The 45,874-nt window shown below is 47.2% G+C and carries 35 protein-coding genes (1 of these 35 running past the window's edge); 3 read left to right on the forward strand and 32 right to left on the reverse strand.

Features of this window, described 5'->3' with window-relative positions; genetic code table 11:
* Together HQN90_RS19510 and HQN90_RS19515 are read right to left on the reverse strand one after the other, a co-directional pair.
* Positions 1–213, reverse strand: partial view of an ABC transporter permease gene (locus HQN90_RS19510; RefSeq protein WP_173221721.1) — the 5' portion only. 762 nt of this gene lie to the left of the window's left edge; 213 of the gene's 975 nt are visible here — the first part of the coding sequence; its start codon is at positions 211–213; its stop codon lies beyond the left edge, outside the window.
* A 172-nt stretch (positions 214–385) separates the two neighbouring features.
* Entirely contained in the window at positions 386–2,722 is a 2,337-nt protein-coding gene (locus tag HQN90_RS19515; protein WP_173221723.1) for a helix-turn-helix domain-containing protein, read from the reverse strand.
* A gap of 300 nt (positions 2,723–3,022) precedes the next feature.
* Between HQN90_RS19515 and HQN90_RS19520 the strand changes: the two genes are divergently transcribed.
* Positions 3,023–3,223: a PspC domain-containing protein gene (locus HQN90_RS19520; protein ID WP_246362632.1), complete on the forward strand. Its 201-nt coding sequence runs from the start codon at positions 3,023–3,025 to the stop codon at positions 3,221–3,223.
* Between the two features lie 379 nt (positions 3,224–3,602).
* Here HQN90_RS19520 and HQN90_RS19525 read toward each other — a convergent pair whose 3' ends face one another.
* From HQN90_RS19525 to HQN90_RS19555, 7 genes are all read right to left on the reverse strand, one after another.
* Positions 3,603–5,315 carry an adenine deaminase C-terminal domain-containing protein gene (locus HQN90_RS19525; protein WP_173221725.1) on the reverse strand — a complete coding sequence of 571 codons (1,713 nt, stop codon included), beginning with the start codon at positions 5,313–5,315 and terminating at the stop codon, positions 3,603–3,605.
* Between the two features lie 21 nt (positions 5,316–5,336).
* Positions 5,337–6,398 carry an ABC transporter ATP-binding protein gene (locus HQN90_RS19530; protein ID WP_173221727.1) on the reverse strand — a complete coding sequence of 354 codons (1,062 nt, stop codon included), beginning with the start codon at positions 6,396–6,398 and terminating at the stop codon, positions 5,337–5,339.
* Positions 6,399–6,413: 15 nt separating this feature from the next.
* Positions 6,414–7,202: an ABC transporter permease gene (locus HQN90_RS19535; RefSeq protein ID WP_079417734.1), complete on the reverse strand. Its 789-nt coding sequence runs from the start codon at positions 7,200–7,202 to the stop codon at positions 6,414–6,416.
* Positions 7,203–7,206: 4 nt separating this feature from the next.
* A complete protein-coding gene (locus HQN90_RS19540) occupies positions 7,207–8,028 on the reverse strand; it encodes an ABC transporter permease (protein ID WP_173221729.1) in 822 nt (273 codons plus the stop codon).
* Between the two features lie 27 nt (positions 8,029–8,055).
* Entirely contained in the window at positions 8,056–8,988 is a 933-nt protein-coding gene (locus tag HQN90_RS19545) for a nucleoside hydrolase (RefSeq protein WP_173221731.1), read from the reverse strand.
* 74 nt (positions 8,989–9,062) lie between these two features.
* A complete protein-coding gene (locus tag HQN90_RS19550; RefSeq protein WP_173221795.1) occupies positions 9,063–10,163 on the reverse strand; it encodes an ABC transporter substrate-binding protein in 1,101 nt (366 codons plus the stop codon).
* Positions 10,164–10,425: 262 nt separating this feature from the next.
* Positions 10,426–10,773 carry a DUF2294 domain-containing protein gene (locus HQN90_RS19555; RefSeq protein WP_079417726.1) on the reverse strand — a complete coding sequence of 116 codons (348 nt, stop codon included), beginning with the start codon at positions 10,771–10,773 and terminating at the stop codon, positions 10,426–10,428.
* Positions 10,774–11,048: 275 nt separating this feature from the next.
* Here HQN90_RS19555 and HQN90_RS19560 point away from each other — a divergent pair, with 275 nt between their 5' ends.
* Complete coding sequence (locus HQN90_RS19560; protein WP_079417724.1) at positions 11,049–11,258, forward strand: alpha/beta-type small acid-soluble spore protein; 210 nt, start codon at positions 11,049–11,051, stop codon at positions 11,256–11,258.
* A 379-nt stretch (positions 11,259–11,637) separates the two neighbouring features.
* On the opposite strand, the gene iolB is transcribed toward HQN90_RS19560, so the two are convergent.
* From iolB to HQN90_RS19635, 14 genes are all read right to left on the reverse strand, one after another.
* Positions 11,638–12,456, reverse strand: coding sequence for a 5-deoxy-glucuronate isomerase (iolB, locus tag HQN90_RS19570; RefSeq protein ID WP_173221735.1), 819 nt, complete (start codon positions 12,454–12,456; stop codon positions 11,638–11,640).
* Positions 12,457–12,473: 17 nt separating this feature from the next.
* Positions 12,474–13,337 (reverse strand): class II fructose-1,6-bisphosphate aldolase, encoded by an 864-nt coding sequence (gene fba / locus HQN90_RS19575; RefSeq protein WP_173221737.1) that lies wholly within the window; start codon positions 13,335–13,337, stop codon positions 12,474–12,476.
* Positions 13,338–13,378: 41 nt separating this feature from the next.
* Positions 13,379–14,839 carry a CoA-acylating methylmalonate-semialdehyde dehydrogenase gene (locus HQN90_RS19580; protein ID WP_173221739.1) on the reverse strand — a complete coding sequence of 487 codons (1,461 nt, stop codon included), beginning with the start codon at positions 14,837–14,839 and terminating at the stop codon, positions 13,379–13,381.
* 21 nt (positions 14,840–14,860) lie between these two features.
* On the reverse strand, positions 14,861–15,865 hold the full coding sequence (gene iolC, locus HQN90_RS19585) for a 5-dehydro-2-deoxygluconokinase (protein WP_173221741.1): 1,005 nt from the start codon (positions 15,863–15,865) through the stop codon (positions 14,861–14,863).
* A gap of 17 nt (positions 15,866–15,882) precedes the next feature.
* On the reverse strand, positions 15,883–17,748 hold the full coding sequence (gene iolD, locus HQN90_RS19590) for a 3D-(3,5/4)-trihydroxycyclohexane-1,2-dione acylhydrolase (decyclizing) (protein WP_173221743.1): 1,866 nt from the start codon (positions 17,746–17,748) through the stop codon (positions 15,883–15,885).
* A 37-nt stretch (positions 17,749–17,785) separates the two neighbouring features.
* On the reverse strand, positions 17,786–20,929 hold the full coding sequence (locus tag HQN90_RS19595) for an alpha-mannosidase (RefSeq protein WP_173221745.1): 3,144 nt from the start codon (positions 20,927–20,929) through the stop codon (positions 17,786–17,788).
* Between the two features lie 24 nt (positions 20,930–20,953).
* Positions 20,954–21,709 (reverse strand): sugar phosphate isomerase/epimerase family protein, encoded by a 756-nt coding sequence (locus HQN90_RS19600; protein WP_216855381.1) that lies wholly within the window; start codon positions 21,707–21,709, stop codon positions 20,954–20,956.
* Positions 21,706–22,647, reverse strand: coding sequence for an aldo/keto reductase (locus HQN90_RS19605; protein ID WP_173221747.1), 942 nt, complete (start codon positions 22,645–22,647; stop codon positions 21,706–21,708). Before HQN90_RS19605 ends, HQN90_RS19600 begins: the two co-directional genes overlap by 4 nt.
* A 19-nt stretch (positions 22,648–22,666) precedes the next feature.
* Positions 22,667–25,702, reverse strand: a complete 3,036-nt coding sequence (locus HQN90_RS19610) for a glycoside hydrolase family 2 TIM barrel-domain containing protein (RefSeq protein WP_246362650.1) — start codon at positions 25,700–25,702, stop codon at positions 22,667–22,669.
* A 17-nt stretch (positions 25,703–25,719) separates the two neighbouring features.
* Positions 25,720–26,679 carry a carbohydrate kinase family protein gene (locus HQN90_RS19615; RefSeq protein ID WP_246362634.1) on the reverse strand — a complete coding sequence of 320 codons (960 nt, stop codon included), beginning with the start codon at positions 26,677–26,679 and terminating at the stop codon, positions 25,720–25,722.
* Positions 26,680–26,724: 45 nt separating this feature from the next.
* Positions 26,725–27,747, reverse strand: a complete 1,023-nt coding sequence (locus HQN90_RS19620; protein ID WP_173221751.1) for a LacI family DNA-binding transcriptional regulator — start codon at positions 27,745–27,747, stop codon at positions 26,725–26,727.
* Between the two features lie 48 nt (positions 27,748–27,795).
* The gene (locus HQN90_RS19625) at positions 27,796–28,623 is read right to left on the reverse strand and encodes a carbohydrate ABC transporter permease (protein ID WP_173221753.1); all 828 of its coding nucleotides are present in this window, start codon (positions 28,621–28,623) and stop codon (positions 27,796–27,798) included.
* Positions 28,624–28,641: 18 nt separating this feature from the next.
* Entirely contained in the window at positions 28,642–29,526 is an 885-nt protein-coding gene (locus HQN90_RS19630; protein WP_173221755.1) for a carbohydrate ABC transporter permease, read from the reverse strand.
* A gap of 81 nt (positions 29,527–29,607) precedes the next feature.
* Positions 29,608–30,915, reverse strand: a complete 1,308-nt coding sequence (locus tag HQN90_RS19635; protein ID WP_173221757.1) for an ABC transporter substrate-binding protein — start codon at positions 30,913–30,915, stop codon at positions 29,608–29,610.
* Positions 30,916–31,400: 485 nt separating this feature from the next.
* Between HQN90_RS19635 and HQN90_RS19640 the strand changes: the two genes are divergently transcribed.
* Entirely contained in the window at positions 31,401–33,788 is a 2,388-nt protein-coding gene (locus HQN90_RS19640) for a beta-propeller domain-containing protein (protein ID WP_173221759.1), read from the forward strand.
* Positions 33,789–34,230: 442 nt separating this feature from the next.
* Here HQN90_RS19640 and rpmF read toward each other — a convergent pair whose 3' ends face one another.
* The 9 genes from rpmF to HQN90_RS19685 form a co-directional block, all read right to left on the reverse strand.
* Entirely contained in the window at positions 34,231–34,407 is a 177-nt protein-coding gene (gene rpmF, locus HQN90_RS19645) for a 50S ribosomal protein L32 (protein WP_029193705.1), read from the reverse strand.
* An 84-nt stretch (positions 34,408–34,491) separates the two neighbouring features.
* A complete protein-coding gene (locus HQN90_RS19650) occupies positions 34,492–36,480 on the reverse strand; it encodes a heparinase II/III domain-containing protein (protein WP_173221761.1) in 1,989 nt (662 codons plus the stop codon).
* Positions 36,481–36,496: 16 nt separating this feature from the next.
* Positions 36,497–37,333 carry a response regulator transcription factor gene (locus HQN90_RS19655; protein WP_173221763.1) on the reverse strand — a complete coding sequence of 279 codons (837 nt, stop codon included), beginning with the start codon at positions 37,331–37,333 and terminating at the stop codon, positions 36,497–36,499.
* Positions 37,317–38,975 carry a sensor histidine kinase gene (locus HQN90_RS19660; protein ID WP_173221765.1) on the reverse strand — a complete coding sequence of 553 codons (1,659 nt, stop codon included), beginning with the start codon at positions 38,973–38,975 and terminating at the stop codon, positions 37,317–37,319. Before HQN90_RS19660 ends, HQN90_RS19655 begins: the two co-directional genes overlap by 17 nt.
* Before the next feature lie 243 nt (positions 38,976–39,218).
* Positions 39,219–40,487: a Gfo/Idh/MocA family protein gene (locus HQN90_RS19665; protein ID WP_173221767.1), complete on the reverse strand. Its 1,269-nt coding sequence runs from the start codon at positions 40,485–40,487 to the stop codon at positions 39,219–39,221.
* A 43-nt stretch (positions 40,488–40,530) separates the two neighbouring features.
* The gene (locus HQN90_RS19670) at positions 40,531–41,718 is read right to left on the reverse strand and encodes a glycoside hydrolase family 88 protein (protein ID WP_173221769.1); all 1,188 of its coding nucleotides are present in this window, start codon (positions 41,716–41,718) and stop codon (positions 40,531–40,533) included.
* 91 nt (positions 41,719–41,809) lie between these two features.
* Positions 41,810–43,342: a type 2 periplasmic-binding domain-containing protein gene (locus HQN90_RS19675; RefSeq protein ID WP_173221771.1), complete on the reverse strand. Its 1,533-nt coding sequence runs from the start codon at positions 43,340–43,342 to the stop codon at positions 41,810–41,812.
* A gap of 103 nt (positions 43,343–43,445) precedes the next feature.
* Positions 43,446–44,330 (reverse strand): carbohydrate ABC transporter permease, encoded by an 885-nt coding sequence (locus HQN90_RS19680; RefSeq protein WP_173221773.1) that lies wholly within the window; start codon positions 44,328–44,330, stop codon positions 43,446–43,448.
* 19 nt (positions 44,331–44,349) lie between these two features.
* Positions 44,350–45,294: an ABC transporter permease gene (locus HQN90_RS19685; protein ID WP_173221775.1), complete on the reverse strand. Its 945-nt coding sequence runs from the start codon at positions 45,292–45,294 to the stop codon at positions 44,350–44,352.
* Positions 45,295–45,874: the final 580 nt, after the last annotated feature.

Consider the following 45,874-nt stretch of genomic DNA (forward strand, 5'->3'; position numbering starts at 1 on the left):
AATACCGTCAACAAACCGGTAATTCTTAAAAGCAATAATCTCCCCAATCATCGGAACGTATTTGAACAAGACATAAAAGCCAATGACCGGTAGAAGCATCGAATATAAATATTTATCCTGCTTTAACCTTCTCCGTACTGCCGGCCAGAATACGCCGGTTTTGGCCTTTTGTGTCCCGTTCTGCGTGCCTACGCTCGGGACCTTCCCCCACATGTCGTCTCACCCTTTCGCCTTCGTCATCTGTCATTCGATTACGTTTTGATTGTATGAAAGGGGGACTGAAATGAAAATAGACATGTTCTGATTTTCGTGCCTTTTCTTGCCATTGGAGAGGTTACAATTTTTAAATAGCGTGCATTTTTTTACGATTGGGCTACTGTAAAGCCTATTCCAGCACGGTTTGTTCATCCGCTTGGATGATCCATTCACGGTATTCGGTCGGTGTCATTCCCGTATATTTCTTGAAAGCCCGCAGGAAGCTGCGCGCATTCGTGTAGCCCACCAACTCCGAGATGTCGTTCACCTTCCGATGCTTATCGGCAAGAAGCTCCTTGGCGGCGTTGATCCGGATTTCAATTAAGTAATCGATAAAATTACGCTCCGTTTGTTCCTTGAACAGCTTGCTGATGTAAGGTGGGCTTAATGCAAACTTGTCAGCCAATTGATCGAGCGAAAATTCACTTTCGTGATAATGCTCGCGAATATACACCAGCATTTTCTCAATGGTTTTATTACTTCCCCGTGAGCTGCGTTTTTCTTCAATTTTCCCAGCTAATCCTTCCAAAATGGTAGTGACAATCCATTCCGCATCCTGCCAATTGTCACAATCGTTAATTCGTTGATGGAGATTGCCCATCTCCTCAAGCGCTTGTTCCGTATCTATGCCGACAGAAGCCACGACCTGCAAAGATTTCATAATCAGCTCGTAAGAAAGCTGCCTGATTAAATCAGGCGATAAGCTGCCGCTTACAGCTTCATGAAACAGCAGGGAAACGAATTCCCTTAACTTTTCCGTTTCCGTCTGTTTTAATGCTGCGACAATAGGTTCTGTCATCTTGATCAACCGATAGTAGTCCTGATTGTCCGATTCCAGCAAATCTTCTATGGAAATGACGGAATTGCTGCCGATGACCATTTTGTACTGGAGCGCTTTTTGCGACTCGTCGTACGATTTGGGAATATCCTTCATCTCTCGATAGCAGTTGCCTACACCAATTGTAATTAGGAGTCCAAATTGCCGTCTCATGACATCAAGAACCATTTCGAGAACCGTCAAAGCACGCAGATGGTTTTGCTCCTCATCGCCTTCTGCAAAGCTAATAATCATGGCAGATGAGCCTGATCCCAAATCAATGGCCACCCCTGCGTATTCCATGTTCAGAAGTTCTTCAGCGACATTGCATAGCGCATAGGTATATAACGTTTCGTCCTTCGGATTGCCCAGCCTCTCTTTCCCAATCTCAACCGTACATACGACAAACATCTCAGGAAATAAGCGAATTCCTGGGAAGTCCAGATGGCTGCGAACCGAAGCATACTCTGCCTTGTAGCCGGAGAGGATGTCCATCACAATTCGCCATTTCAGTACGGGTTTCGAATCGCGAACCTGCTTTTCCAACTGCTCGCGGTCCATGAACATCTGATCGAAAACCGTCTCTAAATAGCCCATGCCGGCGACGTTTGCAACCGTGCCAAGTTCTGGATGCGTCGTTTTGAACGTTCGCGACATTTTTCCAACCAATTGATCCAACGGTTTAAACGTCCTGCGATTCACGATAAACAATACGGTAATGGCAATAGCAATCATGGCGAAAGCAATGGCGATCATGAATTGGCGAGTCGATTCCAACGGCTGATACACCTGCGAATCAGGTACCACACTCACAATTCTCCAGCCTGTATAAGCCGAAAGCGTATAAAACACCGATTGTTTGATTCCATCGAGCTTCGTTGTAAAGTGTCCGTTGCCGCTTTGGCCCATAATTTGCTTGATATAGGGAACGTCCTTCAAATTTGTGTACAACACCGATTTGTCATCATGCGTTACGATGTTCGCTTGGTCGTCAATAATGAACGTATGACCGCCTTGCGCGCTATCTTCAAACACATCTTTAATCATCTTATAAAGGACATCTTCTTTCATATTCACCGCAACAAGCCCTTTCCGGTATCCCGGACTGCTGATGGACGGATAGGGACGAATTAACGTGACGACATCCTGATCTTTTTCGCCATCCCTGCCATCCGATACTTTGTGCGTAGTGATCCACTTCGAATACCCTTCGATGCCGAGGTAGGGGACTAACCAGTTGTCCACGGATTCATTCCGTTTGAAAAACGTTTTATCGGTCAATATCTCCCCGCTTAGATCCGAATACAGCATGACAGAAGAGAACTGTTCGTTGGCATACACTAAAGACTTCAGTTTGTTGGATAAAGCGAAGAAATTCGTATATTTTTGTGACATATCATCATAGCTGTCATACATGAAATACACATTTTCCAGTGCTTCCGATACCGTTAACAATTTTTTGTCTGTTTCACGGAATACCAATTCGATTTTATTATCAATCTGCTTTAACAGAGCGATATGCGTATCTTTCAAATTCTGTTCTAAACGTCCTACCGTTCCGGCGTAAGACATCCAGAAAGTTAAGAGAATAACCGTTATAAAAACCATGCTGTAAATGATCATGACCCTGCCGGTAATGCTGAATTTCATCGACGACCCCTCCAATTCAAATCAACCGTTCTTTCCTGAGTTCCGCCCGCCTCTGTTAGACCTGGGTTGTTTAACCATTCGCTAAGAAGTAAATTGTATCCTTTTTACGCTTGGATTAAATTATAAGCTTTGTAGCGTAGGACATTGTCAATTCCCTAAGTCGTGGAACTCCCCCGACTTTAGTACAGCTTCATAAACCGCCGCAGGTCCGTTTTCGTCTTTCATTACACAAGCTACAATAAGGACATGAGAACGAAGCGAAAGCAAATAAAATGGTTTGATAATCGAGAGGGGAAATAGATGATGAACAAATTATTCAGATCCACCACAGATAGTAAATTAACCGGACTTTGCGGAGGACTAGCCCAATGGCTGGGGGTCAATCCAACCCTAATTCGACTCGTTGTCGCTGCTGCCGCTCTTTGCAGCTTTGGCACTGTCGCGCTGATCTACGTGATCGGCAGTATCCTAGTCCCCAAAGTGCCTTATAGCCACTTTTAATCGGGATTAAGAAAGGGATAACCCTTTCTGTGAAGCAGGTATACATTCTTCTCAGTGGAGTTTGTCCAATGAAATCAGCCCTCAATGGGCTTATTTCAAGCTTTCACTGGAAATAATCCAATCAAATTCTCCATTAAAACCCCAAAATACCATCTTAAAGATTATCCATTGGAGTATATCCAGTGAAGTTCATCCTTCAAGCTCTTAAAACCAGCTTGCATTGGAATTATTCCAATGAAACAAGCCTATCACTTCATCCCTGAGACTAAATCTGTCCTGACAGTCTTTTTGGGGGCATGGGAAGGATCGCTCTGGGGTTCCGGCGTAAAAAAAAGCTAAGCCACAAAGGTTATTCCCTTGTTGACTTAGCTTTTTTTTACTAGCTTTTTATGATTAGAGGTACGACTTTGCCGTTATTGACGTCGATTAAACCAAAGTCCGTTATTTTAAGCGCAGGACTAACGGGCAAAGAATGTGTGCTGATGGACATAATCGGATTATAATGACGGTAGCCTAACGATACCATAGCTTTGCACAGCTGCTCTACTTTACTGGCCACTTGCTCCAGCGGCTCTTCGGTTAAAATACCGCCAACAGGCAGCTGAAGACTCGCAATCACTTTGCCGTCCTCAACAACGCTGAATCCTCCTTGGTTGTTGATGACCTCGTTAGCCGCGATCATCATGTCGTGCGGGTTGTGCCCGACAACAAGCAGGTTATGGTTGTCGTGCGAATACGTCGTCGCGACAGCTCCACGCTTGATCGTATCGCCGCCGATTAAACCATAGGCGCGGTTGCCATTTTTCCCATAGCGTTCAAAAGTCGCGATAAGCCCTTTGCCGCTTTCCTGCCAGATTAGCTTCCCTTGCCGAACTTCGGCCTCAGCCAGATGCTCCTCCGTGAACGTAGATCCATCCTTCACCATCATGACGCGGCACGCATAGCGATCATCCGCAGCTTCGATGTTGACGGAGAAATCCTCTTCCGTTAACGGTGACATCTGAACGCTTTGATAATAATGCGCTGGGAAGGCAGGAGCCTTAGCTGTGAACGTGTAAGGTTCATGTACATCGTAAACTTTGCGCCCCTGTTTATAAACTTGCTCAATCGTTAGCTGCTCCAGATTGGAAATCAGCTGGAAATCGCCAATTTTGCCAGGTGCGATGACGCCGCGGTCATGCATCCGCATCCGTTTGGCTGGAGAAAGCGTACTGGCATAAATCGCCTGTTCCGGCTTCATGCCCATTCCGATCGCTTTGCGGACAATGGTGTTCAAGTGCCCCCGCCGCTCGAAGGAATCGGCCATCACATCATCGGTAACGAAGCAAAAATGCTCGGATACCTCATGCTCTATCAAATACGCCATCACTTCGGGCGTCATCGATTTTTCTTGAATCTCGATAAACATGCCCGCAGCGATCCGGGCTTCCATGCCTTCGATGCTCTGATGCGTATGATCGGAATCGACACCGCTGTAAATCATCCGATGCAGATCCAAATCCAATAGTTTAGGCACATGCCCTTCAATAATCAGATGAGGATACTGGCTGCGTATATGCTTGAGAATATGGTTGGTTTTGCTGTCGGGATCTTGAATGACGTCCACATAGTTCATGATTTCGCCTAAACAAATAATACGTTCCGTACGCAGCAGCTCGTCCAAATCGGCAATTTCAATCGCCCCGCCCGTCGTTTCCATTGAAGTGGCCGGAACCGAGCTGGGAATTGCATAGAACATGTCCGCCACACACTGCTGGCTTGCCTTCATGATTTGCTTTACCCCATCGATTCCGAAAACGTTGGCAATCTCATGCGGCTCCGGGACGATCGTCGTAACACCATTGCGGATCAGCCCGTAAGAGAACGTCTCCGGGGTGACCATGGTGCTTTCGATATGCAGATGGATATCAATAAGGCCAGGGATCATATAACGCCCTTGTCCGTCCAAGCGTTCGGCGGCTTCGAAGCTATCCGTGCCCCGTTTCCCGATATATAGAAACTTTCCGTCCAAGATGGCTGCGTTGCCTTGGATGAATGTTTTGAAATAACTATTATAAATCCTGACATTTTCAATCAGTAAATCGACTTTCATATGACTTCGCCTCCACGTACACTACTCAACTAACACTAATTTCTCACTTGGAAAAAGCAGCCGAACCTCTTGACCGTTCTGGTAAGGAAGCTCCATTTCTTTATTCACTGTGAAATCACCCAGCTCTGTCTCGACAACGTATTGATAGCTTCTCCCTAGGAACGTACTGACCTTGATGCGGCCGGTCAATCGGTTTGCTCCTTCTTCCCATTCCTCTAATAAGCCCATTACGACATCATCAGGGCGAATAGCTCCCTTCTTGCCAGGCTGTTCTCCCTTGCTGGGATGCTTGGATACGGCAAACATATAGTCTTTCACTCTAAGCGCGATCTCTTCGCTGCCTTCAAAGCGGGAATCGAAAACAATAAAATTCGTAAAGCCGATAAATCGGGCCACGAACTCTGTCTTCGGATATTTGAAAATGGTGGACGGAGCGCCTAGCTGCTCAATAACCCCTTTATTCATAATCGCCACCTGATCGGAGATCGAGAAGCACTCTTCCTGATCATGTGACACATAGACCGTCGTAATGCCCAGCTCCTGCTGGATGCGGCGAATCTCAACCCGCATGTTGACGCGTAGATTGGCATCCAAATTACTTAGCGGCTCATCGAAAAGCAGCAGCTCAGGTTCAATGACGAGCGCTCGTGCGATCGCAACCCGCTGTCTTTGGCCTCCTGATAGCTCCTTCGGGAAACGCTTCTCGAAGCCGGACAAGCTCACGATATCCATAATGTTCCGGACACGTCGATCCAGCTCTGCCCCATTCACTTTGCGCAGACGCAGGCCAAAAGCGATATTATCGTAAATCGACAAATGCGGGAACAAAGCGTAACTCTGGAACACGAATCCGAAGTTTCGTTTGCTGACAGGCACGCGTGTGTAATCTTTACCGTTCAGTGCGAATTTGCCTTCTTTCGCTTCAATGAATCCGGCGATAAGCCGCAGGGTTGTTGTTTTCCCGCACCCGCTTGGACCAAGAAGCGAAATCAGACTTCCTTTTTCAACACTTAAATTGAAGTCTTTCAGTATATAATGCTGGTCATAGGCAACCGACATGTTTTCCAGTGTTAGCAATGCCATGGGCGTAAGCCTCCGTTATCGTTTGGTAAAGTAGGATAGTCCCATCAACCGTTCAATAATGAACATAAGTACCGCAGTGAAGATCATTAACAGCACAGAAATAGCGGCAATGGTAGGGTCAAAATGGTTCTCCACATAGGTCAGCATCTGTATGGGCAGCGTGCTGAGACCAGGTCCCGTCATAAAGACGGAGATGTCGACATTATTAAAGGATTCCAAGAAAGCAATCAGAATGGCCGCGATAATACCCGATTTGATATTTGGCAGAACCACTTTGAAAAAGGTTTTAAACTGACCGGCTCCTAGGCTTAATGCCGCCTCTTCGATGGCAAAATCGAAGTTCGATAAGCTCGATGCCACGACCCGGATGATGAAGGGCAGCATGATTACCGTATGCCCAATCAACAGTGCGGCATAAATCGGCAGGTGATACGTAATGATCAAGTATTTGAGCATGGTGAACCCAAGCACAATACCTGGAATAAGCACCGGGGAAATGAACACAGCGTTCAGTGCTGCCTTTCCCTTAAACTCAAATCGGCTTAACGCGTACGCCGCGGGAATCCCAAGCAGCAAAGCAAACAAATTGCCGATTAATGAGACGATGATTGACGTGCTGAAGGTCGTCATGAACATCTTGACCTCCAGAATGTTGCGGTACCATTTCAATGAAAATCCTGTCGGCGGGAACTTTAGTACACTCCCTGGCTCAAATGAAGCAAAAGCAATAATGACAAGCGGCCCTAGCAAAAATATATAGACAAGAAGCGTAAACAAGGCCAGCCCTCGATTTTTCTCCCGCATACTTCTACCCCTTCGGATTTAATTTAGTTGCCAGTTTGTTCATAAGCGCAATAACCACGAAGGTGATGACGATCATGATGACGGCAATGACGGAGGCGAGATACCAATCGTTGAGCGTAATCGCATTCTGATAAAGGAATGTGGAGATGACCCGCTGCTTGCCTCCAAGCAAAGCCGGCGTGGTATAAGCGGTCAAGCTTCCGACGAAAACGAGAATACTGCCTATGATTAATCCAGGTACACTGAGCGGTACGATGACTTTGACGAACGCGGTAAACCGATTGGCGCCCAAGCTCTCCGCCGCTTTGATCAGATCAGGATCTATATTCTCAAGAACACCAACCAACGTAATAATAATGAGCGGCAGAAATAAATGGATCAGACCGATCATCATCGCCGTCGGCGTGTACAAAATATCAAGCGGCTCTTTAATGAGCCCGATCGCGATCAACGCATTGTTGAACAAGCCTTTTTTCCCTAAAATAATCATCCAGCTAAACGACCTGACAACCGAGCTCGTCAACAGCGGGAAAATCGCTAAAGCAAGCAGAATCGCCTTTTGTCGCGGACCTTGTTTGGAAATAAAATACGCCACAGGAAATCCAAGCAGCATACAGAGGATGGTCGTTACTAAGCTGACTCGCAGCGTCGTCCACACAATTTTGAGAAAGTAAGGGTCTTTGAAAAAATTCAAGTACCCGCCAAACGTAAACGTTCCTTTATCGAAAAAGGTCGATCCTATCGTAAGTAGAATCGGTACCACCATGAAAACCATCAGGAACAGTAATCCCGGCAGCAAAAGGTAAAATAAGTACGTTTTTTTCATGTAGCTTTGCTCCTGTTCCTGGAATTGCTAAGCACGCAGCGTGCGGATAAATAGCTCTAGAAATGCGTCAGCTGATACATCGGTACATACGTGAATATTTGGCTCCTTGGACAAGCGATTCTGGAAATCGCATACGGTTTGTCCGTCGCACAGCTCACTTTTGGTCTCTACATCAACGTAATAGTGACGGGTCGTGACCAACTCTTTATTCAGCGCGACCCCAACGGCAAGAGGATCATGCAGCGCGCAGGCCTTAACGCCGTTGCGTTCATAATAACGCTTCATATAGTCTGCTGTGCTTTCCTGAATATACCGGCTTATCGGAGAGTCTCCGAGCAGACGAATATGTTCGTCGGTCAGCAGCGCTTTCCTCGTTACATCCAGCCCTACAAGCGTTAAAGCTGGAAATCCCGCTTGGAAAACGATTTTGGCCGCTTCGGGATCGACGTACATGTTGTACTCCGCTGTTGGCGTTACATTGCCGAAACCCAGAACGACGCCTCCCATCACAATCACTTCCTTCACCTGATGGATCAGCTCCGGGTACTTCATAACGGCAATTGCCAGATTGGTCAGCGGCGCCGTCATGACCAGCGTGACTTCTCCAGCGTGCTGGCGCACTTGGTCCACTATGAAGTCCGATGCATGTCCCTCGGCCGCCGTCTTATGAACCTCCATATCGCTTAATGCCCCGCCAAGACCGTCACTGCCATGAACGCGATGCTCAAAATACGTCTGGCGCATCAAAGGCTTGTCTGCCCCTTTAACGACGGGAATCTCATCTTCCTTCCCAAGCAATTGAAGAATCTTGCAGGTGTTCTTGGTCGCTTGCTCAAGTGAAACGTTTCCGTTCACCGTGGTGATCCCAAGCACATCCATCTCTCCGCTGCGTATAGCCAGTAAAATACCTAGCGCATCGTCCACGCCGGTATCTACATCGAGGATGACCTTCTTTGTCATGATTAAGCCCCTCTCCTCTCTTCATGAAGAAAGCAAAGGCATACACATGCGCATATGCCTTTGCATCGTTTCTTTTATTGCGCAACTTCCTTGTTCCAACGGTCAATCCATGCTTTAAGATTTTGGTTCACAAATTTCATGTCTAATTTACGCAGCTTGTTCACGACATCAGCCCCATAGGTAATGCCTTGCGCTTCTTCGGCGGAAAGCTGAAGTGTTGTATTCACGGGAGAATCGACTTTTGCTTTTGCTGATTTCTCCTGCACTTCTTTGCTCAAATGCCAGTTGATGAAGTCTTCCGCTAGCTGCTTGTTTTTGCTTCCTTTGATCACATTGACCGTATTCATAACGGCATAGGAGCCCTCAGTCGGAGAAATGAACTTCGTCTCCGGCACCGCCGCTTTCAGATCCTTCACATACATCTCCATGATCGGCCCGGCAGCAATTTCCCCTTGCGCGAACATGTTGACGAATTCGGAGGTTTGTCCATAGTATTTGACGACGCCTTTGTTAAGCTCCTTCACTTTGGCGAAAGCTTGATCCTCGTTAAACGCCGCATTGCCAGCGACAACAGAGGCTGCATCCAGTACCATTGGGCCCGTCGTGGACGTAATGCTAGGCAGTGTCAGCTTCTTGGAGAGCTCAGGACTCCACAGGTCGCTCCAGGACTTAATCTCTTTGCCGGTTGCTTTCGGATTGTAGGCAATCCCCAAGCGGCCAATTGTATACGCAGGACCATAGTCTTCCCCAAGCGGCGCCTTGGCAATATCATAAATATCTTTCAAATTCGAAACACGACTGCGATCGATCTTCTCAAATAAACCGGCTTCAATGCCTTGTTGCGCGTAATAGTCTGATAAATAAATAAGATCCACTTTGGAGCTGCCTTGCTTCACTTTATTGAGACGCTCGGAGTTGTTGCCGATCTCCAGCACAATCTTGACGTTGTGCTCCTTCTCAAACGGAGCATACACTTCTTTCTTGAAGAAATCGTCCGAAAACCCCCACGTCGAAATCACCAATTGTGTAGGTTCCCCTTTCGGCGACGTCGTAGGCGCAGCTGCCCCCGTGCTCGCAGCCCCCTGATCTTGGGCAGGCGCTGTCCCGCATCCTGTCAAAGCCAGTCCTACTACAGATAAAGAAAGTAAACCCCTGATCATTTTTTGTTTCATCATCATCGTCGTCCTCCCATTTTTTAACTATATCTATGATTTAAAGCGTGAATCCCTTGTCAAATATTGACTAGTATGCGACTCGAAGCCCCTGATATATGCGCTTCTTCCCCCTGCTACAGCTATAAATAAATAGAAAAATGCCCTTGATAGAAGAAACCTTCTAACAAGAGCACTTTTCATCGTAAACAATGTAAAGAGACATCTGTGATCTACATGCGGTTGACTCTTAAGATAGATCAAAAGAGAAACACCGGCGACTTGACTATTCAGTTTGTTTAAGAATAATGTTCGTGATCGCCCACTGGGTTGGAGGATCATAGTCCCTGAGTACCGCATCCATAGATAAACCGAGTTCTTGCTCCAGCTTCTCCCGGATTCGCTTCTTGTAAATCGAGGACATATAAAAATCAACTTCGTGCTTTAACGTAGGAGCTTCGCCTTCCAATGCTGTTGAACGCGGCGAACGCCGGTGCTTCGCATGAAACGTAATGATGTTCTGATCAATGGATACTTTCAGTAACGTTGTGCCAAAGCCAAACAACTCTTTGGATATCTCGTTATATAGGTGACACAATTTCTTCTTGTATTCGTTAGAATCTGGTAGGGACATGAAATCACCTTCAAGATCAATAATCAACCCTTGCTGCTTAAAAACTATCTTAATAATACATAGGATTACTGAAATAATCAAGAGAATCGTTCGTGATTTTATCAGAAATCAGCCTTTATAACCCGTCATCGATTGTAAATCGTCCATTTTTCCGAATGTGGCTTATGCTACTGGGCGGAGGATGGCATTTTCAAAAAACTTTTTTAGTTCGGAATGCATAAGACTCCCTCACACTCGACAAACTATCAGTACACCAAGAGAAGGAGTGATACATCATGGCTAACAACAATACTTTAGTCGTTCCGCAAGCAAAAGCAGCGCTGAATCAAATGAAATACGAAGTTGCTCAAGAATTAGGTATTCCGCTTCAACCAAATGGATACAATGGAAACCTCGCTACACGTGATGCAGGATCCATAGGCGGCAACATTACGAAGCGTCTGGTCCAAGTTGCAGAACAGCAATTGCAAGGTTTCAATCGCTAATCCTTTGATGTAGGAAAAAGCTAAAATAAGACTGCCATTCTCCTCCTTGTGAGTAGGTGGCAGTCTTTTATTTTGGCATCCTCTTCGACTTCGTTGTGACAGAAATGGAAGCGGAACCCAAAATCCTGACATAATTCTTACATACATTTTTGTTAAACTGCAAGCAAAGACTCTTTGAGCAGGGGGGAAATGAAGAATGGTTATTTATTGTTTGAATTGCAATACACTCGCTCCCTCAACACACGTAACCGCGATATTCAAAACAGGATTCTATAAACGGGAAACGCACCTTGGCATTTGTAAAGATTGTCGTCCCGCTACTTTTTCCAAAACCTAACCCCATCCGCTATTGGCAATGCCATTTCATCACAACCTTTTTTCAGCTTTTTGGAGGCGGCGCCATCACCCAAGCATGCGCCGGATCATTGCTAAACTTCCACGTCCGATGCGGACCAGCCATCACATTCAAATAATAAACCTCATAACCTGGCGGCGCACAGACCGGGTGATAGCCTTTAGGCACAAGCACCGCTTCGCCGTCTTTCACAATAACTGTTTCATTCAGTGATTCATCATCCGTGTATACCCGCTGTATAGCGAAACCTTGCGCAGGTTCGACTTTATAATAGTAGGTTTCTTCCAAAAAGGATTCATGTGGAAGGTTATCCTCATCATGCTTATGCGGTGGATAACTGGACCAATGGCCGTTTGGCGTAAAGACCTCCACGACAAGCAAGCTGTCCGCGGCTTCGCTTTCCGGAAGAATATGATGAATTTGCCGTTCCAAATTCCCATAGCCCCTTGTTTCCACGCCGATATGAGCGGGAGAAATCAAACGCGCCTCATGTGTTCCGAATCCCGGTGCCTGGCATATCGCAATATCGAGCGGCGTAAGCGCCGTAATTTCGAAGAAGTCTTCATTAGGAACGTAGACAGCGAAGGGCGGGGTTTTCTCAAACACGTGGAGCCGATGGCCGACACGTTCCCACTTCTTCTTAGCTGTGGCAACTTTCCCGTGACCGCCAAGAAAGACGACACAGACTTCGTTATTTCCCGTCATCTGACGCAGCATTTGTCCTTCCTTTAGCGAATAGACGCTAAAACCGACATACGTCCAACCTGCCGATTCCGGGGTAATGGAAAGCACCTGACCTTGCGGATCAGGTGTTGGATGACTAGAAACAATCAAATCGCTCATTCATTTACGCTCCTTCGTTACGCTTTGCCGGCACAGCCGAATAAGCGTATTTTGGCTCTAACAGATTCCTTAACAGCCTCTCTTGCCGGTCCTAAGTAATGCCTTGGATCGTAAACATCCGGCTGCTCGGTTAGAATGCGTCTTACAACCGACGTATACGCCGCTTGATTATCGGTATTCACGTTAATCTTAGCCGTACCGCGAGCTATCGCTTTCTGAAAATCTTCATCACGGAGCCCGCTCCCGCCATGCAGCACAAGCGGAAGCTGAGTCAGCTTCTGAATTTCTGCCATTCGCTCAAATCCGAGTCTAGGGGTCCCTTTATAATTGCCGTGAACCGACCCAAGGGCAGGTGCCAAAGCGTCGATGCCTGTAGATTGAACCAGCATTACGCACTCGGAGGTGACCGCATACATCGCTTCAGCCTCATCTACATACGTGTCATCCTCACGACCGCCGATTCGGCCCAGCTCCGCCTCTACGGACACGCCCAGCGCATGAGCGACTTCTGTCACCTTGCGGGTCAAAGCCATATTATCCGCTAATGAGTAGTGGGAAGCATCGATCATCACGGAAGTGAACCCGGCATGAATCGCCTTCACACAGACCTCGAAGGAGGTGCCGTGATCCAGATGCAGCGCTACAGGCACCGTAACCTCATAATAGTCGATCAGCTCTTTGACCATGGCGGCAATACAGTTCAAACCGCCCATGTAAGGAATGTAAGGCTCGCTGAGTCCAAGAATAATAGGAGCTTGCTCCTCTTGCGCCGTCTGAAGAATCGCTTGCGTGAATTCCAGATTATTTAAATTAAATTGGCCTACTGCATATTGCTCTTTAACTGCTTTGCGCAGCATAGCTGTCATTGACACTAAGGGCATGGAAACATCCTCCTTTACCTAGTTGCTGGGAAAGCAGCTGCTTACCAACGCGCCGTCACCATTTTCTTTCTTGTATAAAATTCAACGCCATCCATCCCATTCGCATGTAGGTCGCCATAGAACGATTTCTTCCAGCCTGAGAATGGGAAGAAGGCCATAGGAGCAGGCACGCCTAAGTTGATGCCCAGCATACCGGCATCGATGGTTTCACGGAAACGGCGAACGTTGCTGCCATCTTGCGTAAACAAGCAGGCGCCATTCGCGAATTCAGAGCGGTTGGACAATGCCACCGCATCGTCTAACGTTTCTACCCGCACGACCGATAAGACCGGAGCGAAGATTTCATCTTTCCAAATTTTCATCGTGCTGTCGACATGATCGAAAATCGTAGGACCTACGAAATAGCCTTTCTCGCTGACTGCTGAATCTTGGCGTCCGTCTCTAATTAACGCAGCGCCTTCTTTCTCGCCTGTCTCGATATAGCCAATCGTTCTTTCCTTGTGCGGTCCGCGAATGACAGGTCCCAAGAAAATGTTGTCTTCCATCCCATTGCCAATCGTAAGCTGATCCGCTTGCTCCTTCAGGCGGGCAACAAGCTGATCCGCAACGTCACCGACGGCCACAACAACAGAACAGGCCATACAGCGCTCGCCCGCCGAGCCGAAAGCGGCATTGACGATTTGCGTCACGGTCAGATCAAGATCCGCATCCGGCATGACGATCGAGTGATTTTTGGCCCCAGCGAGCGCTTGCACTCTTTTGCCATGAGCTGATGCTGTCGTATAGATATACTCCGCTACCGGCTGTGAGCCAACGAAGGATATCGCCTTGATTTCTGGATGCGCAAGTAGACCATTCACGACATCATGCGCACCGTGTACAAGATTAAGGACGCCATCCGGCAAGCCGGCTTCCTGGAACAATTCAGCCAAGCGATTCGCCAGCATCGGCGTCCGCTCGGAAGGCTTCAATACGAACGTATTGCCGCAAGCAATCGCAAGCGGGAACATCCAGCAAGGCACCATCATCGGGAAGTTGAAAGGTGTAATACCGCCAACGATGCCGACCGGATAACGATACATCCCGGATTCCACGTTTGTTGCAATATCAGGCAATTGCTTGCCCATCATCAAGTTAGGGGCGCCCGCCGCGAACTCTACGCACTCGATGCCGCGCAAAACTTCGCCATGCGCTTCATGGTAGCTCTTGCCGTTCTCCAGGGTAATCAGGCGCGCCAATTCTTCCCAGTGATCGACAAGCAGCTGTTGATATTTGAACAAAACACGAGCTCGGCGCGGAACTGGCGTTTGGCTCCACGTTTTGAACGCCTCGGCAGCCGCTTGGACGGCACGATTCACATCTTCGCCCGTCGAATGCGGGACATGCGCAACAATTTCCTCTGTGGCCGGATTGAATACCGCTTCCGTTTGCCCCGTCAAGGCATCCACCCAGACGCCGCCGATAAAGTTTTTCAAAGTTGGTACAGAAGCTGATGTCGTCATCGGAAAATCTCCTTTTATCATTTATTTCATCTCTTCGAATTTGCAGCGTGTTATATAGCTTTCCACCTCTGAAGCGGTTGGCATCGCGTCCGAGCAGCTGTGGCTCGACACGACGATGGAAGCGGCGCCGCTTCCGAACTCCATGCTTTTTTCAACCGTCCAATTCTGCATAAGTCCATATAGGAAGCCGGCCGCATAGGAATCGCCTGCACCAAATGTCTTCACCACTTTGGCAGGGAAGCTCGCTGCCGTATGGCTTAAGCCGTCATGCGTATAAGCGATGGAACCGGCTTTGCCATGCTTGATGATGACTAGCCTGGCACTGTAGCCGAACCATTTGGCCGCGGTCAACGCATCGCTGCTTTCGGTTCTGCGCTCCAAAGCCTCCATCATATCGAACTCCTCGCGGGTACCGATGATGATATCGCATTTTTCCGCTGCCAAGTTGTAATAAGTCGCTGTTTCCTCTTTGGAAGTCCACGTATAAGGGCGATAATCGAGATCGAATACGATGGAGACGCCATGCTTTTTGGCAAAATCAAGGGCGACGAAAACCGCCTCTCGGGAGGGACTTTGCGCAAGCGCCGTTCCCGAAATAAGCAGCACCTTCGCACTGGCGATATATGCTTCCGACACCTCTTCGGGACGAAGCAGCAAGTCAGCCACATTGTCGCGGTACATCAGAATGCTGCAATCGGTTGGACTTTTAATTTCCGTAAAAGCAAGCCCTGTTACAGCCCCCGTATGATCGGTGACGATCTCGTCAGTGTTGATTTGATTGCGTTCCAAATAACTGACGATGAAACGCCCCATCTGGTCGTCGGCCACTTTGCCGATAAATCCGGCTTTGAGCCCCATGCGAGCCATTCCAATCGTAATATTGGCAGGTGAACCACCTACATATTTCGTAAATGTCACCGTTTCTTCCATCGGCCGATTAATCTCGTTCGCGTTCAAATCAATACACAACCTGCCGATTGCGATAAAATCCAAGGAGCGGTCTGCATGCGTGGAAAGATAGCTCATTGACTTAACCTTCTTTCTTATAACGGTTTAACGGACTGTAAGTGAGCTTGCATCTCAGCACGGGCCTCACGAACTTTGGCACTGGTTGAAACCTCGGGAACGTCTACCCGCCACCAGGATTCATATCCGTCTGTGTTCGTGCCTGGGACTACCTTGATTTCGATTAAAGTCGAAATCGTTTCTTGCTTCGCTTGCTTGAGCGCTTCCGCCAATTGCTCGGCCGTTGTGGCCGTGTATGCTTTGACACCCATGCTGCGTGCATGCGCGGCGAAATCAATTGGCATGTAATCTCCTTTCAGCAGGCCAGTCTCGGCCGATCTAAAGCGGAATTCATTGCCAAACCCGTCGCTGCCATGACCTCTTTGCAAGTTGTGGATGCACTGATAGCCATGATTATCGAACAGCAGCACGGTCATTTTCGTTCCTTCTTGCAGGCTGGTGACCAGCTCGGAATGAAGCATGATATAGCTTCCATCGCCTGTCATCGCGTACACGTCGCGGTCCGGGGCAGCCAGAGCAGCGCCAAACGCTCCGCTGACCTCATAGCCCATGCAGGAAAAACCATATTCCATATGATACGACTTGGGCGCACTCGTTCTCCAAACGCGGTGCAGATCGCCGGGCAAGCTTCCTGCCGCGCAGACGATAACATCGGTTGGATTTAAGAAGGCATTGATCACGCCAAGTGCTCTTGTTTGCGATAGTCCTTCATCTAGGTTGATGCTATATAAACGATCGACTTCCTCGTTCCATTCCTTGCGGAGTTCTTCAATGAAGCTAGTCTCATATTGGGAGCGGTAGCCTTCGAGCCGCAGCGCTTCCGATAAAGCGATGAGCGCTTTTTTGGCATCAGCGACAACGGAGACAGCGTCCATTTTAATCGCATCGTAGGCATTCACATTGACATTAACAAACGATACATCCGGGTGCTGAAAGGCAGATTTGGATGCCGTTGTAAAATCCGAATAGCGAGTTCCAACGCCGATAATGACATCGGCCTGCGCCGCCAGCTTATTCGCGGCTAACGTCCCCGTTGTCCCTACTGCGCCTACGCTGAGCGGATGCTCCCAAGAGATCGCGCTTTTTCCAGCCTGCGTCTCGGCCACCGGGATCTGAAATTCGGCTGCGAAATCGAGCAGCTCTTGAATCGCCCCAGCGTAATGCACGCCCCCGCCTACAACGAGCAGCGGTTTCTTCTTCTGTGCAATGAATGCGGCGGCTCTCTCCACAGCTTCCGCAGCCGGGGGCCGTCGGTCCATCGTATGGACGCGTTTCTCAAAAAATGCTGCTGGATAATCATAAGCTTCTGCTTGCACATCCTGCGGAAGGGCGATGGTGACAGCCCCCGTCTCCGAAGGATCGGTTAAGACACGCATCGCTTGCAGCAGCGAAGTGACCAGCTGTTCGGGCCGCACGATCCGGTCCCAGTAACGGCTGACGGGCTTGAAAGCGTCGGTCGCCGATATCGTGTAATCCTGCGGCATCTCCAGCTGCTGGAGCACCGGGTCCGGCTGCCTGCACGCGAAGTTATCACCTGGCAGCAATAGAACCGGAATCCGATTCACCGTAGCGGTCGCTGCCGCAGTAACCATATTCAGTGCGCCAGGACCGATGGAAGTCGTGCAGGCGAAGATGCGCTGGCGGTTGCTCTGCTTGGCGAAGGCTGTTGCCGCATGAACCATGCCTTGCTCGTTTTTCCCTTGGATGAAGACCAGCTCGCCGCTGTCCCGTTCCAAAGCTTCGCCGATCCCCGTCACATTGCCATGGCCAAATATGCCCATAACCCCATTCACAAATTTAGTTTCTACACCATCCACAGACAAATATTGTTGATCCAGAAACTTAAGTAAAGCTTGCGCCATCGTAAGTCTTATGGTTTTCATATGAGCCTCCACACCGACCTAGATTCGGTCTTTCTATTTATGATTCAAGATAGACTAGGAACGTCTTGATCTCGTAAGGCTTCAGTTCAAACATCCAATCAGCCGCAGAAGCTTCTCCGAGAGAACGCTCCATCAAATCGCATTCCTGCCACGAGCGGATGTTCAAATCGCTGCGCACCATTACGGAAGAACGCACGCCGGCATATTCATGGACACGCAGGATCACCCCACCGCCATCCTCTGCTTTTTTGATCGCATCCACCATCACATTGGGTACAGACAATTCGAATAAGGAAAGTGGCTTTCCGAAAGTATTCGCGCCTTCGGAGCTCTGCAACGGATTGTTGAGCAGCCAAGCTTCTTGTACCGTGTTCCCTGCATACCAATCACCTGCATGCGGAAGGATCGCATACACGAAGGAGTGCTCGCCAAGATCCGCATCTGGATCAGGGTGCGTAGCCGATTTCAAGAGCGACAATCGCATGACGTTATCCTTGATGTCATAGCCGTATTTGCAATCGTTCAATAAACTTACGCCGTAGCCGCGCTCGGACAAATCCGCCCATTGATGGCCAACGGACTCGAATCGCGCCCAGTCCCAGCTTGTGTTCCAGTGCGTTGGCCGCTTCACGTTGCCAAATTGGATATCATATGTCGCCTCGTTGGAGCGCACATCCACAGGGAAGGCAACCTTAAGCAGCTGCTGACGCTCCTGCCAATCAATATGCGTACGGAAATCAATACGACGGCTGTCGGCATAGACGGTCATCCATTGTGTCACTGTAGAATTGAGATAGCGCCAGATGAACTTAACGGTTGCTGCCAAAGGTCCATTTTCCACAAGTTCAAAGCTAATTAGATGAGAAATTTCCTGCATCTTCTCTTGATAAAAAATATCGATATCCCATGCTTCGAACATGAGCGGTTTATCTTCGAACACCTGCAGCACGTTGCCTCGTGCCTGCTTCGCAAGCACATCGCGGCCATGATCCCGGTCATAGATGCGCGTCAATTGACCAGCTTCATTCCACTCCACTTCATAATGAGGGGTTTTTAGAAGGCTGCCTGCTAACTGGAATGGAGCGGCGGCAGCGACAACGCTGGCCGATTCCTGACTTCCATAATGAACAGTCGTCAAGCCAAGTGCAGGAATTTCCGGCGTTGTGATCAGCCAACGTCCATCCGTAAGCTGCGAATCGAGCGGATTTCCCGCTTCATCGCTCCAAACGCTTCCCTCGGGCGCGCTATCCGCAGAAAGAACGAGCAGATTTTTAAGCTTCCAAGGGGAACTGTTGATAATCGTTCTGGAGCCTTCTGCCCCTCGATCAACCATCGCGTTCATCGCTGCCTGCCAACTCTCCGTTGCGATGGACGACGCCTGTGCATACTCTTGCCAGCTATCCTCATACACTTCGCGAATCGAAGAACCCGGAATGATATCATGGAATTGATTGCGCAAAATAATCGTCCAGCCCTCATTCAGATCAGCCTGCGGATAGACATGGCCTCTCGCTTTGCTCAGCCCCGCCAGAACGTTCAACCACTCCGTTTCCCGGTACAAAAGCTCAAGCTTCCGATTCATTTTCTTATTGTAAGCTTGACTTGTATACGTTCCACGGTGATACTCCAAATAAAGCTCGCCATCCCACGTATGCACATAGCTGTCGGTCGCCTTCACCGTCTCGTGAAGACGTTCGAAGTACTCGTCTGCCCGCCCTGTGCGGACATTCGGTATGCCCGGCATTTGGTCAAGACGACGGCGCATTTCCAGCATTTCCCGATTCACGCCACCGCCGCCATCGCCGTATCCGTAGGAGAGAAGCAGCTCTTGATTCATCTCCTTCTCCTGGTAGCCATCCCAGATGCCTTTCACCGTTTTGGCTTCAATCAAACCATTGTATGTGTAGAAGAAGGAATTTCCGCCTTCCCAGTCATCGGGGGTCGTGATGAAATGCGTCAGCACTTCGCTTCCGTCAATCCCGCGCCACTTAAACGTATCATGCGGCATTTTATTGAATTGGTTCCAACTGATTTTCGTCGTCATGAACGTCTCAAACCCTGACTTTTTCAGAATTTGCGGCAAAGCCCAGCTGTAGCCGAATACGTCAGGCAGCCATAAATAGGTGCTTTCCACATCAAATTCCTCACGCATGAATCGCGTGCCGAAAAGGAACTGTCTGACCAGAGATTCCCCGGAGGTTAGGTTGCAATCGGCTTCCAGCCACATGCCGCCGCCAACTTCCCAGCGCCCCTCACGGACCCGTTCTTGAATCGACTCATAAATTTCCGGATAATCTTGTTTCATATAAGCGTACAACTGCGGCTGCGTTTGGAGGAACACATAATCAGGGAAACGCTCCATCAACCGTAGCACCGTAGAGAACGACCTCGCGCATTTCTCGCGAGTGTGCTTCAACCGCCAAAGCCACGCGACGTCAATATGCGTATGACCGATGGCAGTGACTGTGACGGGATGATGTTTCTCCATGTTGTTCAGCTCTTCATGCAGAAGCTGGCGAGCTGTGTACACCGACTCGTAATAAGCTTCCGAATTCGGTCTGGACCAGTCTACTTGCAAGAAAGCGCGATCCAGCGCTTTCATCAGCCGCGCGCGATCAGGATGATGCGCGTCCAAACTGCGGACCGTTTCCCAAACGGCACGCCCCGTATAGTACATATCATCGACTTGTTCGTCCATCCAACAGATTTCAGCTCGGTTTATAGTGTGCTTCTTTTCTTTAGGCTTTCCGCCGCCTTCAAGACCGGACCACAAACGGATATCCATCTTTGCTTGGGTTCCTGCCGATCCCTCCGGGAAAAAGACTTCCTGATGATTCGAATCGACGCCTTGAAACGGCTTTCCATTCCAATAGAGAAGAGATTCAAATCCGTCATTATTGCCGCCGCCAGTTTCACCAAAGTCGAAACGCCCGAGAATGGACTTTCCAGCCCATTCTTGCGGAATATCGATTGAACGCGACAACCAGATGTAACGGTCGCGCCCTTTCCAAGTTTCGCCTGTTTTCAGTTCAAAAGATGCCGCTGCAAGCGGTGGTCTAGCACCTATATCTCCGCTTTCATCTTCTACAGCCGCAAAGCTTTCAAGAAGGATCACGTCACGATAACGGGTCTCGCTTAATTCATTCAATCTTGCTTCAAGTTTCGATTCTGTGAAAAACATGCCGCACCTCGCCTTCTTTTGCAATTAAACGATAGATTTCTCCAATTCCAGCAAATTAGATAAGCTTAAGGCTAAACTATCCATCGGATTTCCCGGGCAATAATCTTGTTCAACAGCAAACCATTCTACGCCATTTTGCAGTCCCCACTTCAGAATCGGGGCAAAATCAATCAATCCTGTACCGATTTCAGCGAAATATTTCCGACCGTCCGATGTCATATCCTTCAAATGAAGGATTGGCATACGGAAGGCATAATTTTGGATGAAGGACAGCGGATCTTGATCCGCTTTTTTGACCCAATAGGTATCAATTTCCGGGTAAATGGTTGGATCCTCCAGCACATATTCCAGCGCAAATTTCCCTTCCAGTATCGTATGAAATTCAAAATCATGATTGTGATAACCAACGCGGAATCCTTTATCGCTTACTTGGGCAGCCACATCGTGCAAATCTTTGCGAACGCTGGCATAGCCTTCCGGATTCATCAATTCATCCGGCAGCGAATGACAGATGAAATCCTTCGTGTCGAATAGACGAGCTTCCTCCAGTACGGCAGCCAAATCTGTTTTCATACGATGCAAGCCAACGTGCATACCAGCCGTTTGCAAACCGACTTCCTTCATCACGGCGGCAATATCTGATGCGGGATATCCGTGCAGGCCGTCGATTTGGACGGCTGCCCAGCCCATTTTTTTCAACTCTCTCAAAACCGTAGGAAAATCCTTTTTCAGTTCGTTTCTTAGCGTATATAATTGAGCTGCTAATTTGTGTCGGATCATTTCACGATCTCCTCCTTTTGCAAATCCAGCCAATCAATCTCACCCGGGGTTAATTGAAGATTCATAGATTCTATCGAGGATTGAAGCTCTTCCGGCTTCCTTGGTCCAATGATTGCGCATGTTGGGAAAGATTGATTAAGCACATAGGATAAAGCAATTTGAATCGGTGTTACTTGCTTTTCCTCCGCCAGCTTCACGGCACGGCGATACCGCTCCCAGTTGTTCTCGCTGTAGTAAACCCGCACCATCTCTTCGTCAGTCCGATCGTCCGGCGAGAAATTGCCCGAGAAGAACCCTCCTGCTTGGGAAGACCATGCAAAGAGCGGAAGCTGGTTGGCCGCATGCCATCTGCAGGTTTCCTCGTCTGCCGAAACGCAGCCCTCCCATCTAGGCTCAATCGCTTTGGCAAGGCTCAAGTTAGGGCTATTAAACGCAAACCCAATGAGATTATGGGAGGCCGCATATTCATTTGCTTCCTGAACTCGACCATGCGACCAGTTTGAAGCCCCGATAGCTCTGATCCGCTTCGCTTGAATATGTTCGTTCAACTCTTCCATAATAGGTCCAACAGCTACGCTGGGATCATCCCGATGCAGCGCATACAGATCAACATAATCCGTGCCTAGTCTTTCCAGACTCTCCGTCAAATCCTTGCGAATGGCCTGCGGGTTCACCCGTGGACCCGGACTGCCGTCATCATGATGCGCGCCTTTGGTCAAAATTACGACATGCTCTCGAAGATTCTTCTCAGCCAGCCATTGCCCCAGAATCTTTTCTTTATTTCGATATTGATGGGCCGTATCGAAGGCATTGCCGCCTGCTGCAATGTAGGCATCCAGCATCGCCCGTTCGGGCTCTTCCAGCTTTCTCAAATCGCCTGTCCCCATAATTAATCGGGAAATCTGTTTCTCTACGCCTTGGATTTGCATATATTTCATGTTAATCCCTCCGTTTGCTTTATTCGTCTTCTTTGCATATCGGCAGCAAGCTAAGCTCAAACTTGAATTCCTTCTCATCGAGGCGGTAAGGTTCCAGAAGCTCAGGCCCGCAAGAAGCTGAACCAACTCCACTCATCCGATAATCCAGATGAACAATCGTTTCCTTTCTTCTCACAAGCTTATAGTTGTGATCCGCCTCGGTTAGATCCGCTGGCGTATAATGAGCCGCATTGAAAGAGAATGCCTCTTGTGCGGACAACTTGAGACCCATGCCTTGCTCATTGGAGACAATCGCCCATTCTGTTCCATATCGAGAGCCATTCTCTTGGGGCATGATATAATTTTCGAACATCTCATCAACCGTCAGCAAATACTTGCCTCTTTTTACACTTTGGCGCTTATCGATATAGCTCTCGTGCGGACCGAAGCCCAAGTATTCAACTTCCTCCATCCCTTCGGGCATCGTGAGCTGAAGCCCAAATCGCGGAAGAAACGTCTTCAGCTCTTCGGCTACTTTCACATGCAGCTGAAGGGCAATCTCGCCGGCGCCGTTCACCGTCCAAAGCGCTTCTCCGCGAACGATCACAAACCGGCTGTCTGCTCCCAGCGAGAAAGAACTCTTGATTTCAATAGAGGATTTCCCGGTTTGCGTCCATTCGCAGCCGTAGATTTTCATACCTGTACGATCGAAGCCCTCTTCCAGCCATGCTTCTTTCACCGTCTTGTCATTATCCGTTGGAGCACGCCAAATCGTGAACTGGGCTGGCGCCTGAATCATATCCACGCCATGTTTGGAAATCTTCTGCAGCGTACCGTCGTACATGTCAAAAACATGGCAGAAATCAAACCCTTCAATCGTCAAGAGATTGCCCGCTTGGTGAGCTTGCAGGGGAGCACTCGACACAACATCTTGCTGGTCTTTCACCCTCGTAACTGGTAAATCCAACTGTTCAAATGTGATTTCATGACCCGCTTCTGCCCAAGGCATCTCTTCTTTCAACCAACAAGAGAACGTAAGCACATAGCGGCCGATCGACGTTTCTGGCAGCTTATAGGGAAGCGTTACAATTTGGACGGCTTGCGGCGCCGCTTCGGGAAGGTCAATCTGACCTTGCTGGACGGTCATTCCGTCCTGCTCCACCTTCCAGTGAATCCCCACATGGGACAAGTCTATAAAGTCGTAAAGATTCGTTATCTTGATCTCGCCTATCCGCAGGTCGTGCGCTTCAATCCGAATCGGCGCAATCACCTTCTTCAGCTCCAGCAAACCGGTATGCGGCTTGCGGTCAGGACTAATGAGTCCGTCGATGCAGAAATTACCGTCATTAGGCGTATCTCCGAAATCACCGCCATAAGCAAAGTAAGGAAGGCCGTTTAGCGTCTCGCTCTTGATGCCATGATCGCTCCATTCCCACACACAGCCGCCAATGAGCTTCGGATATTGATAAATCACATCCCAATAGTCCTTCAAATCCCCTGGACCGTTCCCCATCGCATGACTGTATTCACAGAGGAACAGCGGCTTCTTGTTGTTCTCATCCTGAGCATAGGCTTCAATTTCCTTCGGTGAAGCGTACATCCGGCTTTCCAAATCAAGACATGCGACACTCGGATCTCCTTTGTAATGCGGGGCTGCTCCCTCATAGTGAATCGGTATGGAAGCATCCCGACTTCGAATCCATTCAGCCATCGCGATATGGTTTGCGCCATAACCAGACTCATTGCCTAAGGACCACATGACAATCGATGGATGATTTTTATCTCGCTCCACCATGCGAATGGCACGATCGACAAATGAGGGCTTCCAAACAGGGTCTTGAGAAAGCTTGTGCACAGGCCCGTCTTCCCAGCTGCCAGCATCGCCCATGCCGTGACACTCCAAATCAGCTTCATCAATGACATAGAAACCATACTCATCACATAAATCCATAAAGCGGGAGTCGCTCGGATAATGAGAGGTTCTGATCGTATTGATGTTATGCTTTTTCATCAGCTTCAAATCTTTGATCATATGATTGATCGGTATGGTCTGCCCAAGCTCTGGATGAGAATCGTGGCGGTTTACGCCTTTTAACTTGACCGCTTTGCCGTTAATCTGGAATACGCCGTCTTGAATGTCCACTTTTCGGAAACCAACCCGGAATTGAAGCACTTCTACCCCACTTTGCACATACAAGCGATATAAATATGGCTTCTCAGCATTCCATAGAACGGGATCTGTTATTTCCAGCTTGATAACGCCCTTGCCATCTACCACGGCTTGCCCACGACTGACGACGTTCTCCTCGGCATCCTTCAATTCCACGCTAACCTCGCAATGACCCGAGGTTTCAAGCTCCGTCAGCAAATCAGCTTTGCGATAATCGGCGCTGAATTCTTGCTTATTAAAGACATCCCGAATATGAACAGGTTCGCGAGCCAGCAAGTAAACATCCCGGAAAATGCCGGAATAACGCCACAAATCCTGATCTTCCAGATACGTGCCGTCACACCATTTCAGCACCATAACAGCGATACGATTTTTACCATTTCGAATCAAAGCGGAGATGTTGAATTCGGCTGGGACTCGGCTGCCTTGGCTGTAACCGGCAAACTGTCCGTTGACCCATAGGTAGAAGCAGGAGTTAACTCCTTCAAAAACGATATATTTATCTTTCGCCTCCCAGCGATCCGAAACGTTGAACTCCCGCACATAAAGCCCTGCCGGATTATTGCTCGGTACATAAGGGGGATCACAAGGAAACGGATATTTGATATTGGTATAGTGAAGTTGGTCGTATCCATTCACCTGCCAACAAGAAGGAACAATCAACGAATCCCAAGCGCTGACATCTGCCGCTTCTTCATAAAAGCCTTCTTGTACGTCCCTGACACTGCGGTGATATTGAAATTTCCAGCTGCCATTTAAGGTTTGATAGTAAGGAGAACGACCGCGCTTCCCTGTTTGTGCTGCTTCGACGTTTGCAAAGGGAATATAGTAGGCTCGAGGAACCTCCCTGTTTATCTGAAGAACGTTCAAATCTTCCCAGTATTTCGTGATATTCAACACATCCATCATTCCTTTTTCATTGGTTATATGACTTCCAAACGAACTTTGGCTTGATCAGCGAATTGACGAATAAAGTGATTAAGTCTGTTGAAATCAGGGGTGCCCGTACTGCCGCCACTAGCGCTGACCGATAGCCCGCCACAAGCGTTGCCGTACTTCAAGCAGGTTTCTACGTCCTGACCAGACAAATATCCAAACAAATAACCCGCATTAAAAGAATCCCCGGCACCCGTTGTGTCTACAGCGTCAACCTGATAGGCGGAGTGAAACGTCTGCAAGCCATCCTTCATCGTAATGGCTCCTTGACTTCCGAGCTTAACCACAATATGTTTGCAATAATTCGCCATAAAGCGAAGACTTTCGTCTATATTGTCCAAATTGGTATAATGGCAAGCTTCCGTTTCGTTCATCAGAAACACGTCGAAGCAACCCATTAAATCAAATACACCTTTGAACCACTCGCCAGAATCATCCCATCCGACATCACAGGAAAGGGTAACCCCTAGCTCTTTGAGCTTGCGGGCTGCCTGTATGAATGCATCATGATTCGCTCTGCCTCGATACCCCGTGATATGAACATGTTTGCCTTGAGCGACTTCCTTCAAATCCAACTTACTTATATCCAGCTCTCGATTGGAGCCTGCATAACTGATAAAAGAACGATCTTTCTCAGGATTAATCGCAATTGTGATACCGGTATTACTCGTTTGACTCGTCTCAATTAACATGGTATCGATACCATGTTGGGTGAACTGCTCCCTGACATATTGACCGTAGCCATCATTGCCAAGCACTCCTTTAAAAGCTACATACGACCCTAGCTTCGCTAGCGATATCGCGAACAAAGCAGCCCCGCCGCCAATATGCATAGTCATATTGTCTACGAAAACTTCCTGCCCGGGCTGCGGAATTTGATTTAACCCCGCCACAATCAGATCTATATTGGCATCACCGATGACAACTGCATCAAATCTTTTCAACATGCTCTCCCTCTTCCAATCCAGACTCGATATCTACGCTTATGGCTTCTATTCTTCTTTGGCGCCATAAGTCTTACAGCTTTTACGCTCAACCAGCTTATGCTTCAAAATCAAATCCCCTGCAGCCGCCTGAGCATCACCTGCGATCATATCCAAGAGCGATTCCACCGTAACCTTGCCCATGTCTTGAATGGGCTGCTCCATGGATGACAGCTGCGGACGCACCAGCTCGGTTAACTGGCTGCCATCGAAGCCAATGACTGAAATATCGTCAGGAACGTTGAACCCAAGGTCATGAATGCCATTCATCGCGCCTACCGCCATGTCATCGCTGACCGCAAATATGGCTGTTGGGCATGGCTCACTTGCCAGAAGCTCCTTGGCGAGCTGGTAGCCGCTTTGTATTTTGTAATCACCAAACTTGATGTACGCTTCTACGATGTTGATGTTCGCCTTTGTTAGCGCATCGCGGTAGCCAATGTATCGATTTTGACCCGAAGTCACATCTCTCATGTCGCCGCCAATAAACCCAATTCTTGTATGTCCGAGCTCAATCAAATAAGTCGTCGCGTCATACGCCGCCGCGTAATCATCAATGATCACAGAAACGAACTTCTGATCCATCGGTTTGACACTCGAAAATATAATCGGGATATCAAGCTTATTCAGAAAATCCCTGATCTCCTCGTTTAATTTCTCATGCATAATGATAATGCCATCTACCCGCATTTCATTGAACACATTTAAATATTTATATTCTTTCTCGATATCTTCAATAATGTTGCACACGAGCAAATTGTAGCCGCTCAGACTCGCGGTTTCTTCAATGCTGCTTAAGATGGTCGAGTAAAAGCTTGAAGTCAGATCCGGTACAATCACGCCAATCAAATTCGTTTTCTTGCGCACGAGGCTTCTGGCGATATGACTTGGCGTATAACCAAGCTCAGCGATCGCTTGCTTCACCCTAGCTTTCAAATCGTCTTTCACATATTTCTCTCCGTTCAATACCCTTGAAACGGTTGTCACGGATACGCCGGCTATTTTCGCTACATCCTTAATCTTTGGTGCCATGATCGTCATCCTGCCTTTCCATTAACCCACGTCATCCATAAGGTCAGACTAACTTTTAACTGCTCCCTCCGTGATCCCAGCGATGAATTGTCTGCTCACCAATAGGAAGAAAATAATCAGCGGAAGCGTAGCCATCAGCGTTCCGGTCATCACCATCGAATAGTCGGCTGTATGAGCCGATTTTAATTGCTGTAAGGCCAGCATTAACGTGAATTTGGACGTGTCCGTCAAGACGATTAAAGGCCACAAATAATCTTCCCATACCCCCATGAACGTGGTGATGGCGAGAAAAGCAAGCGCAGGCCTTAAGATCGGCAGAGCTACGTTCCAATAGAGTCCAAATTTATTGCAGCCATCGATTCTCGCTGCTTCGAGTAAATCGTCATGAATGGCCAGCGCATACTGCCTGATCCAGAAGATTCCGAATGCACTTGCCATTCCAGGTATGATCAAGGCCTTATAGCTTCCTAACCAGCCAAATTCTTTGATGATAATGAACTGTGGCACGAGCAGCATCTGCGCAGGAATCATCATGGTCGCCATCATGGCAAAAAACAGCACGCTGGAACCAGGAAATTTAAATTTGGCAAAGGTAAAACCTGTCAATGAGTTGAAAAACAATTGAAGCACACAGCTGATCATAGCAACAAACAGCGTATTGAAAAGGGCGCGAACAAAATTGCTTTTGTCCAATACATGGTGAAAGTTTGTCATCAAATAATGCCCAAATGTCAGCTTTGGCGGAAAAGCAAATATCGCACTTGTTTCATTCGTGGACATCACCACAAGCCAATAAAATGGGAATATGGAGATGGCAACACCTACTAACAAAATACAATTAACTACAATTTTTTTCGTTAAACCTTCAACAGTCATCTCGTATTCTCCTTTATCTCAATCATCCGATCTGTTGAAAAACTTCCAATTAAGGACGGATAATAAGCCGATGATGATGAACAACACCCAGGATACAGCAGCCGCATACCCATAATTCTGATAATTAAAGCCTTCTCTGAACATATAGAGCACGATCGTATCGGAGCCCGGGTATGGCGGAAGATTGCCCGCTAAAACCTGAGGTTCGGTAAAAATTTGAAATCCTCCAATGGTCGACATCATCACGGAGAAGAGGATGATCGGCCGGAGCATTGGAATCGTAATTTTCGTAAAAGTTTGAAATAGGTTAGCCCCGTCTAATTCGGCAGCTTCATATAAATCTTTCGGTATCCGTTGCAAGCCGGACAAATAAATGACCGCGTTGTACCCCATATATCGCCAGGATATCATGGCTGCGATGACCGTTCTGACGCCAAACTCAGAATTTAGCCACGCAATTTTATCTAACCCGATCTTTTGCAGAAAAAAGTTAACCAATCCATATTCATTGCCAAACATGGACTGAAAGATGATAACAACGGCGACCATCGCCGTCACATTCGGCAGAAAATAAGCAATTCGATAGAAACCCTTGAATTTAATCATCGATAAATTGATCAAATAGGCGACAATCAAGGCACACAGCAGCTGCGGCGCGTTGCCCATTATCCAAAGCGCAATGTTATTCACTAACGCCTGCCAGAAAGCCGGATCATGCAGCATATAATCGAAGTTATTGAACCCGACATACTTCATTTCCCCGATGCCATCCCATTTATGAACAGCTAGATACATTGAGAATAAAATCGGAAACACCGAAAAGACTAGAAACAAAAGATAAAAAGGAGAGATAAACAAATACAGTGTCCTGCTCTTGTAAATTTCTTTAAACGTACCTCCCATGTTATTCCTCCACTTGGATAGAGGGGGCATACAGCTCCCCGCCCCATCTTTGATATGATTCATTTTGCAGCCAAGTCATGTCTACCTTGAAAGCTGCCTTTTAATTTTATCTTGCGCGTCTTTCCAAGCCTTCTCAGGATCCTTCTTCTGCGTATCAATGAGACCTATTTCATCCGCTAACGTCGTAGCCACCATATCGTCTCTAGCATCTGTTGGCGCGACTTTCACATCCTTGGCTGCGTCCGCGAACACGCTGCTCAGATCTTGATTTCCGAAGAAATCGCTTTTATTTACCATCTCAGGCTTGCTGTAAACTTCCGGTGTAGACGGATAGTTGCCAAATTCCTTATATCCAGCGACCAGATTGTCAGGGCTTACAAGGAATTTAATGATTTCATACGCTTCTTTCGGATTTTTGGACGATTTCAACACACCGAAGAACGATCCGCCTTGATTGCCTACACCGCCGGGCGGATAAGCAACTTGCCATTTCCCTTTGGTGTCTGGCGCTGCGCCAAGCAAATCACCAACTGCCCAAGAAGCTCCGATAAAGGAAGAAATCTTGCTATTATTTGTCGCTGCATTTTTCTCCGTATCATTGACATTCGCGTACGTTAAGCCAAGTTGATAGGCTTTCATAGCCGTATCCCAAGCTTTTTTCACATGGGCCTGGTCCCCGATATATTTCCCGTCTGCCCCGAAATAGCCCTCACTGTTTTGGCCGATCGCATTCCTGAAAACATCGACGATGGATAAAAGCTGCGTGCCAGTTGCGTCTTTTACTTTCTTCTGCAAATTAAGATAATCATCCCATGTTTTGACTTGATTCTTAATCTCTTCCGGCGTGCTCGGCACTCCAGCTTTCTCAAACAAATCTTTGCGGTAATACAAAACAACCGGTGCAACATCAATTGGCAATCCGATCACATATTTATTATCGGCCGTTGCTGCCATTTTCCATTTCCAATCTAAGTATTGGGGCTGAATATCTTTCGCGCCTTGATCATATAAGTTCACGAATTTCTCTTTGTAAGGAAGCATCGTAGATACCCAGCTGTCCATCGCCACGATGTCAGGTCCGTTTCCTCCGCCAGAAATCGTTGTTTTTAACTTCGTTAAGTAATCGGGTCCCGACGGAAGCTTTTGTGCTTGCAGATCTATATTCGGATATTTTTTCTTTGCTGCTTCAATCGTTGAATCCGATATCGCACCATTCCAATACCATAAATTAAGCGTTATTTTCTGCGTAGAAGCGTTTTCATTTTGAGTGGAAGATGTCGCAGTTGGTGCTTGTGTTGAGGTATTCGCATTGTTCTGCGTACAGGCAGTCATGATAAGACTTGAACTAACAACGAGCAGTACACCAAAAGATACTTTTGATTTCATCATTTTGTCCTCCAAATTGTGCGAATTAAAAATAATTAGATAGCTTATATTGCCTTGTTATTTCAAAATTCATCTATGACTACTCGCAATGATCACAAAATGGCTTACCAACCCCTTTAACATCTTTGTATCCGTCATTCAGCAAATGTTCTGGTATCGATTCCATATTGGCGTAAAAAAAATTAGATAAGCGCTTACAAGTTAACTGCCTTGTATTTATGGAATCGATACCAGAAATGATTAAAAAAAAGGAACCAACAAAGTTAACTGATTCGCCCAACCTTCTCTATCGTTCGCAGCGAATGTTTGAAAGCGCATTATCTATCAGTTAAACGTAGAATATCTCATGTCATTTATGTTGTCAATCTGTTTTTTTTATGATTTCCAAAACTTTCAAGATTTTGCTGAAACATATTTGAAATTCAATCCGTTAAATGGTTATAGAAGAATTATTTGGCATGCCCAATAACTAAAAAAGGATGAAGAAGATGAAAAAGGTTCTGGCCATCAGTCTCTTGCTTTGCGCAACGATCTTGTCGTCCACTCTAGCTCCGGTCGCCACACAGGCCGATCAAGAACCCATGGTCCGCTTGGAGGGCCAGCCGATTTCTTTCACGCTGCAGCCCAAAATGATGGATGGCGTTCTGATGGCATCCGTTCGGGATCTGGCCCAAGCTCTGGGCATGGAAGTGACATGGAAAGAAGATGAGCTGCTTGCGATTGTGACCCACAACGAGTTCGAACTTAAGCTGCCGAAGAACTCAGACTTTGCCTATGTGAATGGGCAAGCACGCACCATGTATGGCACCACACAGATGGTAAATGGTTCTATGTATGTCCCGATTCGCTTTTTTATGGAATGTGCAAATTATGTTGTTCGCTGGGATTCTGCCGCAAATTCAGTGAATATCACGAAGCAAGCTGACACCTTGCCTGTTGTCGGTACATATGATCATCTAGTTACACTGTTGACGCAAAATCAAAGAAGTGGGAGTATCAAAGTTTTTATGACCCAAGGTGTGAAAACCGAAACTTCAGCTACCGCCTTAGTTCCATCTAGTGATGGTTCTGCAAGCCCAGCTCCAGAATCGATGAAATCGGAGAGCCCCGCATACTCAGATACGAATGTCCAAGTGCAAGGCGTGGATGAATCCGATATTGTCAAGACAGATGGAAATTACTTGTACACGGTAAACAAACAGCGCATTGTTGTCACGCAGGCTTATCCCGCCGATCAAATGAAAGTGCTGAGCATCCTCGATTTCCAAGAAAATCAAGGTACTCCGTTTCAGCCTACTGAGATCTACGTGGACGACAAGCATCTGATCGTGATCGGCAACTCCCAACAAAGCGATTCATTGGTCCCCTATAGTGGAGGAGCTGGCCTCACAGAAAAGAGAATGATCATGCCGATGATGCGGCTAGGAAACACGAAGGTCATGGTTTACGACCTCACCGACAGGAGCAGCCTGAAGCTTGTTAAGGAAGCTGAGCTGGATGGCAGCTACATCTCTTCCCGCAAAATCGGATCATCCCTGTATTTCATCGCCAATAAGTACGTGAATTATTATCCATACCTGAAAACCGAGAACAAGGAAGAAGTCAAAGCTGCGTTAGCTCCTTCCTATCGGGATTCAGCATCAGGTGATGCCTTTACCACGATTCCGTTAGATCAGGTCTATTACTTGCCAAGGGCTGTAGAGCCTAACTACGTGCTCATCGGAGGCATGGATCTGAAACAATTAGATAAACCGATGAATGTCACTGCTTATCTAGGCTCTGGGCAAAATGTGTACGCCTCCGAAGAAAACTTATATATGGCCGTAACGAATTATGAACAAATGCCTATCCGAACTTTGCCCGTGCCTGTTGATTCTTCCACACAAAATTCTTCCACACAAGGCATACGACTTCAAGCTATCGAGCCTCAGAAAGAGGAAACCATTATTTATCAATTTGGCCTGACGGCGAGCAAAGCAATTTACAAGAATACGGGCACGGTGCCAGGGCGTTTGCTCAATCAATTTTCCATGGATGAGCATAACGGTTACTTCCGGCTCGCGACGACAACCGGTGAAATGTGGCGAACCGACGAGGGGACGTCGAAAAATCATATCTTCACTCTTGACGCGAATCTTCAAGTAAAAGGCAAGATCGAAAACATCGCGCCAGGTGAGCGCATTTATTCCACGCGTTTCATCGGTGACCGGGCTTATATGGTTACTTTTAGAAACACGGATCCACTATTTGTCATCGATTTGAAGAATCCGGCTGAGCCCAAGCTGCTAGGGGCGCTGAAGATTCCCGGCTACAGTGACTATCTGCATCCCTATGATGAAAACCATCTTATTGGCTTCGGGAAAGATACGAGTGAGGTCGATCTCAAAAACCCGCAAGGTCCGCAGTCCATCGCCTATTATCAAGGCATGAAAATAGCGCTGTTCGACGTGACCGATGTGAACAATCCGAAGGAGCAATTCAAAGAAATCATTGGGGACCGCGGAACCGATTCCGAGCTGCTTCACAATCACAAAGCGCTGCTGTTCTCCAAGGAGAAGAGTCTCCTTTCTTTCCCGGTTAGCGTGATGAAATTGGATCCAAATAACGCTAAGCCAGCAAATGCTTATGGCAATTTTGCTTTCCAGGGAGCTTACATCTACAAGCTTGATTTGGAAAAAGGCTTCCAGCTCCGCGGCAGCATCACCCATCTGACAGAGGATGATCTCAAAAAAGCTGGACAGTATGTGCTAGCCGGCGACAAACAGGTGCAGCGCGTTCTTTCTATCGGAGATACCCTGTACACCGTCTCGAACGGATTCATCAAAGCGAATGATTTCAATACGCTGCAGGAAAAAGGTTCACTGATCATTCCATAGATGGAATGGATCAGGTTCTCTGACTCTCCCCTATTGAGCGAGCTGTGGGTTTTGGAAAACCTGCGATAGTGCAGGCATTTTCAAGGAAATCGTGTGAAGAAGGAAAAAGCCTGCGATTATGCAGGCTTTTTCCGCCTTTTCACCCTGCTATGCACATTTGGCCTCAAAAGGATGCATGATCGCAGGAATTTGACGATCTGGGCGATTCCAAAGCCAAAAAAGATGCATGATCGCAGGAATTTGCCAAAATAGGCGAGGAGGCTGCTGGGTGGGGTTTGACAGCCGCCATGCGGCGGCGACACAACGCGCGCCCAGAATCCGCGCGCCTTTAATTACCGGCTTGCCTGTCCAGCAGCTTAACTAACGCCGCAGCCGCTTCGCCAAAATACAAAAAAGACACTCTAATCGCTTAGAAGTGTCTTTTTCGTTGCTGTTCATATGATTATTGAGCTTTTACAATCTCTCTACCCTTATATGAACCGCAGTTTTTGCAAACATGATGCGCCATTTTCAACTCAGCACATTGTTCACACTTCACCATTCCTGGCACAGCCAGTTTAAAGTGAGTACGGCGCTTATCGCGACGTGTTTTGGACGTTCTCCTTTGAGGAACAGCCATGATCAAAACACCTCCTGTTAGTTACATAAATCAACAGATGCTATCATATCTTTCTTGACATCGTTTGTCAATGCTAAATTGAAATTAATGTATCTCAACTCCCAATTCTTCTGCCAAAATAGCAGTCAGACTTGGCTGAGAAAGCGGTGCATCGCCTTCCGAACAAACTCGGAATACGGTGACGAATGACGCCTCCCTTACCTTGCTCACCCGGCGAATCAGCGTACTCCGGCGCTTGACATGGGCCATGCCCGGCGTCTCAGCCAAATACCACATCTCCTGCTTCAAGCTGCCAGATGAACTGCCGATAGCGTAGATCTGCAGCCGCTCATGCTGCGCATCTGTCTCGTTCCATTTCCACTCCAGCATCCGAGTATCACCGGCCAAACCGGGCAGTCTTCGGATTTCTTTCAGGAATGAATACCCCTCAGACGCTGATAATTGTGCAGAAGAGACTGGTATCTCATCTAATGATGGCAGACGCTTCGGGACGCCGGGAGTATGAAATACCCAATCAACATCTTCTTCACGGTCGCATAGAACACTGCAAGCATCAATTAATAGCCCGTTCTTAATCGTAATGCTTCTATTCAACTGGGCACCTTCATAAGCGTCCCTCACCTCTGCGCAAATTCGAACAGAACCATTCCGTTCATTCATCTTCACCTCGCTGAGAACGCCAGTGGAAGGACTTTGCGAACGACCGCCGACCACTATGGTATTGTGAGCAATCGTTTGTCGGAACCAGGCATCATGCATAGGATGGCTGTAGCCCAACATGCCAGCGTCAGTCAGCCAACAGCGGCCTCCCGCATAATAGATCAAATTCAATTTATCGAAGTGGCCATGCCACCCGCCGTGCTCTCCATAATCGATCAGTACCGCTTGCGCTGAGGGACCTTTTCCGACTGTCACATACAGCATGCCTGGCTTACTCAAATCAATCGCACGGATATCACGGATGGCTGCTTCGTCGGCAGATTCCGGCCGTGACCCCATATCTCTACCGTATAGCAGACTGGACAAGGAGCGTCTCTCCGATTGGCGAAGGACATCACGCCCAAAGCCGTATGCGGCATAGGCAAATTCATACAAGTCCGCATATTTCCTTAGATCAGTTTCTGCGGAGTCATGAACAGCCGGAAACGTGTAGTCTGGCAAATGAGCTTCAAGAGGGATACGGAACATGGACTGGAACTGCTCATCTTCACATAAAGGCTCGTCAAATGCTGAGGCTGAGAGGACTGTCGTGATCAACGCATTCAATGTGAAAAAGTGGTAGTCCCAAGACCCCTCGAACCAAAAGCCTTCCTTCCCTACACTTTGCTTCATTTGAAAGCGGAACCCATTCGCAGGATCGTTCACAGCCTGGTCGAACAGCTTTTGGTCACTCAATGCTTCAGCAACAGAAGCGACAGCAGCATTGTGATAACTCTGCCAGTTGGACTCTCCGCGCGGATTTCGGTCGATCACGGCGATAACCGGCCGAAACAGGTTCAATTCGATGATCGACATCTCCACATCCGTCCACCGTCGGCAGGACTTAAGGATTGTAAAAGCTTGGGCAAGCGGAATAATCCACATCGCCTCGCTCAAGGTCTGATTTTGTACCTTTGCCCCATATCTTCCCGCCGCGTCACCGCTTTTCCCAAAAATATCATGCAATTCATAAGAAGCGTAATGCCCTGCATAAAACAAAATAACTTCCATCGCCCAATCAGCATATCGCGCTTCATCGGTTGCGACGTATAGGACCGCAGCGGTCAGAGCATGTTGGCTAAACTCTGAATGCTCCTCTGCGATAACTACATCGTCGTAGGGAGCACCGCTCATTTCTTGCTGACAGAGGGGGCACTTGTGGAGAACACGCGTAATCGTCGTCAGACGCGTTCCGTCAACCGGGCAGACATAGGAGTGGCTCCACCCTCCCCCGCTGAGCGGAATTTCCGGCTGAGAAGCGACGATAGACGCCATTTGTCCTGTTAAATAGGCTAGTGCGTTCTGAGCCGTTGTTTCGGTTCGAAGGCGCGATCGGAATTGTTCAAGCCATGCCGCTGAACGCAATGGATACATGTAACGGAACCTCCCTTTAAGGGCTCTCCTGTTGATAAGAGCTGCTCAATGGATGATGGGATTGCCTAAATTCTTTGGGACTCATGCAAACCATTCTTTTAAATATTTTATTAAAATGCCGATAATTTTCCATCCCAACCTGCTCGGCGATTTGAAATGTTCGGAGATCGGTTGTAAGCAGCAGCCTCTTGGCCGCTTGAATTCTCATCGACATCATGTATTGGGTGTACGTTTGCCCTGTCGTTTTTTTAAACAAGGAGCTGAAATAGGGAATGCTGTATCCAACTTTGGCAGCCATGTCCTCGAGGCTTATCGAAACGGCCAAATCAGCCTTCAGCTGTCCAAGAACGTTCAACATGATCGTATTCAAAGGACTCACTTGGTCAAAGCCCTCTTCCGGTTGTCCCGCGTTCTTATTTCGCTCGGCTGCTTCTAACTTTTGGCGATCCTCTTCCCGTTTGGAAATTCGCGGGATGAAGTTTTTGAGTGTGTCGGTAAGCAGCGTCTCTTGAATCAGACAATCTTCCTTAATCAAGTAGGATGAGGCCCCTAATTCAATTGCCTTTTGCGCAAAATGGAAATCTTTGTGGCAAGATAAAATAATCGTCTCTGGCATCTCCTGATCCAACTGCTTTAATTCTTCAAGTAATTCAATACCGCTCATCACGGGCATGGTTATATCGGTAATAAGAAAATGAGGGTGAAACTCCTTGCACAGTTCAAGCCCTCTTTTCCCATTAACAGCCTCCCCCACGAGTTCAAAACAGCCATTCTCTTGGGCAATCATTTGTTTAAAAACTTCGCGAGCCGGTTTTTCATCTTCGACGATTAATACTTTAAATGGACCCGTCATGCGAATGTTCCTCCTTAGCGAATTCCAATCGATGCCTTGGAATTAGGATGGACACGATCGTCCCTTCTCCTTGACCCTTGCTTTCCAGTCGAAATTCCGACTGCTCGCCGAACAGCAGTCTGACACGTTCTGATACATTCATCATGCCGATGCTCTTCCCACGATTTCCGTGCTTAATATGCTGCCTCAGCTGCTCCAGACGATCAGACTCCAAGCCCAAACCATCATCTTCAATTTGAATCATGACGGTATCTTCCGTAAGACAAACAGTTCGAACAACAATGGTCCCTTGATCGGTTTCTTTGCCAAAAATACCGTGAAACAATGAATTTTCAATCAGAGGCTGCAATAATAGCTTAGGAATCAGCATGTCCTGCAGTTGCTCATCTATTTCCATCCTCACAATAATTTGGCAATCGTATCTCAATTGCAACATAGCGATATAATCGGTTATATAATTCAGCTCGCCGGAGAGAGGAACTAACTGTTCATAGCTTTCCATCGAGTAACGAAGCATGGAGACAAGTCTGTGCAGCATGCTTCTAATTTTGTTATAATCCTTCAGCATGGCAAACATACTGATTGTATTCAATGTGTTATATAAGAAATGAGGGTTGATTTGGGCCTGCAGCACCGTAATTTCACTACGCCTTTTCAGCTCTTCCGATTGCTGCAAATCTTCCACCAGTGAATTAAGACGAAACGCCATGTTATTCAGCATTGTACCCAGCTCGCCAAGCTCGTTTTTCGGATAATCCGAATAGGAATTGGAAAAGTTGCCTTGTTGAATCGACCTCATATGCCGTTTGAGCCGCTGAAGCGGTCGATACAGGTTGTAACCGATCACAAGTGATCCAATAAGCCCCAATAGCATAAGCAAAAATAAAAGCAGCAAAGCCGTTCTCGTAATAAAACGCGTGCTTTCCGACAATTGATCAACCGGTATTTCAGAAATAACAATCCACTTATGAAAGTTTCCCGACTGTTTAATCGTGTATAGGGAATGATCAACCAAGAACTGCTCACTGCGTTTACTCTCGTTCCAATTCTCGATTGCCTTACCCACATGGCTGGCAATTTCCGGGGAAGAAGCAGAACTCGTTGTGGCGATTACTTTATTCTCGCTCGTGACGATATATAAAGCGCCATCCGGGCCAAGATTAATGTTATGGATCGCCTTTTGCAAAGCTTGCTTCGGCAGCATAATGACCAGCATTCCTCGGTAACCTGTCCCATTGGAATATGTCAGTTTCCGCAAAAAGAAGCTATTATCCGCAAGAAATGGATCATTGCTGCTAGTATCATCAATTAATTGAAACGCCTTATTGGATGCTTCAACAGAGCGAATCAGCTTCTCATATCGCGATTGTTCGATTGGAACAATGGAGTCTGTGGTTGAAATCACCTCACCGGAATCGACCGCATATATGCTGATATCTGTTATATCCCCGATCGTTGTTTTTCCCGCATCCAGTGTCCTCAGCAGCTCCTGCATCTGAACAACATAGTCGAAGTAGTTGCTCTGCACGTTCAAAGAGTTCGTAATAATTGGCGAAAGACCAAATTGATTACTTAATTGTTGAATGCGCACCATCGTATTTTCGATTTGCTCATTCAGCTGGTTCACGACTTGTAAATTCAATGCGTTTACTTTCGTCATTACCGTTTGGTTAGACACATGGACCGTTACAAAGGCAAAAATCGATAATGGAATAGAAGAAAGCAGAAAAAGAAAAAAAATAACTTTAACAAAAAAACTTTTTCGAATAAAACTCAGAAATGACACTCTCATATGCTAATCGCGGCCTTTCCCTATCATCCAAGAGATTAGAACGCATCTCTCATGGAGACTATTTTAGCACATGGCGGATAGGGCCATACATGATCATACGGATAGTTCAATCTTTTTGAGAGAATCAGTAAATTCAGCCAGCTCAATGGATTTCCCCTGAGCCAAGCGGGATTGTTCAGCTGCAAATGCCATCAGATGGCTGCGAACCGAGGCAGCAGCGGACGTCAAGCTTTCTTCTCCGTCGTATTCACGCACTTCTTTCAAAAAGCTGCGAACGATCCCGCTGTCCCCGCCGCCGTGTCCGCTCGTTTGCTTCGGAAGCTTAATTTCGATATTCTCGTGGGTTACAAAATCCATCAGTGTTATCTTGTCATCCTCACCGCGAATTTCACCAAGGGTGCCCATAATTTGAATCCGGCGTTCCTGATGACGGGTAAAGGCGCTCATACTGAACATGACGGTGGAGCCGCTCGCAAATTCCATATTCACGACTTGATGATCGACAACGTTATTGTTGCATTGATATACACACCGGCCGTACCCCGTCTCCTTCAATCCTTGCACAATGCTTTCTCGGGATACCTCCTTCGTGAAATGTCTTGCCCAATCCTTGCCCTCGCCCAGATAAAAACGAGGGGCCGAATAAGGACATGTCGCCTCGACTGCGCAGCCGTCAATACAGTATTCCGTCGAGCCTTCCGGCGCATTGCCGGAATGAAAATGCAGGAGTGAACCGTACGAGCTAAGCCGTATACACTTCTCATCCATTAACCAAGACAGCACATCCATATCATGGCACGATTTGGCCAAAATCATCGGACTGGACACTTCCGAGTTGCTCCAGTTGCCGCGAACGAAGCTATGCGCCATATGCCAATAGCCGACGTTCTCATTGAGCTGAATCGAAGCCACCTTACCGATGCGCCCTTCCGTAATAAGCCGTTTGATGGCCGACCAGAACGGCGTATAGCGAAGCACGTGACAGATGGTCAGCAGCCGGTTATTGTCCTTAGCCGCTTGCTCCATGTCGATGCACTCCTTCGGATTCGGCGACATCGGCTTTTCCAATAAAACATGATACTTGTTGCCCAAGGCCTTCATCGTTGGGAGGTAATGCATCCGATCCTGCGTGCAAATCAGCGCGATATCAGCCAACTGCGGCTGTTCAAGCAGCTGCTCCCAAGAATGAAAGCAACCCTCCGGCGGGATACCGTGTTCTCTTGCAAACTGTGCCAAGCGATGCGGATCCGACTCCGCGACGGCAACAAACTTCAACTCATGCGGGTAGTCTAGTGCATAAGGCGCATAACTGCGAGAACCTCTGGCTCCTGCTCCGATTAAAATAGCTGTAAGCTGTTTCATACAAACGTCTCCTCGATTCCTTTAGTAAGTCACACTCATTTTTTTACCAATAAGTCTTCCAATCTCTCGTAACCCGAACAAGCGCTTCAAAATAAAAATAATCGCCCCACAAGCAGCATTCGTCTACGCCCGAATTCCCAGGCTTACTGTATACGCCGTGCAGCAGCAATCCATTGGATTCCGGGGTGTTAACGGTTGAATAATTGTCTATCAAAGACAAGAGGATTGCGCTTGCCACATTTGCATAAATGGCTTTATGAGGATCCGTAGCAGATAAATGCTTGATAAGCTCGAGCATACCGCACACGGCAATGGCGGCAGCTGAACTATCGCGCACTTCAGAACCGCTCGTAAATATCAAATCCCAGTAGCACACGCAGTCTTCCGGCAGCCGGTTAATAAAATAATTCGCAACTTTTTTAGTTACATCAAGAAGTTCTTGATCCTTCGTATAGATATAATTCAGCGGAAACCCGTAGATGGCCCAAGCCTGACCGCGTGACCAGCAGGAATCATCTGAAAACCCTTGTGCGGTTTTGCCGTAAAGCGGAGCACCGGAATCAACATCCATATAATACGTATGAAAACTGGACGCATCCTCACGAATCAAATACGCCGCTGCTTGTTTGACATGGGTGGCTGCAGCATCGGAATAAGCCCGATTTCCCGTAATTTCCGCGGCCCAATACAATAGCGGCGTATTTAGGCAGCAGTCGATAATCATTCGTCCCCGCTGCTTCGGATTGCTTAAGCTCCCCCACGCTTGGATAATGCCTGCATGCTCCAAATAACGGGACATGAGCAAATCAGCCGCGCGAAGCGCTGTTTGTTTCGCCTCCTCGTTGCCTGTAAGCTTATAAGCAGCCACACAGGAAAGCGAATAAAGGAAGCCTAGATCATGGGTTTCGGTGCCAATTTGTTCATCTGCACGCTTCTTGAAGCTGAGTAACTGCCTGTCGGCGACACGCCGGTACTTCTCGTCGCCTGTCACTTCATAAGCGAGCCATAACATGCCTGTCCAGAATCCAGGCGTCCATTCATAGTTATCAGCAGCCGCATAGATCAGATTGTTGCTGACGATATCGGGAAATTTGTCTGTGAACGACTCCAAATTGCGATCGATCTGCTTCAAGATATGCCCAATGGCCGCATCGCATCGTTTCTTGGTTAACTGAGGCGGATTGATGAACCTTGCTGCGCTGAGTATACCTTCATCCTTCACTTGCTTCATATCCAAGCACTCCTTCTTAATCACAAAACCTAATTAACATATATGGAGAATCACCCTAATCACCGGGCAATTCTCCATTTGACAAGTTCACTCATTTCTGTGTTGCGTTATACTGCTCCATATATTCTTTGCCTGCAGCTTCACCGTAGGTTTTCGCCCAATTGGCTATTTCCGTTTTCACATCATCCATTGAGCCTTCACCAATTACATATTTCAGAGCAACGGTGCTGACTTTTTTCAAATGATCCGTGTTTTTCGTAAGGGTTGGAGAGGTCATTCCGCCGAACGGATTCGTTACGCCAATGCTCTCGAAGCTATCCGTATATTCTTTCATTTTAGCCCTTACCGGGTCAGACGCATCCGATGCGACGTAGTAATAAGGATCGTAACGATTATCCAGCACCCAAGTGGCTGGCGTCTCGGTCTGGAACAGCTTCACCTGATCGGCTGTACGCTCTACCTTGCCGTCTTTATAGCTCGTGGAATGCTGACCGATAATGCCCGCTTTGCTGAAAGCATAGTTTTCCTCGCTTGCACTGAAATCAAGGAAATCAACAAGCTTCTGAACTTTATCCTTCGGCGTGCTGGACGGAACTACCCATAACCCCCAGAGACCGGCCGCTTTTCCGATACCGCCTTTGCCATCAGGACCTTTAAGCGATTGCAGCATGTCCACTTCCGCTTTGGCATCCACCTTGCGAATTTTATCAAGAGGGGAATTAGGAGCATCGCTCAATTCACCGACATGATTGGCTTTGACTCCGGCAATGCCTTGTGTCCATTTTTCAACAGCTTGCTGCGATTTTAGCACGGTAGCGTTCTTCTCGATTAACCCGCTGGCCCAAGCATTCTTTAACCATTCCAAATATTTCAGGTAGCCCTCGGATTGAATAGCAAACTTGGGAACTCCGTTGTCAATTGTCCAGGCATTAGGCATCCCGAACGCATACTGAACGGACCCAAGCCAATCAAAAACGGTATAGGTGTTGGTCGCATAGGTAAGAAGAGGAATTGTTTTACCTCCGCCAACAGGATCTTTTTCTTTGAATGTTTTTAAAACTTGTGTGAATTCATCCAGCGTTTGCGGTTTTTTCAAGTTATATGTATCCAACCAGTCTTTGCGGTAAAGGAACGCTCCTTGTGCACTATACAACTGTCTTGGCCGTGGAATCCCGAATACTTTATTATCTACCTTCGTCTGAGACCAAGTAATTTCTGGAATCAAGTTCAAATTATTTTTACCCTTCATATATGGCGTTAGGTCATAAAATGCCCCTTGCTTCACATAGTTCGTGAATACAGCATCTTTGCCATTATCGAACAGAATCAGATCATATTGGGACGAATCTGCCATCGCGATGCTTATTTTATCCTTATAGATATCTTCCGGAACAAGCTCCAGCTCAAGTTGGACATTGCCGCGTTTCTCAATATCTTCCTTCGCCTTGTTCCCTTTGAGCACCGGAGGTTCTCCGTTGTAAATGAGCATCGCCTTGATTTTAAGTGGTTCTTTGTTAGCACTGGGATTTGCCCCTTGTTTTTCCTCGCCTTTTCCGCAAGCAGCCAAAAGACTCATTGTCATCACAGCAGCAAGTGAAACGTACAACGTTTTTTTCATTTTCATACCTATACCACCCTCTCCAATGTTCAACGATAATAACCCACTTCTCAGCTTATCCTCTTCATGATCTAAGCCTGTCTTCTTCACCTCCCGCATAGAGTTCACCTTATTCTTTAATGGATCCAATCATAGCGCCCTGTGCAAAATGCTTTTGCAAAAATGGATACACAGCCACGATCGGTATCATCGAGATGATGATGGCTGCCATTTTGATCGTATCTCCCAATTGTGCTGCTGACTTCTCGTTCATACTAAACTCATTGTTAATATTAGAGGTGCCGACGACGATCATCTGACGCAGCAGTACCTGCACGGTCCACATGCTGCTCTTGCTCAAATAAATGACAGCACCGAAAAACTCATTCCAGTGACCAACCATGAACATCAGCCCAAACGTAGCCATTACCGGCATAGACAGCGGAAGCACCAACGACCATAAGATCCGTATTTCTCCCGCTCCATCCATTCGCGCCGCTTCTTCCAAGCTTTCGGGCAAGCCTTGAAAAAAAGTTTTCATCACCATAATGGTAAAAGCATTGGTAGCGCCTGGTAATATAAGCGCCCAGTACGAATTAAGCAAGCCGAGCGACTTAACCAACAAATAGTTGGGAATGATTCCGGCGCTGAACAGCATCGTGAAGAAGATCAGCAGCATCATGAAGCGGCGCCCTGGTAAAAACTTTTTGGATAAAGCATAAGCCAGCGTTACCGAGAAAAGGAGATTAACAAAGGTACCTACAATTGTAACGTAAACTGAATTGCCTATCGCTTGAACGAACCTGCTGGTTGACATCAAATATTGATAGCCTTCCAGGGAAAACTCCTTAGGAATGAGGAAGAAGTCCCCACCGATCGATTCCCCTCCCCCACTGAAGGATACCGCTAGAATGTACAGGAATGGAACAATGATCAGCAAACTAAATACAAGCATAAGGAAGCCAATCACGAAATCAAACATTGGAAACCGTTTTATCATTAACTGTCTGCTCATTCTTATCACCTCATTTCGGTTAAAAAACACCGTCTTCTCCTGCTTTTTTGGCTAAATGATTGCTCAGCAATACGAGAATGAGCCCTATGATCGAATTGAACAATCCTGCCGCAACACCATAGCTGAAATGCGCCTCCGTTAGTCCGACCCTGTATACATATAGATCAATGACATCGGATACCTCTTGGTTGAGCGGATTGGTCATGAGAAATACCTGCATGAAATTCGAATCCATGAGATGCCCGAGACGAATGACCAGCAAAATAATAATCGTGCTTTTAATGCCAGGCAACGTAATATGCCATATTCTTCGCCAGCGTCCGGCACCGTCCATTGTAGCCGCTTCGTAAAGTTCTGGATTGACGCCGGCAATCGCTGCTAAGAAAATAATCGTTCCCCAACCGGCATCCTTCCATATGCTTTGAAAAACGGCAAGCGAACGAAACCATTCTGTGCCCGTCATGAATGCGAATTCCTTCCCGATCATTGAACCCAAATAATGGTTGATCACGCCGGAAGGTCCGAAGAAAATAAACGTTATCCCAACAACAACGACCCATGACAGAAAGTGCGGCAAATAGACGATGGTCTGGATAATTTTCTTAAAAGCAGCCGAACGCAATTCACTAAGCATAATCGCCAAAAGGATGACGAATGGGAAATAAAAAAGCAGATTAAACAAACTCAACATCAACGTGTTCCGTAAAAGAAGAAAAAAGGATTCATTTGAGAAAAAATCTCGAAATTGTTGAAGGCCTACCCAGGGGCTTTTACTAAAACCAAGAAATGGGCTGTAATCTTGGAAGGCTAAGAGCACACCCCACATAGGAAAATATTTAAACACAATGAAATATAGCATTCCGGGAGCTGCCAATAAATAAAACCATAAGTACTTCTTGAAATTTTTTCTTAACGGCGATAGATGTGTTCTGGCATGTTGAAGTTCAAGTTGACTCAAACTCATGAATCGTGTACCTCCTCACAAGAAGTTATACATATTATGTTATATAATCTAACCAAAAAGTAACATGTTCTCTTTTAATGGAAGTGTATCTTTTTTTAAGATCTTGTAAACGCTTTTAAGGAAGCGCTTACGAAATGGACTGGCGTTTAAAATCACAATCAAGACACTAACAAGAAACTAACAGCGTAAGAGATTGTATTTTCGCTCAATTTAAATAATTAGCTAGAAATTAATGTTACACAAATAAAGTCCGAAGTTACATGTTCTCTTTTAACAGAAGTGTATCCATATTTACGATTCTTCTCGGTGCCCTACCGGTGTTGAAAAGCCTGCGAAAATGGTTACTACTCAGGACCTTATTCAAATTCTAAAATTTGGTTTAATAGATAGTACCAATACTTAGAGTGAACGAGGTGAGAGGCATAATGAATATAGAAGAAATTGATCGGATTATGCTCGGTGACTTGGCATCCATTAAGGCACTCATTCTGTCTCTGGTTGCCAAGGTTGAATACCTCGAAAACGAAAATAAGGAGCTTAAGCGGCAACTTGGCCAAAACTCGCAAAACAGTAGCTGGCC

The organism is Paenibacillus alba, from assembly GCF_013204855.1.
GTDB classification, from domain to species: domain Bacteria; phylum Bacillota; class Bacilli; order Paenibacillales; family NBRC-103111; genus Paenibacillus_E; species Paenibacillus_E alba.

What these genes read in the sequence shown, in the direction of transcription:
- HQN90_RS19600 (WP_216855381.1), bottom strand. Translation starts at nt 21,709, where the DNA reads ATGATCCGACACAAATTAGCAGCTCAATTATATACGCTAAGAAACGAA.
- HQN90_RS19625 (WP_173221753.1), bottom strand. Translation starts at nt 28,623, where the DNA reads ATGACTGTTGAAGGTTTAACGAAAAAAATTGTAGTTAATTGTATTTTG.
- HQN90_RS19665 (WP_173221767.1), bottom strand. Translation starts at nt 40,487, where the DNA reads ATGAAACAGCTTACAGCTATTTTAATCGGAGCAGGAGCCAGAGGTTCT.
- rpmF (WP_029193705.1), bottom strand. Translation starts at nt 34,407, where the DNA reads ATGGCTGTTCCTCAAAGGAGAACGTCCAAAACACGTCGCGATAAGCGC.
- HQN90_RS19675 (WP_173221771.1), bottom strand. Translation starts at nt 43,342, where the DNA reads ATGAAAATGAAAAAAACGTTGTACGTTTCACTTGCTGCTGTGATGACA.
- iolB (WP_173221735.1), bottom strand. Translation starts at nt 12,456, where the DNA reads ATGAGCGATTTGATTGTTTCTAGTCATCCAACACCTGATCCGCAAGGT.
- HQN90_RS19535 (WP_079417734.1), bottom strand. Translation starts at nt 7,202, where the DNA reads ATGCGGGAGAAAAATCGAGGGCTGGCCTTGTTTACGCTTCTTGTCTAT.
- HQN90_RS19520 (WP_246362632.1), top strand. Translation starts at nt 3,023, where the DNA reads ATGATGAACAAATTATTCAGATCCACCACAGATAGTAAATTAACCGGA.
- HQN90_RS19545 (WP_173221731.1), bottom strand. Translation starts at nt 8,988, where the DNA reads ATGACAAAGAAGGTCATCCTCGATGTAGATACCGGCGTGGACGATGCG.
- HQN90_RS19525 (WP_173221725.1), bottom strand. Translation starts at nt 5,315, where the DNA reads ATGAAAGTCGATTTACTGATTGAAAATGTCAGGATTTATAATAGTTAT.
- HQN90_RS19530 (WP_173221727.1), bottom strand. Translation starts at nt 6,398, where the DNA reads ATGGCATTGCTAACACTGGAAAACATGTCGGTTGCCTATGACCAGCAT.
- HQN90_RS19670 (WP_173221769.1), bottom strand. Translation starts at nt 41,718, where the DNA reads ATGAAGCAAGTGAAGGATGAAGGTATACTCAGCGCAGCAAGGTTCATC.
- HQN90_RS19550 (WP_173221795.1), bottom strand. Translation starts at nt 10,163, where the DNA reads ATGATGAAACAAAAAATGATCAGGGGTTTACTTTCTTTATCTGTAGTA.
- HQN90_RS19540 (WP_173221729.1), bottom strand. Translation starts at nt 8,028, where the DNA reads ATGAAAAAAACGTACTTATTTTACCTTTTGCTGCCGGGATTACTGTTC.
- HQN90_RS19555 (WP_079417726.1), bottom strand. Translation starts at nt 10,773, where the DNA reads ATGTCCCTACCAGATTCTAACGAATACAAGAAGAAATTGTGTCACCTA.
- HQN90_RS19560 (WP_079417724.1), top strand. Translation starts at nt 11,049, where the DNA reads ATGGCTAACAACAATACTTTAGTCGTTCCGCAAGCAAAAGCAGCGCTG.
- HQN90_RS19650 (WP_173221761.1), bottom strand. Translation starts at nt 36,480, where the DNA reads ATGTATCCATTGCGTTCAGCGGCATGGCTTGAACAATTCCGATCGCGC.
- HQN90_RS19630 (WP_173221755.1), bottom strand. Translation starts at nt 29,526, where the DNA reads ATGGGAGGTACGTTTAAAGAAATTTACAAGAGCAGGACACTGTATTTG.
- HQN90_RS19640 (WP_173221759.1), top strand. Translation starts at nt 31,401, where the DNA reads ATGAAAAAGGTTCTGGCCATCAGTCTCTTGCTTTGCGCAACGATCTTG.
- HQN90_RS19580 (WP_173221739.1), bottom strand. Translation starts at nt 14,839, where the DNA reads ATGACGACATCAGCTTCTGTACCAACTTTGAAAAACTTTATCGGCGGC.
- iolC (WP_173221741.1), bottom strand. Translation starts at nt 15,865, where the DNA reads ATGAGCTATCTTTCCACGCATGCAGACCGCTCCTTGGATTTTATCGCA.
- HQN90_RS19615 (WP_246362634.1), bottom strand. Translation starts at nt 26,679, where the DNA reads ATGTTGAAAAGATTTGATGCAGTTGTCATCGGTGATGCCAATATAGAT.
- HQN90_RS19680 (WP_173221773.1), bottom strand. Translation starts at nt 44,330, where the DNA reads ATGAGCAGACAGTTAATGATAAAACGGTTTCCAATGTTTGATTTCGTG.
- HQN90_RS19655 (WP_173221763.1), bottom strand. Translation starts at nt 37,333, where the DNA reads ATGACGGGTCCATTTAAAGTATTAATCGTCGAAGATGAAAAACCGGCT.
- HQN90_RS19595 (WP_173221745.1), bottom strand. Translation starts at nt 20,929, where the DNA reads ATGTTTTTCACAGAATCGAAACTTGAAGCAAGATTGAATGAATTAAGC.
- fba (WP_173221737.1), bottom strand. Translation starts at nt 13,337, where the DNA reads ATGCCCTTAGTGTCAATGACAGCTATGCTGCGCAAAGCAGTTAAAGAG.
- HQN90_RS19620 (WP_173221751.1), bottom strand. Translation starts at nt 27,747, where the DNA reads ATGGCACCAAAGATTAAGGATGTAGCGAAAATAGCCGGCGTATCCGTG.
- HQN90_RS19685 (WP_173221775.1), bottom strand. Translation starts at nt 45,294, where the DNA reads ATGAGTTTGAGTCAACTTGAACTTCAACATGCCAGAACACATCTATCG.
- HQN90_RS19605 (WP_173221747.1), bottom strand. Translation starts at nt 22,647, where the DNA reads ATGAAATATATGCAAATCCAAGGCGTAGAGAAACAGATTTCCCGATTA.
- iolD (WP_173221743.1), bottom strand. Translation starts at nt 17,748, where the DNA reads ATGAAAACCATAAGACTTACGATGGCGCAAGCTTTACTTAAGTTTCTG.
- HQN90_RS19515 (WP_173221723.1), bottom strand. Translation starts at nt 2,722, where the DNA reads ATGAAATTCAGCATTACCGGCAGGGTCATGATCATTTACAGCATGGTT.
- HQN90_RS19610 (WP_246362650.1), bottom strand. Translation starts at nt 25,702, where the DNA reads ATGGATGTGTTGAATATCACGAAATACTGGGAAGATTTGAACGTTCTT.
- HQN90_RS19635 (WP_173221757.1), bottom strand. Translation starts at nt 30,915, where the DNA reads ATGATGAAATCAAAAGTATCTTTTGGTGTACTGCTCGTTGTTAGTTCA.